Below are 57671 nucleotides of genomic sequence, written 5' to 3' on the forward strand. Positions count from 1 at the left end.
AGGCAATGACCCTGAAACTGTTACTACCAGCTCTAACGTGCTGGCCTCGATGTTCGTGCAGTACAACTCTGGTCTGCTGATACTGGCGTCTTTATTCGTTTCGTATATCGCCATTGTCGGGGTCGCCAACACGGCTAATGAGGGCGAAGCGATGGGCAAGGCATGGAGTTCGCTTTGGACTCCGCTGCGCATCGTGTTCGGTGGTGGAGTCTTACTGCCCGCTTCAAGCGGTTATTCGATTATCCAGATCATCGTACTGACAATTGGACTTTGGGGGATTGGTTTTGCCAACGGCGTATTCAAAGCCGGTGTGGAGAACGGGATTGTTAACGGCTCGCTCAGCAGCGTGAGTAGCCAGCTTGGATTTGGTAGTGGCGCGAAGCCGAACCCCAACTATCCGTTGTACGACATTCGCCAGTTCGGCCAAGCCTATTTGGCGTCGAGCTGGTGCGCCCGATCCCTCAATGCAATTTATAGGTCGCTTGACCAGCCTACCGCTGTACAGGCGCTTTCCAAGCCTGACTCCAAGGTACAGGACGGCATAGGACGACAGGCTGCGATCTACCTCATCAAAGATAGAAATGCGGCCACCAACCTTGGCGGTGGCACCCCAATTTGTGGGTCGATTAAGGTCTATAGCTTTAGCGTCCCTGCGGAACTGGTGACGACCTCAACCTCTACGAGTTCAATTTTCGATCCTGCTACGATTACCAGCAACAAGGCCGCGATGCAGGCAGTACGCCATGCCACGCTTAACGCCAAGATCGCCGCCATGAACAACGTGATGGCCGATATTGATGCATGGGTTAACACCTGGCCCACGGATATAACCAAGACCGGATGGGATGCTGTTAAGAGTGACCGCTTTAACTCCATTATCAATCAAGCCCAAAATACGCTTACTCAAAATCTAACGTCGCAAATGACGAATGATAAGACGCTACAAAAAATAATGGCGAAGTACGTCGAGGATGTGACTAAAGACGGTTGGGCGATGGCTGGGGGTTTTTATCAGCGCCTCTCTGGAATTCGGCAAGAGATGGGAGCTATGTTTGCAGAGCCTGTTGCGGTTGCAACGCAGCCGAACCTGAACATGCTGCCTAGAGGCCCGGGGGGCCAGTTAGCGTTAAACAGCTATCAGACTGTATATCAGGCAATCATTAGCAAGTCGCTTGATGGCTCAAACTATAAGCAGCCCGTCACGCCCAATGCAGCAGACATTAAAGCGGCTTTAGCGCCGGCATCGCTGGATGATTTGAACATCGATACCTTGGGTAGTCGTGGCGACAGCATTATGAGCAACTTTATCGGCTGGGGTATGGAGCGAGTTACGGCCACGCTAATTGGTACAGACGGTGATGTTGATGCAATTGCGCGGATCAAGACGACTGGTGATGTTCTGGCACTTATGCAGGCATCCGCCATCACAACAAATCGCATCGTGCATACTGCGCTATCAGGCGCTAAAGCGGTAGCTGCTGGGGTTGGGTCAGTATCATTTTTCGGAACTAGTATTGATGCAACTCCGTTGGCTGACACATTGCTTGAATGGGTTGTCTATAATTTCCTAAAGCCACTTGTTGAAGTTGCTAGCTGGGTAGGAATACTAGCATTTTACTTTGGTGTTTTTCTGCCATCTCTGCCCTACACCATTTTCATTATTGCCGTGGTCGGGTGGGTTCTTGGTGTTCTGCAAGCAGTTGTGGCTGCGCCACTTTGGGCGCTGATGCACATGACGCCAGAGCGTTCTTTTGTCGGTTCGCAGATACAAGGTTATTTAATGCTGTTATCGCTGTTTGCTAGACCTGTACTGATCGTTTTCGGTTTGTTTGCAGCGATGGCAATAGCAAATCCAATCCTGCTGTATATCAGTAAAGCGTTTTGGGCAATGCACGCGGCCAATGTGACCAGTGCGGAATCTTTGGGCTGGTTTGTTGAGTTCTTCCAATGGCGCAACTGGTTAATCATGTATGGCCTGCTATTGCTGCCTGTTATCTACATGATCTTTGGGTTGTCGCAGACTTTGCCAGATGTGGTCTTGAAATGGATCGGCATCGGCATCGATTCTATGGGATCGACACAGGCCACTAGTGAGATGCGAAGCAACACAGAAAAATTTGGGCCAAGCAGCTTGGGCAATGGCTCTACCGGTGGCGGGAAAAAGCCAATTCCCGGTGGGGGGACGTCTGGCCTTCAACATAAAGTTGGTGATGGTGATGGTGGTGGCCGTAGTGGCCAGAGCGGTGCATCTAAGTTACTTAGTTCAGGCCCGCAGGGGGTCGCCCCGTCCGGGGCTGATGATGATGGGCCTATCGGATTTGGTGGCGGATCGTTTGCTTCTGAAACTTCACCAAAGACTAGTGGCCGAGATGGCAACGTTAACAATGACAAGCCGATTATTACTTAAAGGGGACTGTAACTATGTCTTATGACTTTAACGCAGAAACCACTGGGGTAATTATTGGCCGCAGGCAGGGTTATCAAAAGGGGCATAATGAAGGTTATGACGCAGGGTTTGAAGACGCAAATAGCCAATGGATTCAGGTAAACAATAAATGGAAGGCTGGCTATGCCGCATTGCAAAAAGAGAACGCTAATCTATTGGTGACAATACAAGAAGCAAACTATGCAATATCTAGCCTTTCGATTATTTCCATGAGCACAATGGAAGTATTAAAAAATGCTCCACAAGATACGATCACTAAGCTTGTTTTGCATTACTACGATCTGTCTAAAAATTGGTTAAGCGGTAAACATATCCGAGTGCTGCCGGCTGATGAGCCTGTGCTGCAAGAACTCACGCCCCACACGGTAGCGCTCATGAAAAAATGGTGGGATCAGACGGTAGAAGCCGCGAAACCAGCAACCCCAAATAATAAGGGTGACAGCGATCCGTCGCTGTAATTATCCGGCCCCTGCGGGCCGGTAATTTGTACCACTGACCCCGGAAGTCGGAACCATGAAACAAGGATGCAAGGTAGAAGAACTCCCCTCTCAGGACATCATGGCGGTGCTTATCGCTGTAGCTGAAAAAGTTCTGTCCAATATCTCTGTGAAACGTCGCCGTCGTGCGAGTAAGGTGCTTTGAAATGAAGATTGTGAAAACTGCAAAGAAGGCTGCAAAATTCATGTGCGTTTCCATGCCTCTTTCGATCTTTGGGTGGCGCAGTATTTCAACGAACCACCAACATTTAAAAGACTTGGTGAACACGATCAGGAACCCGCATTGTCCTGTGTGCGACAAGGGGGTGATGTTCGTTCACAAAGACGCAGAACCAGACGAAAATGCGATTTACCCATGGACTTGTTCGGGTGGCTGTGGCTTCGGCGTTTTTACCAAGCGCGATCAAAACTCAATCAATGAGGTGCTGATTCCCCTTATTAGTAAAAAGGGTCGTGCCCGCCTCAATGGCATGAGTGAAGAAGAGCAGATGGGCTTGATTAAATCACACACACGACAATCTCGGATGTTTTGGGTATTAGCTGCGCTTTGTCCTTTGATCGCCTTGTACAGCCTCGCAACAGGCAGCATGGCGATGACCTGCATCAGCATCTTGTCGATGGCAGTGCCTTTCTCGATCCTTGCTATCAAGTGGAGCTATCGAGCTTGGCAGGTACTCACCGGAACGTTGTACGTCGAAGGCGCATTCAAGCAGTTTGTGAAGCGTGGGCTTTGGCTTCCAGGGGTGGAGGCATGATTGCGCATAAGTTTGTCCAAGGCGAACTGGTGATCTTAGATTCAGCCTATTGGGCGGCACTGGAATACGCTGCCGATCAGTTTTTGGCTCGTGAGGCCGCGTCTCGAAAATCCCGCCGAGACAATGCCATCCGCTCCGCTCGGGCCAAAGGGGCCTTGCCCCTCTGGACGCCCAAGTCTGCCTTGCGACGCGGCGGGAAGGTGATGGGAAGAGCGCCCATCACCTTCCTTGCATAGGCTTGGGTCGTTCCAACCGCATCAAGGGTGAAGGCTTCGCCCCGGCGCTCCGTTCGACGGGCAAGCCCGACGAGCCGGTGCGGCGGCCCTTGACCCGGCTTTCACTCAGAACAGATATGCTCAGTCCTTAAAGCTATTCGAAAACTGGATAACGCCGAAGTAGAATCATGAGTTTAATTTAGATGAGAAAGGGCTAAGCGACGCCTTACCGATAATCTTGCCACTAAAGTGGTCAGTCATCGTGCTCGAAAATAAATCGGCGACAACTTGAGGGTTGAATTCTAGTGAGTGCTCGAATAGGACAGCATCATGCATAGGAACTTTTAAGCCTGCCCCCGCCTCGTCCCGAAGTTTCATCAAGGATTTCTTGAAAATTAAAGACGCTGTACCTTGCACTAACTGGCTCACAGCAGATCGCTTTTCTTTGTCTGTTAGAGGATCCGTTCGATCTCGCTTGAGGTAATTACCTAGTACTGTGCCGATTCTCTGATCTGTACCAAATGAATCATGGACGGAAATTTTCCACTCTTCAAATTTGCAGAATTGCTTGAAAAAGGCTTTGGTTGCACGCCGATCAGCGCCATACCCGAAAGCTGCATCTATTAGATGTCTATTTTTCATACCATAGGCGTAAGAGAGGAAAAGCCGTTTGGCTTCTTTTCGCCGGCCCTCACCTTCAAATATATCCTTGGCCACCTGCTTATAAAGGTCGCCATCCGCATACAATTCTAACAACTTCTCGTCGCCGGATAAAGCAGCCATAATTCCCGCTTCATATTGCTCATAGTCCACATAAGAAAAAGCGCGGCCTTCATCGGGAACAAGTATATCTCTATGATGCTTTGCTAGATTTTGCAGAGACGGATCTTTAAAGTAAATTCTCGATGTAATGGAGCCGAAGCAATCAACTATGGGATAAATTCTTTTTTGGCTCAGCGGGATAGCGTTGAGAACACTTCGAGATTTTGCGATTTTTCTCAATTTTAGGAGATCGATCGCGAAGTTATCATTCATCGGAACAAAGTTGAGTACATACTCAACATCTACGCCCAAAAAATCGTAACCCATAGGTTCAAGCCGGCGAATTATGTCGTCATTTGATGGCAGCTCAAGGGGTACGTCGTATTTTGCGGAGAACTGCTTCAGAGCCATATAATAATCGAACTCGATATTCTCTTTATGAATCCGAAGCCTTGTCGTGTCAATTGCAATTCCCGCCGCTGCGGAACTAATCAGGTAGTCAGCAACAGGGCGCTCCACTGTTGTATACCTTGCCCATTCATTATTATCTTTAGCAACTAATTCTGCCTTCACCGATAGATTGAATAGAGCTTCCCCAATCGTCTGCAATATAACCTCGTCAATTGGAGATTTTTTCTGAAATATATCAATGTATGATTTAATCACCTCGCTATCAGCGAAATCTTGAAGCGCACTCGAAATATCTATTTTTTCTCGTTTTTCACGATCACCCTTTACGCCTGAGGACATTATTCTAAGTTCCTCCAAATCGGTTACAGTTTTCGGCAATCTACGAGCAGACGCAAATATCCTTGGAGCTATCAGCCAATAATCATGGCAAACTATTTCAGCTTCTTCGAGCACCAATTGCTGAATAGTAACACTACTCAGCGTGCTATCTCCCCAAAAGAAAAACTTATCATTTCCTGAGTCAGTATAATCCCGGACAAACATAAGCACTTTCTTTGCTCTAATCATAGGGAGTTATTTCTTCATATAGGTCTAGTGGGCTTCGCGGCTCCCTATCAAGAAGAGGCAAGCCATTATTATAGTGTGATCGAGCTCGATCAACTGTCCCCTTGAGTTTAATGGATAACTCAGGGATCAGTGGCTTAAGGGTATCCCTATCTAGGTCACTAGTTGCCAGTAGAAAATTTCGCTGATGGTAATAGGGCCAGGCTGAGCTGAACCTTTCTATCAGCGGCACTAGCAACACACTCTTGCCTACGCAGCGAAGATATATAAATATTGCGGGAATTTCGGGCTGGAGTAGGTCAAGGCGAATCCGATCAAGTGCAAGTTCTATCAGGCTTTCAGACTTATACAATTTTTTTGAAAGCAGCAACCACAGATGGAAATTTTGCCAAGAGTGTATAGATTTTTCATAATCACTAAGGTGCTGGGAAATCTGATCTAGATCATTCTCATTGAGTGCTAACACTCCGAGTATTCTGCAATACTGATCTGTTGATGCAGCATGTTCTTCCAACGTTTCAATTAGCAATTTTTTGAGATCTGTAGCTACAGAGTTATGGACGTCAAACAGGTTTGATTCAGCTAATTGTATGAGTCTGTTCACAGCAAACCGAAACTGTCGGGACTGCGTCTGCCTATTATCTATACATTCCTTTAGAAGATCGTAAATATATTTTGCAGAGCGAGCGATGACTCTTCGACTCCTAGAGCGCCACATGGTATCAATCGTCATGGTGCGATCATCGGTTGTGGGAAAGTGCTCTGCTATTTCCGTGTCTGAATTATCCTTAGTAAGTATTATAGTCTTTCCGGAGTTGATATTCATACCGACCGTTCGGAGCTGACTAATGAGCTCCGTTAGAACTTTTTTCGCGGAGCGCGGTGATGTGCATATTATTCTAATATCATCCACATAGCGGTAATAGTCATGCCCCATTGTGACCATGGCCTGGTCAACAGAATTAAGCACAATGTTAGCGACGAAGGATGATGCATCTCTATTTTGGGGAAGCCCATGAAGGTCATCATAGCTCCATCTAGCTAAAAGCTCACACAGCGTATGTATAGCGTTTCGTATCAAAGATTTTTCTGGACCTGTCGCGTTAACTTTCGGCAATAGCTCTTCGAATGCGCTTTTTATCGAAGCAACAGTAATATTTTCATAATAATTCAACAGATCAGTGACCAGTAGGCTCTGATTGTTTTTTAGCGCCGTCTTTGTTACCCCCTCAAAGGTTTTCCAAAGCTCAATCCTGCTTTTAAATATGTATCGCTCGGATGTTCTGTGCTTATTATAGCGATGACTCAAAACCCGATGGGAGAGTAAGGGATCGAAAAAAGGCATCAAATAGGAGCAGATTGCTTGGTATATGAATCGATCATAAAAATCCGTCTCTAATGAGTATCGGATTCCGAGCCCTTTTTTGGGTATGTCATAAATCTTTCTATCGCCTCCCAAATATCTACCGTTATCAGCTGACAACAGCATTCTCAAAGTATCACTAAGCGATGATTTATTCTCAAATAAATCTCGATGCTGGATCGCATCTACGAACCAGTCACTTCTCATATCCTGGTTCAGATGCTGTAGCACGGCTTCTGTATTTATGGTAAATGCCAACAGTTCAAAGCTCTCAATTTTTGTCTTAGCTCTGAGGTGTCGAGCGTTACACTCATCAACTAGTTTTGAGAGCTTCGAGCGAACAGACTTTCCTCTGACAAGTGAGTCATTATTTGCAATTGAACTTATCAGGTCATCAATTTTTTTGATTAAAGAATTAGCATCTTCTGGAATAGAGGATTGGTCGACCATTTTAATCTCCTTGATTCCATCTCGTAGTCATGACCGTTCCGTGTCTCTGCCATGCCCGTATAGTGAAGCGAGACAGGAGAGCTTTTGACGATGAGTAGCATCGCGTTTAATCAGGCATCTAAAAATCTTCCATAAAGATGGCTATGATGGCCACGAACCTCTGAATTGCCTCCGGACACCCCTATACCAGGATGTCCCCCTGGACCGGCGAGGACCTGCTGGTGCGTTCTGAGCCTCCAGGACGAGGCGGTAAACGACGCATGGCCACAGTCCGATGCCTCAACAATTGATTTTGCCGGGAAACCCACATTTTCGCACCATAATGCATTCACATCTGCGTCCGTCATCTCAGTCACGTAGCTAACCTCTGCACTAGGCCGTAGTAACAACCGGGAGGGTCAACCGTGCTTTAGCGATACTTTGTCCTTCCACGCGTCGACCACCGAGTGACGTGCGGACGCCTAATGGTTCGTCTGACGCGAATCAGCGGTTATCGGTCGATACTACATGGGAATGATTCGGTGCTATCTGGTGGCCGAATGAAGCAGAGAAGTGGCAGATGAGTATAAAATCGAGTACAAAATTGTCTTTTTATCAATTAATCGTTAATAAACAAGCACATAGACAGATATAGACGGTTTAACGTCTGAGCCGCCCCGCCACACCGCTTCACGCACATCTCAAAAGCCCCGTCATCGCCCTGCGATACGGGGCTTTTGCGTTCAGGCATCAGTCGTTGCCCAGTCCTCGATCCGAAGCCCAGGCACGCGCATGAACTCTTTTGTGTTGTTGCTAACCAGGATCAGCCCTCTGGAGCGAGCGTGTCCTGCGATCATGTGGTCGTAGGAGCCGATTGGCGTACCCAATCGAGCCAGCTCGGCACGCAACTGCCCAGTGTGAGCAGCGGCGCCGTTGTCGTAATCGAGCACCTCCAACCGCGCGGCGAAACTCTCCACCACTTCTAGATTGCGCTGAACGTGCAAGGATTTCTCGGCACCGTAGATCAGTTCCATCAGGGTGACGCTACTGATGCACATCTGGCCGTGGCTGCGCTTGAAGGCAGCACGAACGTGTTCGGGACGGTTCTTGATGGTGAAGATGCAGATGTTGGTATCGAGCATGAATTTCAGCATCAGAATCCGTCGCGCTCCTGGATGGCTGGCTGCTCTCGATCGAGCATGAAGTCGCTGGTCACACCTTCACCCTCGAACCAGCTATCCCATGACTCGCCGGCAGGGGTAAGGATGCGTGTCCGGCCGATGGCGACCACGTCGACTCGCTTGACGCCTTCGGGCAGCGCCAGCGCTTTGGGCAAACGAACGGCCTGGCTTTTGTTGCTCAAGAAGACAGAACCTTGCTCCATGGGTGTACCTCGCTTCAAATCGTGAATCTGCAGTCAATCGCCAGACAATGTATATACCTAATGGATATACATTTCAAATCAATGCGCGACATGTGATCGTCTGACGTACAACCAGACCTGTTAAAGATAGCGCATGGCCAGCCGACAACCTGTGGACCAGACACCTGCACGGCTTACCGCGCCCTGGTGACCACCCGCTGCCTTCAACCGCGCCGTAGTTCCCCCCAGCAGACGCCACCCCATGAACGAAAATTCCGATGTGATGTACAGGCTGCTCGTACAGGGCGTGGTGGACTATGCGATCTACATGCTCTCGCCGCAGGGCATCGTTTCGAATTGGAACGCCGGGGCGCAGCGCGCCAAGGGGTATCGTACGGAGGAGATCGTCGGGCAGCATTTTTCGTGCTTCTACACTTCCGAGGACCGTGCTCGGGGCTTGCCGGCGCAGAGCCTGGCGACGGCGCTGGAGGCGGGGCGCTTCGAATGCGAAGGCCAACGGGTGCGCAAGGACGGCACGCTGTTCTGGACCCATGTAGTGATCGAGCCCATCCATGACGACCGGGGCCAGTTGCTCGGCTTCGCCAAGGTCACGCGCGACATCAGCGAGAAGCGTGCGCGGGATTTGAGCCTGCTGGAAGCCAAGCGCCTGGCGGAAAGTCACAGCGCCGAGATGGCCTCGTTATCGATGTTTCTCGATTCGGTCATCGCCAATATTCCGTCCAGCGTGATCGTGCAGGACGCCGTCTCACGGCAGATCCTGTTGGTGAATCTGCAGGCTGAGCGGCTGTTCGGCAATGCCCGTGAGCAGATGATCGGTCGGCAATTGGAAGAGTGCCTGGCGCCGGCGTTGAGCGGTTATCTGCGCAGGTTGACCGACCAGTGCGTGCGTACCGAGGGGTTGCACCATGCCCAGAGCCAGCAGCACACCCTGCTAGGCCTGCGGACCTTGCGCAGCAAGACGGTGACCATACGCGGCAAGGAACTGGGCAGCAGTTACGTGTTGCTGATCGTGGAAGACATCACCGACGAAAACGCTGCCCAGGCGCGCATTCGCCACATGGCTCACCACGACAGCCTGACCGGGCTGCCCAATCGGGCGCTGTTCCGCCAACGTCTCGACGAGGCCTTGCGTGAAGACGCCAGCCGCGACCGCGTGACGGCGACCCTGTGCCTGGACCTGGACAACTTCAAGAACGTCAACGATGCCCTCGGCCATGAGTTCGGCGACCGTCTGCTGCGCGCCATCGCCACGCGCCTGCGCGACGTGCTGCGGGTCAAGGACACGTTGGCGCGCCTGGGCGGCGATGAGTTCGCGGTGATTCTGCCCGAACTCAAGAACGGTGAAGACGCTCAGCTCAGCGCGCAACGCCTGATCGACACGATCGAGCCGGCTTTCTTGATCGAGGGCCACAGCCTCTGCGTGGGCCTGAGCGTGGGCATTGCGCTGGCGTCTAGGGATCAGAACACGCCGGAGGAATTGCTGCGCTGCGCCGACATGGCCTTGTATGAGGCCAAGCGCAATGGCCGCCATCGCTACGAATACTTTCATCCACGCATGGATGCCTTGGCGCAGAAGCGCCGCACGGTGGAAAGCGATCTCCGTCAGGCCATCGTCGACAAACAGCTGCATCTGTATTACCAACCCATCATCGACAAGCGCGACACACGGATCATCGGCTATGAGGCGCTGATGCGTTGGCAGCATCCGCAACACGGCATGATCATGCCGCTGGACTTCATCGCCATCGCCGAAGAAACCGGGCTGATCCACGAGCTGGGTGCGCTGGCATTGCGCGAAGCCTGCCACGAAGCGCAACGCTGGCCGGGCGAGCTGACCGTGGCGGTCAACCTGTCGCCGGTGCAGTTTCGCAACAATGGCCTGGTGGAACTGGTACAGGCAGCGTTGAGCGAGTCGGGCCTGGACGCCGCACGGCTGGAACTGGAGATCACCGAATCGGTGCTGCTGGACAACAACCAGGCCAACATCAGTATCCTGCAGCGCTTGAAAGCCCTGGGTGTGCGCATCGCCCTGGACGATTTCGGCACCGGTTATTCGTCCCTCAGCTACTTGCGCGCATTTGCCTTCGACAAGATCAAGATCGACAAGTCATTCGTGCACGACATGGGTGACAGCAACGAGGCCATCGCCATCATCCGCGCAATCACCGGCATGGGCCGCAGCCTGCAGATGCAGGTCACGGCCGAGGGCGTGGAAAGCGACGAACAGTTCATGCGACTCAAGGCCGAAGGCTGCTCGCATTTCCAGGGCTACCTGTTCGGCCGTCCACAGCCGGCCGAGCATCGCGCCCGCTAGCGCTATCCTATACCGCCTTCTTGGTGCTCGGCAGCAGGATCGTCAGGATGCCGAACAAGGGCAGGAACGAGCACAGCCAGTACACGTACTCGATGCCGTGAATGTCCGCCAGATGGCCGAGCAGCGCCGCGCCGATGCCGCCGAAACCGAACATCAGGCCGAAAAATACCCCGGCGATCATGCCTACGTTGCCTGGCACCAATTCCTGCGCATACACCACGATGGCGGAAAATGCCGACGCCAGGATGAAGCCGATGACCACGCTCAGCACGCTGGTCCAGAACAGGTCGACATAGGGCAGCATCAGGGTGAACGGCGCCGACCCCAGGATGGAAAACCAGATCACCGCCTTGCGGCCGATCTTGTCGCCGATGGGCCCGCCGAAAAAGGTCCCGGCCGCCACTGCGCCGAGAAACAGGAACAGGTGCAACTGCGAACTGGCCACCGACAGGTCGAACTTCTCGATCAGGTAGAAGGTGAAGTAGCTGGTGAAGCTGGCCATGTAGAAATACTTGGAGAACACCAGCAGTGCCAGCACCACCAGCGCGGCCTTGACTCGCCCCTTGGACAGGCCGTGGCTGGCGCTCTGGCCGGCGCGCGCCTTGAACTGGTTGAGATGGCCACGGTACCAGCGGCTGATGGCATACAGCAGCGCCACGGCGAACACCGCGATCAGGCCGAACCAGGCCACATGCCCCTGCCCGAACGGAATGACGATGGCCGCCGCCAGCAGTGGACCGAACGCCGACCCGGTATTGCCGCCCACTTGGAAGGTGGATTGCGCCAGGCCGAAGCGACCACCGGAGGCCAGCCGCGCCACCCGTGAGGTTTCCGGGTGAAAGGTCGAGGAGCCAATGCCGATCAGCGCCGACGCCAGCAGAATCATCGGGAAGCTGCCGACCATGGACAGCAGCATGATGCCAATCAATGTGCAGACCATGCCGGCAGGCAACAGCAGTGGTTTGGGATGGCGATCGGTATAGAAGCCGATCCAGGGCTGCAGCAATGACGCGGTGACCTGGAAGGTCAGGGTGATCAGGCCCACCTGGGTGAAGGTCAGCCCGTAGCTGGCCTTGAGCATGGGATAGATCGACGGCAGCACCGCCTGGATCAGGTCGTTGACCAGGTGCGCGAGGGCGCAGGCACCCAGGATGCGCATCACCAGCGGACTGGTCTGTGCAGCGCCTGGCGCGGGGTTGGCGATTGTTGTGGGAGTGGCCATGGGGATTCCGTTGGCAGGCAGGCATGGCCGGACACTCTGCCATTTTGCGTGCGCCGTCGCCAGTTGCCGACGCAGGCGAATCAGGCACGGCGCAATGGCGCCAACGAATACAACTTCACCCGTGCGGTGATAAACTGGCGCCAGTCACTAAAAACCCATGAAGAATCGATAAAGTTCCAGAAACCCTCCGCATGAGGCATTGGGGTTTCGCCAGAATCAGGAGCGATCATGCCCAAAGTTTCCCACACGGCCCTGCGTCGCCAGTTCCGTGAGCTGCTTGCTTCAAAACAGTGTTATCACACCGCTTCGGTGTTCGATCCGATGTCTGCCCGCATTGCCGCCGACCTGGGCTTCGAGGTCGGTATTCTCGGCGGTTCGGTGGCGTCGCTGCAGGTGCTGGCGGCCCCCGACTTCGCCCTGATCACCCTGTCCGAGTTCGCCGAGCAGGCCACGCGCATCGGTCGTGTGGCGCAGTTGCCGGTGATTGCCGACGCCGACCACGGCTATGGCAACGCGCTGAACGTGATGCGTACCGTGGTCGAACTGGAACGCGCCGGCATCGGTGCCCTGACCATCGAGGATACCCTGCTGCCGGCGCAGTTCGGTCGCCGCTCCACCGACCTCATCTCGGTGGCCGAAGGGGTCGGCAAGATCCGCGCGGCGCTGGAAGCGCGGGTCGATCCCGAGTTGACCATCGTCGCCCGGACCCACGCCGGGGTGCTCTCGACCCAGGAAGTGATCAGCCGCACCCAGGCTTACCAGGCCGTTGGCGCCGATGGCATCTGCATGGTCGGCGTGAAGGACTTCGAGCATCTGGAACAGATTGCCGAAAACCTCAGTGTGCCGCTGATGCTGGTGACCTACGGCAACCCTGCGCTGCACGACGACGCACGCCTGGCGGCGTTGGGTGTGCGCGTGGTGGTGGACGGTCACGGCGCCTATTTTGCAGCGATCAAGGCGACCTACGACTCGCTGCGCGAACAGCGCCAGCAGTTCAGCAAGAGCACCGATCTGAGCGCCACCGAACTGACCCACACCTACACCCATCCGGAGAGCTACGTGAGCTGGGCCAAGGAATTCATGAACGTGAAGGAGTGACCGACGGGCCAGCCCCTCGGGAACATCATGCGGTCATGTGGGTCGGTTAAAAGGGAACCGCTGCAAGAGTGTGCAGCGGTTGCAGTGCCAGCAATCGAGCAACGTACGAAAACGCGACATTTTTAGTTGCTCTAAAGCCTTCCACGCCCTAAAGTTCGCGCCGACCGTCCATGCTGGAAACGATCCATCCGGCTCAAGTACTGACGACGAGACAACAGGCCATCGGAAAGCAGCTTTCCGTGGCCTTTTTGCTTTCGCCCGACATGCCTTGGGAAGTAGGCGAACCAAAGTGGGGATACGGAGGATGGTCATTTGAGCCCATTTATATTCACGACGTTTGCCACCAGGAGTCCCTAGCATGTCGATCAACGTCGAAGACTACTTCGCACCCGATACCTTCAACAAAATGAAGGCGTTCGCCGACAAGCAAGAAACCCCATTCGTAGTTATCGATACCGCCATGATCAGCAAGGCCTACGATGACCTGCGCGCCGGTTTCGAATTTGCCAAGGTGTATTACGCGGTCAAGGCCAACCCGGCCGTGGAAATCATCGACCTGCTGCGCGACAAAGGCTCGAGCTTCGACATTGCCTCGATCTACGAGCTGGACAAGGTCATGAACCAGGGCGTGGGGCCGGAGCGCATCAGCTACGGCAACACCATCAAGAAGTCCAAGGACATCCGCTACTTCTACGACAAGGGCGTGCGCCTGTACGCCACCGACTCCGAAGCCGACCTGCGCAACATCGCCAAGGCCGCGCCGGGCTCGAAGGTCTACGTACGGATCCTTACCGAAGGCTCGACCACGGCCGACTGGCCGCTGTCGCGCAAGTTCGGCTGCCAGACCGACATGGCCATGGACCTGTTGATCCTGGCGCGCGACCTGGGTCTGGTGCCGTACGGCATCTCCTTCCACGTGGGCTCGCAGCAGCGTGACATCAGCGTCTGGGACGCGGCGATCGCCAAGGTCAAGGTGATCTTCGAACGCCTCAAGGAAGAAGACGGCATCGTTCTCAAGCTGATCAACATGGGCGGTGGCTTCCCGGCCAACTACATCACCCGCACCAACAGCCTGGAAACCTATGCCGAGGAAATCATCCGTTTCCTCAAGGAAGACTTCGGTGACGAACTGCCGGAAATCATCCTCGAACCGGGCCGTTCGCTGATCGCCAACGCTGGCATTCTGGTCAGTGAAGTGGTGCTGGTGGCGCGCAAGTCGCGTACCGCGGTAGAGCGCTGGGTGTACACCGACGTGGGCAAGTTCAGCGGGCTGATCGAAACCATGGACGAATCCATCAAGTTCCCGATCTGGACCGAGAAGAAAGGCGAGATGGAAGAGGTGGTGATCGCTGGGCCAACCTGCGACAGCGCCGACATCATGTACGAGCACTACAAGTACGGCCTGCCGTTGAACCTGGCCATCGGCGACCGCCTGTACTGGCTGTCCACCGGTGCCTACACCACCAGCTACAGCGCGGTGGAATTCAACGGCTTCCCGCCTTTGAAATCGTTCTACGTCTGAATGCACCTGAGGCTTGCGGGCAGCCTTGGGGCTGCCCGTGACTCTACTGCTCCAGCGCTTGCAAGCGCTGTGCGTAGAGGCTGGCCATCGCCCTGATGGCCGGCTGTCTGGCCTGCTCCAGCACCTTCATGCTGCTGCGCAGGAAATTTGCATTCCCTCCGTCAAGCGCCCGCTGCAGCCAGATCAGTGCGGTATCGACGTCGCCCTCCTCTGCCAGCATCGCGGCATGGCTGAACTGCCCGCGGAAGTCTCCTGCCTGCGCTGAACGCATGTACCAGACCTGCGGCCTGGGCAGATCGGCGCCCGCCACCAGCCCCTGTTCCAGGTAACGGCCTACCAGATTCATGGATTTGGCGTGGCCCATGGTGGCCGCCTGCAGATAGCAGGCGAACGCTCGTGGGTGGTCGAGTGCCACGCCGCGTCCAGTACCCAGCAGATTGGCCAAGTTGTACAGGCCCCAATCGAGCCCGGCCCGTGCAGCGTGCAGGTAATGGCCGACAGCACGTTCGGCACTGGCCTCGCAGCCCCAACCGTGTTCGTGGCAGCGGCCGAGCATGTTGTGCGCCATGGCATGGCCCCGGCGGGCCGCGATGGCAAACCATTTCAGTGCAAGCACCGCATCGCGTTCGATACCGCGGCCGTCGAGCAGAATCTGCCCAAGCAGCGCCTGGGCATCGACCACGCCCTGCCCTGCGGCGATCACCAGCGCCTGGGCAGCCTTGCGCGGTTCGGCAGCGAGCATCGCCTGCAGTTGTTCGTTGTCCAGCACCTCAAGGCGGCGCAGGCTGAAGTCGGCATTCATACATCCACCCAGCGCCGCAGCAGGTTGTGGTAGGTGCCGGTGAGTTGAATCAGCGAGGGGTGCTCGGGGACGTCGCGGCTCAACTGCTGGATTGCCCCGTCCATCTCGAACAGTAGCGCCCGCTGGCTGTCTTCGCGCACCAGGCTTTGCGTCCAGAAGAACGACGCGAAGCGCGCGCCGCGGCTGACCGCACGCACCTTGTGCAGGCTGGTGGCCGGGTACAGCAGCAGGTCTCCGGCCGGCAGCTTGACTTCACGGGTGCCGAAGGTGTCCTGGATCACCAGTTCGCCGCCGTCGTAGTCCTGCGGGTCGCTGAAGAACAGGGTCGAGGACAGGTCAGTGCGTACGCGCTCGATACTGCCCTTGGCCTGGCGTACCGCATTGTCGATGTGAAAATCGAAACTTCCGCCTGCGGTGTAGCAGTTGATCAGCGGTGGAAACACCTTGTTCGGCAATGCCGCCGACATGAACAACGGGTTGGCCCAAAGTCGTTCGAGCAGCGCTGCGCCGATCTCCATCGCCAGCGGATGGCCTTCGGGCAGTTGCAGGTTGTGCTTGGCCTTGGCCGACTGATGGCCTGCCGTCATCCGCCCATCCGCCCAATCGGCCTGTTCCAGGGCCTGACGAATGCGCAGCACTTCGTCACGCGCGAACAATCCGGGAATGTGTAGGAGCATGGAAAGTCACCGCAAGCCGAGGGGCAGCAATGGTATTGATTCCCATTGCCGGAACACAAGCGCGTATGTCCAGGAACGCAGACAAACAGCCGACGAAATTGTAAAGAATGTAAACGGCTCTCGAATAGCAATATTTCGCAATTGCTACAAATATGCAGTTACATTATGCTCCGCCGCCTCATAACCTTGGGGAAGGTTTCTACCATGACGCGCCAACACCACTTCATTCCTGTCTCATCGCCACGGCTGCTGGCCTCTGCCATCGGCATGGCCCTGGGCGCTACCTGCGCCGCGCCAACGGCACAGGCCGCGCCGGCCAACGAGGCCAAGGGCGCTTCGGTATCGCTCGGCGCCACCAGCATCACCGGCGACGCTCAGGAGCCGACGTCCTATCAGGTCGAGCGCGCCTCGTCCGCCAAGTACACCGCGCCGCTGGTCGATACGCCGCGCTCGGTGACCGTGGTGCCGCAACAGGTGATCAAGGACACCGGCGCGCTCAATCTGCAGGACGCCTTGCGTACGGTACCGGGCATCACCTTCGGCGCCGGCGAAGGCGGTAACCCGCAGGGCGACCGACCCTTCATTCGCGGTTTCGATGCACAGGGTGACACTTACCTGGACGGCGTACGCGATGCCGGCGCGCAAAGCCGGGAAATCTTTGCCGTGGAATCCATCGAGGTCAGCAAAGGCCCCAACTCGGCCATCGGCGGCCGTGGCGCTGCGGGCGGCACCATCAACCTGGTGAGCAAGAAAGCGCATCTGGGCGACTCACTGGATGGCGGTTTCACCTGGGGCTCGGACCAGACCCAGCGTTATACCCTGGATGGCAACTACCAATTCAGCGACAGCGCCGCCGGGCGACTCAACCTGATGAGCCACCAGAGCAACGTGGCCGGCCGCGACCAGGTCGACTACGACCGCTGGGGCATTGCCCCGTCGCTGGCCTTCGGCCTGGGCACCGAGACGCGGATCTTCCTCGACTATTACCACCTGGAGAGCGACGACCTGCCCGACTCGGGCATTCCCTACAGCATTCCGGCGGCGGGCAACGCCGGCCGCACCTCGGCCAATCCGGACAAGCCTGAGGACGGCGGCAGGAGCAACAACTTCTATGGCCTGAGCGACCGTGACTTCCGCAAGACGCGCAGCGACATCGCCACCTTCGCCATCGAGCACGACCTCACCGACGCGTTGACCGTGAAGAACACCCTGCGCCATGGCAACACCATGCAGGACTACATCCTCACCCAGCCAGACGACAGCCAGCGCAACGTCAACAACGGCAGTGTCTGGCGCCGCGCCAACAGCCGCGTCGGCAACACCGCGACCACCACCAACCAGACCGATCTGTTCGGTGATTTCTACCTCGGCGGGTTGAAGAACAGCTTCTCCACCGGCATCGAATTCAGCCGCGAAGACAGTGACCGCAGTTCCTACACCGTCAACACCGACACCACGCCGCGCACCGCCGGCGCAAGCACCAACTGCACACCTGGCAGCATCGTTTCCAGCGGCTACAACTGCACGTCGCTGGCCAACCCCAATCCGGACGACCCGTGGAGCGGCGCCATTGCCCGCAACTACGCCGGTACCGACACCTCGAGCAAAACGCGGGCGATCTACGTGTTCGACACGCTGGAGTTGAGTCCGCAATGGCAGGTGAACGCCGGCCTGCGCTACGACCACTTCGAAACCGACTACCGCACCTTCACCGCCGCCGGTGCCACCACGGCCAAGAGCAAGGACACCAGCGAATTCGTCACTGGCCAACTGGGGCTGGTGTGGAAACCCGCCGAGAACGGCAGCGTGTACGTGTCCTACGCCACCTCCGCCACCCCACCCGGTTCGCTGGTGGGCGAAGGCATGGAAGGCAACCCGCTGGGCGGCGCACCGGATCGCGCAGGCAACCTGCTGAGCAGTGATCTTGAGCCCGAAGAAACCACCAACTACGAAGTCGGCACCAAATGGGACCTGCTCGATCAGCGCCTGTCGCTGACCGCCGCACTGTTTCGCACCGAGAAAGAAAACACCCGCGTGCAGACCAGCACCTTTGCCTACGAGAACGCCGGCAAGACCCGCGTCGATGGCCTGGAGTTGTCGGCGTCCGGCAAGCTTACCGAGCAATGGCAGGTGTTCGCCGGCTACAGCTACCTGCAGGCGCGCGTGGTCGACAACGGCCCGCTGGGCGCGGCCAACGACGGCAATCAGATGCCCAACACGCCGAACAACAGCGCCAGCCTGTGGACCACCTATAACCTGACGCCCAAGCTGACCATCGGCGGCGGCGCATTCTATGTCGACGACGTGTTCGGCAATGTCGCCAACACCACCATGGTCGACAGCTACGTGCGCCTGGATGCCATGGCCAGCTACAAGATCAACAAGCATTTCGACGTGCAGTTGAACGTGCAGAACCTGGCCGACAAGACCTACTACGACAAGGCGTTCAGCACCCATTTCGCCAATCAGGCGGCGGGACGGACGGCGCTGCTGAGCACCAACTTCCACTTCTAGCCACTGCGCGTCGGTTGCTGCGCCCCGCTCGTTTCGACGACGCGGGGCGTTTCACGTCGCAACGGCAATGATCAGAATCGGTGCGCCTGAGACTGATTCTCAGCCAGTGCTGCATAATGCCGTCTGCCCTCCTTTCGATCGGCCCGCTCAAGGTGATTCGTGTTCAAGAACGTCCTCTTCCAGTTGCACTGGTTTTTCGGCATCACCGGCGGCCTGGTGCTGGCCCTGATGGGTATCACCGGAGCCAGCTATTCGTTCGAGGATGAAATCCTGCGCGCGCTCAATCCGCAGACCCTGAACGTGCAGATTCGCGATAGCGGCATCCTCCCTGCCGCGCAGCTGGTGGACATCCTCGAGCAGCGGCAAGGCAGCAAGGTTGCCGCATTGCGCGTGGATCTGGTCGACGGCAGCGCCGCACGGGTGTCGTTCACCCCGCCGCCAGGGCAACGTCGAGGGCCTTCGGCCTATTTCGATCCGTACACCGGGGAGTTGCAGGGCGAAGTGGTCGGCGAAGGCTTCTTCGACTTGATGCTGGATCTGCATCGCTTCCTGGCCATGGGCGCGACGGGCCGGCAGATCACCGCCGCCTGTACCTTGATGCTGGTGTTCTTCTGTCTTTCCGGCCTGTATCTGCGCTGGCCGCGCAAGGCGCTGCAATGGCGCACCTGGCTGACCCTGGACTGGGCCAAGAAGGGTCGCGCCTTCAATTGGGACCTGCATGCGGTGTTCGGCACCTGGTGCCTGCTGTTCTACCTGCTGGCGGCCCTGACCGGCCTGACCTGGTCTTACCAGTGGTTCGGCAACGCAGTGAACAGAATGCTCTCCGACAACCCCGCCGCCCAGCGCATGGAGCGGCGTACCGCGTCTTCTGCCGATGTGGCGCCCAAAGTCGATTACGACGCGCTGTGGGCCAGCATCCAGGGCGCGGTCGGCCCCCGGTTGAGCGTGGTCAACATGCGTATTCCGGGCAATGTCGGGCTGCCGGCGACGGTGTTCTACCTGCGCACGGATTCGCCCCATGATCGTGCCTTCGGCCTGCTCAGCCTCGACCCCGCTACCGGTCAGGTCAAGGACATCCAGCGCTATGAGGACAAGTCGCTGAAGGCGCAACTGCTGACCAGCATCTACGCCCTGCATGTGGGCAGTTATTTTGGCCTGGGCGGTCGTATCCTGATGATGCTGGCGAGCCTGACGATGCCGTTGTTCCTCATTACAGGCTGGCTGCTGTACCTGGATCGACGTCGCAAGAAGCGCCAGGTGCGGCTGGCTCGCGGCGCATTGCATGAGCAGGACGAGGCGTCGGCCGGCTGGTTGATCGGGTTCGCCAGCCAGAGCGGTTTCGCCGAGCAACTGGCGTGGCAAACCGCCGGGCAACTGCAGTCGGCTGGGCAAAACGTGCGTGTCCGCGCCTTGGGCGAGGTGGATGAATCGCAGCTGCAGCAGGCCGACAAGGCGTTGTTCGTGGTCAGCACGTTCGGCGACGGCGAGGCACCCGACACCGCGCGCGGGTTCGAGCGCAAGGTGCTCGGCAGTGCCTGTGCCCTGCCCGGCTTGCGCTACGCGGTGCTGGCACTGGGCGACCGGCAATACCAGCAGTTCTGTGGCTTTGCTCATCGTCTGGACCAATGGCTCGATGCCCGTGGCGCCCAGCCGCTGTTTGCCTCGATCGAGGTCGACAACGCCGACCCGGCAGCCTTGCAGCACTGGCAGCAGCAATTGAGCGGGCTGACCGGGGGCGTCGCCCAGGCCGTGTGGCAGGCACCGGTGTTCAGCCCGTGGACCTTGATCGAACGCCAACTGCTGAATCCGGGGAGTGAAGGCGCGGCGGTCTATCGCATTGCCTTGCACAATGATGGCGACGCCCAATGGCAGGCTGGCGATCTGGTCGACGTGCTGCCGCGCAACAGCTGCGCGGCCATCGACCAGTGTTTGTCGGGGCTGGGGCTGCAAGCGTCAGCCATGGTTGCGGTCGATGGTCTGCAAGAGCCGCTTGGCCAGGCGTTGGCCAGTCGTCAGCTGCCGGCCAGTCGCGGGCACCTGGTCGGTCTGCATGCACAGGCGCTGGTGGATGCGCTGATACCCATCGCTGCACGTGAGTATTCCATTGCTTCGCTGCCCAGCGACGGCCGGCTGGAATTGATCGTGCGCCAGGAGCGCCACGTCGACGGCAGCCTCGGGCTGGGCTCGGGATGGCTGACCGAACACGCCCAGCTGCACGGCGCGGTCAGCCTGCGCTTGCGGCGCAACGCCGGCTTTCATCTACCGCAGGAACCGGTACCGGTGATTCTACTGGGCAACGGCACGGGGCTGGCCGGGTTGCGCAGCTTGCTCAAGGGCCGCATTGAACAAGGTCAGCGGCGCAATTGGTTACTGTTCGGCGAACGTAACCGGAACCATGATTTCCTGTGCGCGGATGAGTTGCTGGGGTGGCTGGCAAGCGGTGACCTGGCGCGGCTGGATCTGGCGTTTTCGCGCGATCAGGCGCACAAGGTGTACGTGCAGGATCGGTTGCGCGAGGCGGGAGAGGTGTTGCTGCAGTGGGTGGAGGATGGCGCAGTGATCTATGTGTGCGGCAGCCTGCAGGGGATGGCCAGCGGCGTGGATGAAGTGCTGACGCAGATACTGGGCCGCGAACGCCTGGACGACCTGATCGAAACCGGCCGCTACCGCCGCGACGTCTACTGAACCATCGCGTATACCGCCGACGCGGCTCGCGCCGCTGCTACAGGGGGTTACGGTGTGTCAACCTCACCGCGATGAAACCGCACACCGCGTGCGGTGTGCCCGCCCCATCCAGGCTGATCGCGCCCCCTGTAGCAGCGGCGCAAGCCGCGTCGGCGGTACATGCGGTGTATCAGCCTCACCGCGATGAAACCGCACACCGCGTGCGGCGTGCCCGCCCCATCCAGGCTGATCGCGCCCCCTGTAGCAGCGGCGCAAGCCGCGTCGGCGGTACATGCGGTGTATCTTGTTCACCCCGATGAAACCGCACACCGCATGCGGCGTGCCCGCCCCATCCAGGCCGATCGCGCCCCCTGTAGCAGCGGCGCGAGCCGCGTCGGCGGTGCATGCGGTGTATCTGGTTCACCACAGTGAGGCCGGACGCGGCTTGCGCCGCTGCTACGGGATCAGGCCTTGACCGGTTCTACGGCAATTTCCTGGACCTCAGGTTTCTTGATCACTGCATACACCACCGCAGTCAGCAAGGCCCCGGCAACGATGGCCAGCAGATACAGCAAGGCATGGTTGATCGCGTTGGGAATCAGCAACACGAACAGCCCACCGTGGGGCGCCATCAGCTTGCAGCCGAAGTACATCGACAATGCGCCGGTCAACGCGCCACCGACCAGGCTCGCCGGGATCACTCGCAGCGGATCCTTGGCAGCGAACGGTATGGCGCCTTCGGAAATGAAGCACAGCCCCAGCACCAATGCCGCTTTGCCGGCCTCACGCTCGGTCTGGGCAAACTTGCGCCGGGCCAGGAACGTGGCCAGGCCCAAGCCAATCGGCGGCACCATGCCGGCGGCCATGGTCGCGGCCATCGGCGCGTAGCTCTGCGAGGCCAGCAGCCCTACCGAAAACGCGTACGCCGCCTTGTTGATCGGTCCGCCCAGGTCGACGCACATCATCGCCCCCAGCAGCACACCCAGCAGCAAGGCATTGGTAGTACCCATGCTGTCGAGGAAGGTGGTCAGGCCAGCAAGCATGCCGGCCACCGGCTTGCCCACCACGTAGATCATCACCAAACCGGTGAACAGACTGGCCAGCAGCGGAATGATCAGAATCGGCTTCAGCGCTTCCAGGCTCGCCGGCAGGCGCGCATAGCGGTTGATCGCCTTGGCCGCGTAACCGGCGATGAAACCGGCCGCGATACCGCCGATGAAGCCCGCACCCAGGGTGCTCGCCAGTAAACCACCAATCATGCCCGGGGCAAGTCCCGGACGGTCAGCGATGGAATAAGCGATGTAGCCCGCCAGCAGTGGCACCATCAGCTTGAATGCCGCCTCGCCACCGATCTGCATCAACGCCGCTGGCAAGGTGCCCGGCTCCTTGAACGCCTCGATACCGAACACGAACGACAGCGCAATCAGCAAACCGCCCGCCACCACCATCGGCAGCATGAACGACACACCGGTCAACAGGTGCTTGTACACGCCGGTCTTTTCCTGCTTCTTGGGCGCACCGGCAGCGTTGCCGGTGGACTCCACTTCACCTTCGGCCAAGGCCTTGTTCAGCGTGGCCTGGGCCTGCTTCAAAGCGATACCGGTGCCGCAGCGATAGATCTTCTTGCCGGCAAAGCGCTCGGTGGCCACTTCGATGTCGGCGGCCAGCAGCACCACGTCGGCTTCGTCGATGGCCTGCACGCTCAACGGATTGCGCGCACCCACCGAACCTTGGGTTTCCACCTGCAGTTCATAACCCAACTGCTTGGCGCCTTGCTGCAATGCCTCGGCCGCCATGAACGTGTGCGCCACCCCGGTCGGGCAGGCGGTGACCGCTACCAGCCGTGGCGCGCGCGACGCGGCCGCGGCGGCTGCCGGTGCCGCGGCATAGGGCTTGGCCTGATCGGCGGCCTGGCGCAGGAAGCCGTCGACGTCCTGCAGGGCGTGGGCCGGGCTGCTCTGGAACAGACGCTTGCCGACGAAGCGGCTCAGGTCCATGGCGCCGGTGTTGACCACCAGCACCCAATCCGCGTTCTCGATATCGGCTGCGCTCAGGCGCAGTTCCGGGTGTTGCGGGTCGAACACTTCAACGAAGGTGGTCCAGCCCTGGCGACGGGCCGCAGCGTCGAGCAGACGTGCGCTCAAGACGCTGGACACCCGCCCGCTGGGGCACGCGGTGACAATAGCTAGTTTCATCTTCAACCCTCTTATTGTTCTGTCAGCGGACGTACGCTGACGCCGCTTTCAAGCCGCGCCAGGTGCGCGGCATCACTGATTCCGAAGCCGATCTGCGTCACCGCCATGGCGGCGATCGCCGTGGCCGTGCGCAGGCTGTGTTCCGGCGCCTGCTCGCTGAGCAGACCGTGCACCAACCCGGCCAGCAGCGAGTCTCCGGCACCGACGGTGCTGGCGACTTCGACGGTAGGCGGCAAGGCCTGCAATGCCAGGCCGGCGGCGAACCAATTGACGCCGCGTTCGCCCTGCGAGATCACCACATTGGCGACACCGTCAGCCAACAGGCGCTGCGCCGCAGCCGCTTGCTCGGCCGGCGTTTCCACGGAACTGCCGAGCACCTCGGTAAGCTCGTGGGTATTGGGCTTGATCAGCCATGGACGCGTCTTCAAGCCCGCGCGCAAGGCAGCCCCGCTGGTATCGAGTGCTACCTTCAAGCCCATGTGCGCAAGCTGTTCTAGCAGTGCCTGAAACCATTCAGGGCTCACCCCACGCGGCAGGCTGCCGGCCACCACGACAGCATCATGGCCCGCTGCGATGTCGTGCAGGCGTGCCAGCAGAGCGGCCTGGGCCTGGTCGTCGACCACCGGCCCGGGACCATTGAGGTCGGTGACCCGGCCACTTCTTTCGGCCAGCTTGATGTTGCTGCGCGTCTCACCCGGTACGCGAATGAACGCATCGGTGAAACCGCGTTGAGCGAACAAGGCCTCGAACGGTTGCGGGTTGGCCTCGCCCAGAAAGCCGCTCACGGTCACCTGATGGCCGAGGTCGGCCAACACCTGGGCAACGTTGAGGCCCTTGCCGGCGGCGTGCCGGTGCAAGGCATTGCTGCGATTGACTTCGCCCAGTTCCAGTCCGTCGATTTCCACGGTCAGGTCCAACGCCGGATTGAGCGTCAGGGTCAGGATGCGTGCCATCAAGATTTCTCCACCAGGGCACGTACCTGCGCAGCGGTGCCCAGCCCGAGCGCATGCCGGGCCAATTGTTGCGCGTGGCTGAGCGTCAGCTCGCGCACCCCCGCCTTGACCTCGGCGATGCTGCGCGCCGAGACACTCAATTCATCCACACCCAGGCCAACCAGCAACGGCACCGCCAGCGGATCGGCCGCCAGTTCGCCGCACACGCCGACCCACTTGCCGTAGTCGTGCGCCGCACGCACGGTGATGTCGATCAGTTGCAGCACCGCGGGGTGCAGGCCATCGGCCTGGGCCGAGAGGGTCGGGTGACCACGGTCGATGGCCAGCGTGTACTGGGTCAGGTCGTTGGTGCCGATGCTGAAGAAGTCGACCTCGCGGGCCAGCACGGGTGCCAGCAATGCCGCCGACGGCACCTCGATCATGATGCCCAGCTGCAGGTCCTTGACCGGGATCTCGCGGCGCACGCGCTCGGTCATGTCCTTGGCCTGGCGCCACTCTTCGAGGCTGCCGACCATGGGGAACATGATCCGCAACGGACGGTTGTCGGCGGCGCGCAGCAGTGCGCGCAGCTGGCCTTCCATCACGTCGGGGCGCTGCAGGGTCAGGCGAATGCCGCGCACGCCCAGGAACGGATTTTCTTCCTTGTCGATCGGCCAGTACGGCAAGGGCTTGTCGCCGCCCACATCGAGCGTGCGCACCACCAACGGCCGACCTTGCAGGCCATCGAGCACGCGGCGGTACTCGGCTTCCTGCACCGCTTCGTCCGGGGCTTGCGAATGGGCCATGAAAATCAGCTCGGTGCGCAGCAGGCCAACGCCTTCGGCGCCCTGCTCCACGGCCTTGGCGACACCGGCGCTTTCGCCGATGTTGGCGAACACTTCCACCGCGTGCCCGTCGAGGGTGACGGCGCTTTCCATGCGTCGCTCGGCAGCCGCCTGCAGGCGCTGCTCGCGACGGTCACGGTCGGCCAGCGCCCGTTCCAGCACCTCGGGCGCCGGGGCCACGGTCAGCAGGCCGCGCTGGCCGTCGATCAACAGCGCAGTGCCAGCGGCAATCTGCAACACCGCCTCGCCTGCACCGACCACGGCAGGAATGCCGAGGGCACGCGCCACGATGGCGCTGTGCGCAGTGGCACCGCCACGGGCGGTGAGAATCCCGGCCACGCGTGTCGGGTCCAGCCGGGCAACGTCGGATGGGCCGACCTCGTCCATCACCAGAATATAGGCCTGCTTGGGTTCTTCCAGCGTGGGCACGCCGCACAGCTGCGCCAGCACGCGGCGGCCGATGTCGCGCAGATCGGCTGCGCGCTCCGCCAGCAGGGCATCCTGCAACGATTCCTGCTGCACCGCAGCCGCTTCGATCACCGTGTTCCAGGCCGCGGCAGCGCTTTCGCCCTGCTGCAGGCGGGCAGCGACTTCATCGGTCAGGGCCGGGTCGTCGAGCATTTCCTGGTGAGTGACGAAAATTTCGCGGATGGCTGGCGCCTGGGCGCGCTGGATCAACCCATCGATGTCCTGACGGACCTGGCCGAGGGCGGCTTGCAAGCGCTCACGCTCAAGCGCCACGGACTCGCCGCGCTGGGGAAATTCGAAATCGTGCAGCACCTGGATGTGCGCCGGGCCCATGGCGATCCCGGGGGCAGCGGCAACACCCTGCACCTGCGCGCCCGTGCGTGGCGCCTGTGGCTTGACCTTGGCCGCCTTGGTCACAGTGGGCTGCACAGGAGCAGCCTCGGTCACGCTTGGCAGTGGTTCCACTTCCTCGCCCAGGCCCTCCTCGATAGCCGCCAGCAACGCCGGCAAGGCATCGCCGGCAATGCTCGGCTCGGCGACCAGTTCCAGGGTCTGACCGCGCTGCGCACCCAGGCTGAGCAGCTTGCTCAGGCTCTTGGCAGACACCGCGAGGCCGCCGGACTCGACCACCCGCAAGCGGATCTCGCCTTCGAAGCTCTTGGCCAACTGCGCCAGGATCTTTGCCGGGCGTGCGTGCAGGCCATGTGCGTTGGCCAGCACGATGCGTGCGCTGGGCCAATCGGCAGGCAGCTCGCCGCCCAATGCTTCGAGCACGGCGCGGGTGCTGGTGGCAGCGCCCAATTCGTTGCCGCGGCCTTCGATGAGCAACGCGCACAGGCGTTCGAGCAAGGCCTGGTGAGCTTCGCCCAGGCTGGCCAGGCAGAACAGCCCGGTCAGCGGCTGGCCCAGGTAGCGCAGGGGTTTGTCGGGAGTGACGAAGGCCAGGCCCGGACGCTTCACGGTCTGTTCGCTGTGCAACCACCACAAGCCATCGCCCAGCGGCAAGGCTTCGACCTGCTGAAGCAGCGCGGCAAAACCATTGCTCACGCAGTCGGCCTGGCGCAGCAAACGCGCACCACGCCAGACCAGTTCCTCGAAATCTTCGGCCATCACGCTCAGGCCGATCATCTGCGCATCCAGCGCCAATTCCTGCGGCGCTCCTTGCAGTAGCTTCAGCAGCGCGGGTGCATCGGTGGCCTGGCGCAGCGCTTCACCCAGGTCGGTTTCACCCAGCGCGCGGGTCAGCAGTTGCAGCAGGCGCAGGTGTTCGTCGGACTTGGCGGCAATGCCGATGGCCAGGTAGACCTTCTGGCCGTCACCCCAATCCACGCCTTCGGGAAATTGCAGCAGGCGCACGCCGGTAGTGAACACCAGGTCACGGGTATCGGGCGTACCGTGGGGAATGGCGATGCCTTGGCCCAGAAAGGTCGAGCCTTGAGCTTCACGCGCTTGCAGGCCGGCCAGGTAACCTTCGGCCACCAAACCATCGGCAACCAGTTTGTCGGCGAGCAATTGCAGGGCGGCGGGTTTATCCACGGCGCTCTGGCCCATGGATATCTGCTCTATAGTGAGCTCCAGCATTGCCTCTCTCCTTTACAGCGGCGGCAGCGCGCTGAGGTATTGTTGTGAAGTGTGAGCATAGAGCATCGAGGTGCGCGCTCTGTACTCTTGATGGGTCCGGCCTGCGTTGCCGAGGGTAAGGATGAGACCTCGACAAGAGATGTTTTACGGCAGGAAACACGCAGGCTGAAACGTTTAATCTAGAATGCAGCGCACGTTACTCGATAATCTTCGATGATTGAAGTCCAACCTGTCGGTTACGTTGCCTGAACTTAGCCTGGCGCCACCCGACAAACGATGAATGAGCGCGCTCCAATGCCTCGGCACCGGCGCGACGACACTAAGGAATCAACGGTTGAAACTCAGCGATATTGCTCGCCTGGCTGGCGTCTCGGTCACCACTGCCAGTTACGTCATCAATGGCAAGGCCGCTCAACAGCGCATCAGCAAGGCGACGGTGGCGCGCGTCGAAGCCATCGTCCAGGAACAGGGCTTCACCCCCAACCCCCAGGCAGCCGGGCTGCGCAGTCGGCATACGCGTACCTTGGGCTTCATCCTGCCGGACCTGGAAAACCCCAGCTACGCGCGCATCGCCAAGCTACTCGAACAAGGTGCCCGCGCCCATGGTTACCAGCTGCTGATCGCCAGCTCCGACGACGATGCCGCCAGCGAGCTGCAGCTGCTGCAACTGTTTCGCGCCCGACGTTGCGACGCGCTGTTCGTTGCCAGTTGCCTGCCGGCCAGCGACGACAGTTACCGTGAATTGCAGGCCAAGGGCACGCCGGTGATCGCCATCGACCGGATGATGGACCCGGCGCAGTTCTGCTCGGTGATCAGCGATGACCGCAACGCCAGCCTGCAATTGACGCAAAGCCTGCTGTTGCCCAAGCCTCGCCACATCGCCTTGATCGGCGCACGGCCGGAACTGAGCATCAGCCAGGCGCGAACCGAAGGCTTCAATACTGCGCTGGCCGATTTCGATGGCACGGTGCTGGTCGAGCACAGCGAATACTTCAGTCGCGAAGGGGGCCAGCAGTCCATGCAGGCCTTGCTCGACAAGCTCGGCCACCTTCCCGATGCGCTGGTGACCACCTCCTACGTGCTGCTGCAGGGCGTGTTCGATGTGCTGCAGGAGCGGCCGCTGGATTCCCAGGCAGTGCACCTGGGCACGTTCGGCGACACCCAACTGCTGGACTTCCTGCCGCTGCCGGTCAACGCCATGGCCCAGCAGCACAACATGATCGCCAGCAAGGCATTGGAACTGGCACTCGCCGCTGTGGAACAAAAGCAGTACGAGCCCGGCGTGAATGCCTTGGCCCGGACCTTCAAACAGAGGATTCACGAGGCCTGATGGCGCGCTTGATCGACACCCATACCCACCTGGACTTTCCCGACTTCGATGCCGATCGCGCCCGCGTGCTGGACAACGCGGCAAGAGACGGCGTGGAACGGGTGGTGGTGCTGGGTGTGCATCAAGCCAACTGGCAGCGGGTGTGGGACCTGGCGCTGGCGGATGAGCGGGTGTATGCGGCTTTGGGCCTGCACCCGGTGTTTCTCGAAGAGCACCGGCCCGAGCATGTGACTGCCTTGCGCGAGTGGCTTGAGCGTTTGCACGGACACTCGAAGCTGTGTGCAATCGGCGAGTTCGGCCTGGATTACTACCTCAAGGACCTGGATCGCGATCGGCAGCAGGCGTTGTTCGAAGCGCAGCTGCAACTGGCCGTGGATGTGCAACTGCCAGTGTTACTGCATGTGCGCCACAGTCATGCTGCCGTGATCGCGACCTTGAAGCGCTTCAAGCTGCCACGCGCAGGGGTCATTCATGCATTCGCCGGCAGTTGGGAGGAAGCACGCGAGTATTTGAAGCTGGGTTTCAAGCTGGGCCTGGGTGGCGCGCCGACCTGGCCGCAGGCGCTGCGCATGCACAAGGTACTGCCGCGTTTACCGCTGGAGGCCATCGTTCTGGAAACCGACTCGCCGGACATGGCGCCTGCCATGCATCCGGGTGTGCGCAACAGCCCGGAGCATCTGCCGGACATTGCCGAAGCGTTGGCGCGCATCATGGGCACCGACGCCGCAACCCTGGCAGCGGCCAGCACCCGGAACGCCAATGCGGTGTTTGGTTGGCCGGATACGCAGTGACCCCCGCAAACCCTGTAGCAGCGGCGCAAGCCGCGTCGGCGGTCAACACCATCAACCCTGCAGAATCACGCCAACACCGAACACACCGCCAAAACCGCGTACCACAACACCCCTGCGCGCACGACCATCTGCCACAGGCTGTCCAGCGTCTCCACTCCCACCTGCCCTACCACCGGCGCCGGAACGTCACCGGCCACCCGCCCGACGCGATCGATCAGGGCCGCGGCGGTGATTTCCCAGCTGAGCACTTCGTGCAGCATCACCCGGCTGACTGCCACGAAGTTGCCGACCAGGGCAAAACTGGCCGCCAGCAGGCGCACCGGCAGCCAGTCCAGTGCGTGACGCAGCCGCTGCGCCCGCAGGGCTACCGCAGGATGCCGAGACTGCTCGGCCACCAGGGCCACCAGCCGATAGACCAGCGCTGCAACCGGACCCAAGGCGGCGTACCAGAAAATCACTGCGAAAAAGCTTTGATAGGCCTCCCACAACAGATGCCCCTGCACCCTTTGCAGCAGGCTGGCGCCGGTGTCGGCAGTGACTCCCATGTCGCGTTCGGCCACATGCACCGCCGCCTGGGTGTCTTCACGGCGCCAGGCATCGCGGAACGGCCCCAGGCCAACAGTGATGTCTCCCCGGCCCAGGCTGTAGATCAGCACCAGCAGATGCACCGGCAGCGCGAGCAAGCCATACGCTACCGGCTGCAGCGCATACAGCACGAACGCCAGCAGCAGCGCAGGCAGCGCCACGCCGATCCCCAGCACCAGCCACGGCTCGCGCGCCAGCCCTGGCCGCGCTTCGAGCCGATGCAGTTCACCCAGGAAAAAACCGTCACGTTGCACGCGCTGGCGCAGCCCGGAAAACTTCTCGGCCAGCAGGACCAGCAGCAGCACCAGAAAAATCATCGTGCATCCTCTTCATTCAGCAATGCGGCACGGTAGCGTACCCAGTCGAAACAGGGGCCGGGGTCGGTCTTTCGGCCCGGGGCAATGTCGCTGTGGCCGCAGATGCGCTCCACGCTCAATGCCGCAAAGCGCTCGAGCAACAGCCGAGTCAAGGTGACAAGCGCTGCATACTGGGCATCGGCGAAGGGTTGATCATCAGTGCCTTCCAGTTCGATGCCTACAGAAAAATCATTACAGTTTTCGCGGCCATCGAACAACGACACGCCAGCGTGCCATGCGCGATCCAGACAGGAGACGAATTGCGTCACCGTACCGTCACGCTCGATCAGAAAGTGTGCGGACACGCGCAGATGGGAGATCCCTTCGAAATAGGGATGTTCGGTGTGATCCAGGCAGTTCTGGAAAAACTCATGCACCTTGCCCGTGGCAAACTGCGCGGGAGGCAAGCTGATGTTATGGATGACCAACAGCGAGACCTCGCCGTCGGGACGCTCATTGAAATTGGGCGAGGGGCAATGGCGAACGCCGTCGGACCATCCTGTGAGGCCATTCAAGCGCATGAGATCAACCGCATCTGGAGTCCTGCCTGAAATCAAGGCGCTCCAGTATGAACCCTCACGCGCAGGAAGACAGCCTGCGCGTCGCCGGTCAGTGTGCCTTGAGCTTGCGCAGGTTGGTGACCACCGAATCCAGTGCACGATCGAACAGCAGAGTGTCATCGAGCACCCGCACGGTGCCGCGGCGGAACTCGATCGCCAGGCCCATGCGGGTCTTCTCCAGCACCTTCATGCCGGTGCGGTTGACGAACACGTACTTGCCCGAAGTTTCGATGATCGCGGTCAGCTTGCAGCGCAACTTGAACTCGTCGTTCTCCTGCAATTCCACCCAGCTGCCAACGCGCAGCTTGTCGACCTGCAGCAAGCCTGGATCATCATCGGGCAAGCGCACCTGGGCCTCGCTGTCGGCAGCTTCGCCCGGAGACGCAAGCACGATTTCTTCGACCACCTGCACCAGCGATTCCTCACCGGCCGTGACGCCTTCGACATTCGCCAGATCACGCTGGAACGCCTGCACATGTAGCACCTCCAGCTGGCTGAAGAATTCACTGGTGGCGAACGGATCGAACGCGGTGCTGGTAAGACCGTCGCGAAGGGACTTCAACAGCCCCGGTACCAGTTCCAGCAGACGCATGCGCATGTCCGGGTCGTCGTGGGGTTCGACGCTCCAGATCAAATCGTCGACCGTGGACAGGGCTGCCTGCCACTCGGACGAATTGGCCCCGTGTTTCAGGCACACCAACAGCAACACGCGGCTCCAGGCGTCCTGCAGCACGTTGATCACCACCTGCGGCAGCGTGCGCCCCAGCAGACGGCTGTTGAGTTCCTTCTCGACCAGATGCCGCGCCAGATCCGCACGAGCACGGCCCTCCTCGGCATCACGGGTACGCTGTTCGAGCAACTCGCTGCGGCGACGCTCGTCGTTGCTGAAGGCCAGGAAATCGACCAACAGCTCGGAAAACAGCGACGTGTCGTCGACAAAATCGTTGAGCAGGCGCTGGACGATCTGATCGATGCGCAGGTACAGCGCGTCGCGCTGGTAATCGTCGCGGCTGCCCCAGCCCATCGCCGCCGAGGCGATTTCGTTGAGCAGCCGCCGGGCCGGGTGCGCACCCCGGCTGAAAAAGCTCTTGTCCAGTACTGCGACCTTGAGCATGGGAATCTGCAGACGTGCGATCAAAGCCTTGAGCGAGTCGGGCAGATTGCGATCGTCGAGGATGAATTCGAACAGCATGGCAATCAGGTTGATGACGTCTTCGTCCATCACCCCCACGACGCGAAACTTGCCGCTCTTGACGCTGACGCGGGTCAGCAGCTGTTCAAGCTGCTGACGCAAATCGTAGTCGTTCTGTGGCGGCTGCTGGGGCACGTATTGCTGCAAGTGGGACAGCAGGCGCAGCAGATCGCTGGTCGAGATCGGCATGGCCTCGCTCGGCGGCTCCATCTTCGGCGCCATGCTGCCACGCAGGTCGTGCAGCAAGTCCTGCAGGGCGCCGAACGCTTCCTGCACATTCTCATCGCGCTGAGCGGACTTGCTCGGCGCCTCGGCGCGCGTTTCCGGCTCGGCAACAGCGGGACGCGGGCGGTCGCTGGAGCGATCGGCGGCGCGACGCGCAGGCGCAGCCTTGAGCTCGGGCAGGATTCCGGCTGCGATAAGCAGTTGATTGGCCTCGGCGTACAGCTGATCGGTATCGGTAAGGACGTATTTCTCGAACAGCTTGAGGATGATCAGCTTGACCTTGATCTCCACACCCAGGCTGCGCCCGGCCTGGAGAAAATAGTCGCACAACATGACCGGCCCTAGCGGGTTGGTGGAATCGTCCAGGCGGCGGGTCAGCAGTACATTCAGGCGGGTGGTCAGTTGGCCCAGGGCAAAACTGTCACGGCTGAGGACCTTGGCCACCATGGCATCCAGTGCCACCGTGCGTTCCAACTCATCGTTGGGCACCAGCGCCAGTTTGTCGTAGCTCAGCGGCGGCGGCGCGCTGGCCTCGACCGTGTCGTACTGACCCACGCGCACGAAGCTTTCGTAGAATTTCTCGAGGAAGCCGCGCTCGATGCTCTTGCGCTTGAGGCGCAGGTCGCGCATGGCTTCGAAGAAGGTATTCTGATCGACGTTGTTCAACGCCCGGTCTGCCATCTCGAACAGCGTATCGTCGGCGTTATCGAACAACACCTGCAGGGCCTGCTTGAGTTGCAGCGCGGCTTTGTCGCGCACCTGCAACAGGACGACAGGCAGGCGCACACTGGCAGGCTGACTCGCGTGATCGGCGGCAGCCTTGTTCAGTGAAATCACTTTCCCATCGTTCGCCATCAAGACCCCCACCAAGAGAAATAGAGCGTCGACATCCCTGTCAACCACGTGACGTCATTTACCTGACCTCACCGACAGTGATCTCTGACTACCAAGGTGGCAAGCAGTTCAGCGAACACGGGGCTAAGTAAGAGATTGACCCTAAATATGTACGAAAGCTCACAGCAGCCGACCAAATGCACAGCTTTTTACACCGCGTGAAGGCGCGGACTACAGGGCTTCGCTCCAAGCGGTGCAGTATCCTATAATCCGGCCACTTTGCCGATGGAGCGCGTCATGTCCAACCTTCGTCTTGCCGATCTGACCGCTGAAATCGAAGCCAACGTGCGCCGTGCGTTGTCCGAAGACGTGGGCAGCGGTGATATCACTGCACAATTGATCCCGGCCGAACGCCTGGCCAAGGCCAGCATCATCACCCGTGATGCCTGCACCGTTGCCGGCAGCGCCTGGGTCGATGCCGTGTTTCGCCAGCTCGACCCGCGCGTGGCGGTGCATTGGCAGGTGGTGGATGGGCAGCAGGCCCAGCCCAACCAACCCCTGTTTCACCTCGAAGGCCCGGCGCGGTCGCTGCTGACCGGCGAGCGCAGCGCGCTGAATTTTCTACAACTGCTGTCGGCCGTGGCCACTCGCGCACGGTATTTCGCCGAGCGTGTCGCCCATACCCAAGTCAAGCTGCTGGATACGCGCAAGACCGTGCCTGGCTTGCGCCTGGCGCAAAAGTACGCGGTGACCTGTGGTGGCTGCCACAACCACCGCATCGGCCTGTACGATGCCTTCCTGATCAAGGAAAACCACATCGCCGCCTGCGGTGGCGTGGCTCAGGCAGTAGCGGCGGCGCAGCGCATCGCGCCGGGCAAGCCGGTGGAAATCGAAGTCGAAAGCCTGGACGAGTTGCGCGAAGCCCTGGCAGCGGGCGCCGACATTGTCATGCTCGACGAGCTCAGCCTCGCCGACATGCGTGAAGCAGTGAGCATCAATGCTGGCCAGGCCAAACTCGAAGCCAGTGGCGGCATCAATGATTCGACCCTGGTCAGCATTGCCGAAACGGGGGTGGACTACATTTCGATCGGCAGCCTGACCAAGGATGTAAAAGCGGTAGACCTGTCCATGCGCCTGAGCCTGTGACAGCCCACATAGATATCGACCAGCAAAGGTATGGAGTTTTCGCAGTGACCAGCACATCCACCCAAGGCGCTTACCAGGTCTACATCATTCGCATCGACGGCACTCGCTTCGGCCCCTTCGACTCGTCCCTGGAGCCCAACAAGGCGTTGATCTACGAGGTGACGCTCAATGCCGGCGCAGGCGACCGCATCGAATTGCATGACGCCGCCGGCGAGGTACAGACCCACGTGATTTCCAACACCCACTTCCAGCCACAGATGAGCGACGTGCCTGCGCACTATACCGTTCGCTGGCGCTGACACCCCGCAGGCCTCTGTGAGAGCGGAGCTCTGTGGGAGCGAGCTCTGCCCGCGAAGAGGCCATTGGCCTTCTACCCTCTTCCAAGCCCCCCACATCTCCCCCGAACAGTAAATTCCCTTGACTCCCCCCTACAAATCGCCCAATGGTGCTCAAACAAAACCCGTGTAAGGAAGCAGCCTTGAGCATCGTCGAACAGTTCCACTCAGGCCTCAAAGCCGCCCTGCCCGCCGCCAGCCTTGACGAACTCGCGTTCGCCACCGGCGCCTCGCCCACCCAACTGGACGCCCTCAAAGAGGTCTACCCTGACTGCCCGGACAGCCTGCTGCAACTGCTTGCCAAGGTGAACGGCACGCACTGGCAGAAGTACGAAAAAGGTGAAGTCTCGGTGCTCATCCTGGGCTCGGACATCGCTGAATACCCGTACTACCTGCGCTCGGTCGAGCAGATCCTCGAAGACCGCGCCGCCAACGACAAAAGCATCGCCGACATCTACGACGACTTCTTCCTGGAAAACCCGGAAATGGTCGATCGACGCATCGACGCCGACGTCAGCCTGGGCGAGCGCCTGTGCTTCTCGCACTGCATGAACAACGGTGGCACGTCCACGCTGTTCATCGACTTCAACCCCACCGGCAAAGGCACCAAAGGCCAGGTCATCCGCTTCGTCCACGACCCGGACGAATACGTGGTCATCGCCGACAGCTTCGACGACTACCTGAAGATGCTGATCGACGACAAGTTCGCGTTCATTCTCGAAGATTGATGCACTCCTGACCGCGCTCACTCTCCAAGTGAGCTCGGTCACCGATAGTTACGATTCGCGCTCACCTTCGGTCTCTGCGCCTCCCCGCACTTGGGCACACCCTTCGTATCACTTCCATTTGTCCGAAAACCCGGCCCTGCGCTACACATAGCTGGGCAGCACACATTGACTTGAAAATGGATAGCAACTAAATTCAGTTGCAGGAAAGGAGTGGTAATGTCCAGGCATGGAAAGCTGGTCGCCAAACTGATTTCGCAGGAAAGTGAGTTCACATGGCCTGAACTGGTGAGCCTGCTGCAGGGATTCGGCTTTCAGCCAGTCCAGGGAAGCGGCAGCCGCGTGAAGTTTCACAATGGTAATCCCGCAGCGTTGATCAGCCTTCATCGCCCTCATCCGGGTAGTGAAATCAAGCCCTATATCCGCCGCCAGATCATCGCGCAATTGAAAAATGGAGGCTTGCTGCCATGAACCAACTGCTTCAACACCGCGGCTACTTCGGATCGATCGAAGCAAGCCCGGAAGACGACTGCCTGTATGGCAAAGCACAGTTCATTCGGGCGCTGATCAGCTATGAAGGGCAAACCGTTGCGCAATTGATTGCCGCTTTTCAGGCCGCAGTGGATGACTATCTGGAGACCTGCGCGGATTTGAAGGTCACGCCGGAGATTTCCTGCAAGGGCTCCTTCAATGTGCGCATTGGCCACGAACTGCATCTGGCGGCCAGCATCGCGGCAAATCGGCAAAGCATTACGCTCAATGACCTGACCAAACAGGCACTCGCCAGTTATCTGCATTACGAGTCGACAAACCGTGCCGACTGATCAGCCTGCCAGACACTTCAAGGCTTGAGCGTCAACGCTTGAGCGGCAACTCGCCGATGGCGGGACGGGCGAACAGGTAGCCTTGCTGCAAGTCGATACCCAATGCCTGCAAGGCCGCGCTTTCACCAACGGTTTCGACGCCCTCGGCCACCACCGTGATGTTCAGCTTGCCGGCCACCAGCACGATCCCCGCCACGATGGCTTGCCGTACAGCGTCCTGATCCAGCGCGCGAGTCAACGCCATGTCGATTTTCAACACATTGGGCTGGAACGTCGCCAGCATGTTCAAGCCTGAATACCCCGAGCCGAAATCGTCGATTGCCGTGGTGAAGCCCTGCTTCTCGTACTCGGCGAAAATCGATTGAAGATGTGCCGGATCATCCACACGCTCACCTTCGGTGACTTCGAACATCAGCCGATTCAGAGGGAAACCGAATTCCCGGGCAGCCTCTAGCGTTGCGCGAATGCACGTCTCGGCGCGGTAGACAGCCTTGGGTAGGAAATTGATGCTCAGCAGGCAGTCGGGCAAGTCGAGCAAACCCCAGCGGGTGGCCAGTTCGATGGCCTTGACCCGGCAGGCCTGGTCGAAGCGGTAGCGATTGCCGTCGTTCACCATACTCAGAATGCTGAACGCGGACTCGCCGTTGATGCCGCGCACCAGCGCCTCATACGCCCAGGGCTTGCCACTGCGCACGTCGAGAATCGGCTGGAACGCCATGGTGAAGTCGAAACCCAGTGCATCCAGGTTTCGACAATCGGAACAACCCACCGCCTTGAATGGCTGAGGAAAAATGATCGAGCTCATACGAGGCTCCGTGGGCAAAGAACGAATGATAGCGCATTGCCACTTCGACAGCTCATAGCCTCGCTAGATCCGTCTGATTGGCCGAACGGTCAGCCCAGTACGACCAACCGATCCGGTAACTCGTTACGAGGATGGGTGACCGGCACGTGCTCTCGCAACACCTCACCACACGCCTGGATACAGCCGACGAAACCTTCCATCGTTTCACCGCGCTTGACCCGCGCAGTGAACGCTTCGACGATCGCGTTCCAGGTGTCATCCCCGACACGACTGGAAATCCCCTCGTCCACCAGAATTTCCACGTACCGTTCTGCCTCCGAAACGAAGATCAACATCCCCGTTGCGCCCTGGGTGTGATGCAATTTTCGCTCCAGAAATTGCCGACGCGCCATGTTCGCCGCCCGCCAATGCCGCACCCGGCGCGGTACCAACGCCGTAGTCAGGGCCGGAATGCGAAACAGCAGCCCCAGCACGATGAAGGTTGCCCATTGCACCAGCAGTAACTGATGAGCGTTCAGCCACCCGGGGTAATAGTTGATCAGACCCGGCACCAGCAATGCGATCAACCCCGCCCATAGCAACGGGATGTAGGTGTAGTCGTCGGATTGCGGTGCAAGCACCGTGACCAGCTCGGCGTCGGTGTGCAGTTCTGCCTCGGCAATCGCCGTGGCCACGCGCTTCTGCGCGCTTTCGTCCAGTAATGTCATGCTGCGTACCTGCTCGATTTACCAGCCACCCGATGCACCCCCGCCGCCGAAGCCGCCGCCACCGCCACCAAAACCGCCACCGCCGCCGCCGAAACCACCGCCGCCACGACCGCCGCCCAGCAGGCCGCCGAGCACCGCACCCGTGAGTACCGAGCGACCACCGCCGCCTCGGCCACCGCGCCCCCCTCCGCCACCGCCGCGAATCATTACGATCACGATGATGATCAGTATCAAGAAGGCCGGCCACGGCAGACGCTGTTGGTCGTGGCCCTGATCCTGCGCATTGCTGCGCTGCGGCTCGGCCAGGGGATCGCCCCCCAGCACCTGCAACATGGCCGCTGCGCCCGCACGAATGCCGCCAGCGAAATCGCCTTGGCGGAACGACGGCACGATCACGTTATTGATGATGATGGAGGACTGCGCGTCGGTCAGTTGCCCTCCCAGGCCATAACCGACCTCGATGCGCACCTTGCGCTCGGCCTTGGCGACGATCAGCAAGGCGCCATTGTCCTTGCCTTTCTGGCCGATGCCCCAGGCGCGCCCGAGTTGATAGCCGTAATCGGCAATGTCCGTGCCTTGCAGGTCCGGCACGGTGACTACCACGACCTGCTCGGAAGTGGCCTGCTCGTGTGCCTCGAGCATCTGGCTGAGCTGGCTGCGGGTCTGCCCGTCGAGCAGGCCCGCCTGGTCCACCACCCGACCGCTGAGCGCTGGAAACTCCAGCGCTGCGGCCGTGGCGGCCCACAGCAGCATCAACAGCGGCAGGCACCGCCATGGCTTCATTGGAACTTCACGCTCGGCGCTTGCTCGGCATTGGGTGCCGTGGCCTTGAAGTTCTCGCGAACCTTCTGATCACGGTACATGGTCATCTGCCACAGCTTGCCGGGGAAGGTACGGATCTCGGTGTTGTACTTCTCAACCGAGGCAATGAAGTCGCGACGTGCTACCGCAATACGGTTTTCAGTGCCTTCGAGCTGCGACTGCAGCGCCAGGAAGTTCTGGTTCGACTTCAGGTCAGGATAACGCTCGACCGTCACCATCAAACGGCTCAAGGCACCGCTGAGTTGCTGCTGGGCCTGATCGAACTGCTGCAGCTTGGCCGGATCGTCCAGCGTGTTGGCATCGACCTGGATCGACGTGGCCTTGGCGCGCGCCTCGATCACTCGAGTCAGGGTGTCCTGCTCCTGCTTGGCGTAGCCCTTCACCGTTTCCACCAGATTGGGGATCAGGTCGGCACGGCGCTGGTACTGGTTCTCCACCTGAGCCAAGGCCGATTTTACCTGTTCGTCATATTGCGGAATGTTATTGACGCCGCAGCCACTGAGCAGCGTGGCGAACATCAGCACGGTCAACAACCGTGTGCGCAGGGAAATGGTCATGGTGGGGTCAAGCTCCTTGGAAGGCAGTGGTCATGGCCACTGCAACGCGCCAACGCCTGGTTCGGGTCGACGCTTGAATAGGTGAGGTTAGCAGGCCTGGCTGGGCGAAACGCCAAATCGCAGACAAAGAAAAGCCCGCCGACGGGGAGGAAAGCGGGCTTGAAGAAGGAGCAAGGTCAACATTACGCCCGAGAATGTAAATGCCGCGTGAAACGGATGTGAACGGACGGTTAGCTGCACTTTTCTCCTTTTTCACGACATCAACGACCGTCGGCGATCTTGCGTTCGATCTCGGCGGTCTTGCGCTGCAAGGTCTCGGCATCCTGCTCTTTCTCCTTGATGGAGGTGGGCGTGATGACCTTGTCGACGCCTTCGGTGGCCGGCGTTTCATTTTCGATATCGCGCTCAACCACGTTCACCGGCTTGCCGCTCTCATCGAGGGTCGGGGCTTTTGGCTGGATTTCATCGCGTGTAGTCATGGTAGGAAGCCTCTGATGATAGGTAGAGATTCGAGGCACTGCAGGCAAGGTAAGTTCCTGTGCAACGCTTCGGACTGCACCTTGGCCGAGGGCGCCGGTCACAGCTTCTTTGGGAGGAAAAACCATGGCCATCTCAGTCAAGAAACTCGAAGGCAATGACATCCCTGAGCCATACCGTGCGCAAGGCGTGGACCCGGTGTTTCAGGTTCAGGACAGCGAAGGACAACTGCACATACGCACCAGCGATGTCGAAGCTGCAGCACTGGCGGTGGAGTTCAGCGAACAGGACAAACAGTCCGAGTGACCGAGCCAAGCGTGCGGGACGTTGCCGACCTGCGCGCCTCGTTCAACGATCCCGCCTAATCGCCCAGCAGCCACACACCGGCGCTGACCAATGCCGCAATCAGCGTGCCGCCGAACAGGGCATACTCGAGTTTGCTGCGATTCAGCGCCTGGATCACGTGTTCGATGTAGGCCTCGATGTCCGCCGCCCGGCGGCGCATCTCCAGGCCTTCGATGACGTCCTGCACGCGCGCATCGAGCAACGGTGATACACACAGATAGACCGAGGTGTAGCTGGCCAGAATGATGAAGAAGTATTTCACGGTTGGCATCCTTGCCCAGAGTCAGGGGCGAGCTAATAGGCTGTCGGCATACAGGGCGAAAACGATACAGGTCGAGGCAAACAATCGCCATTCCCGGTGCCGATTGAATAAAAGCCCAACGTCGAATCATGTACAACGTATGGACTAAAAACAAAGACGCACGTACATGACTGTTTTCTACCTCAAGTTACTCATCACGCCGCTGCTCATGTTGTTCATCTCCATCGCTGCCAAACGCTGGGGCACACACGTTGGCGGGCTGCTGTCAGGGCTTCCGGTGACCTCCGCCGTGGTGATGCTGTTTCTCAGCCTCGAACAAGGCCCAGGGTTCGTGGCGATGGCAGTGCCCGGTGCATTGGCGGGCGTGGCGGCGATTCAGGCGACCTACCTGTTCTATCTTGCGGTGACTCGCCGCATTTCAGTGGTGCTCGGATGCCTGGCCGCCGTGGTGTTCTACGTTGCCACAGCGCTACTGATGAACCGGCTGGAATCACCCCTTGCGGCCATCGCCATTACCCTGTGCCTGGTGGTCGTGCTGATTCGGGTGACGTCGAACAATGGCAAACCCCTGGCGCGCCCGGTCGCGCTACCCAGCTGGATCATCCCCATGCGGATGTTGACCGCTACCCTGCTGCTGCTACTGATCACCGCGGGGGCGCAGTGGTTGGGCCCCGTGGTCAGCGGCTACCTGGCGCCCATTCCGATCATCGCCTGGCCGCTGGCGGTTTTTGCGCATGTGCAAGGCGGACGCCAGGAACTCGCGGCGATTGTCAGAGGCAACGCGATTGGCGCCGTCGGCGTGATCGGCTTCTACCTCAGCTTGCAGGAGATGGTAGTGCAACTGGGCATACTGCCCGCCGTGGCGACAGGCGTGGTGCTGGCGGTACTGCTGACGGCTGGGGTCGCGCGCCTGGCCAACTCGCGTCGGACTTAAGCTGAACTGGCCATATCCGATGCGTGAACGAAACATAACTTGTTGCCTTCCGGGTCCCGGCAATAGGCGCCGTAGTAGTCTTCTGAATACTGCGGCCGCAAACCCGGCGCCCCCTCGTCCATACCGCCGTTATCCAAAGCTGCCTGCCATACGTCCCGCACCTGCTGCTGCGACTGCGCCGCAAAGCTGACCTGCATGCCGTTGCCCCAAGTGGCCGGGAGGCCGTTGAACGGGAGTTGGACGAACAACTGCGGCTATCAGTGGCCAGGGTGCTGACAGCCAGTGCCAGCCGGGTCACCGTCGTTTTCGTTGGGCATACGAATGAGGCTAAGAATGGTCAGGACGGGGTCGTAGAGGGCCATCATCAGTGCTAGGTCGTGGGTGTCGATTTGGATGTGGCTACACTCGGGCCTGTCGTATTTTATGATAAGACCAAGGCTAGGGCTAGGGCTAGGGTGGGACTGGGGCCTTACTTTTATCAGCTTCACTAGACATTAGAGAAAGCTGCTAAAGAGTACGGACCATACTGACAATAGGAAATAAGGCATTCGGTCCGACTTGACCGCCAGCCAAAGCAAACGTTTCAATGCATCTATAGTCAGTACATTCCGACACAAAGCCCAGACGAACAACAACCGTATGATTTACAAGACAAACAACTAGACCAATGACTACTTTGCCATAGATGTGGATATACGCCACAACGAGGAAGCTCTTTTTCAAGACGATTAACAAGGTTAAAAAAAGGATATGGAAAAGCAAGAGTCAATTAAAATAAAAAGGTACAAGCAGCACTTCTACTTGTACCTCCAGAGCAAAACACGCCTCCTATATAACTCGAATCAAGTTACGCTTGTGGACATGATTTTGGTGCGAGATCCTTAGAAGCTGCGCCCGTAGTAACGCAGGCCCAAGTACCGGCAGCGACACGAGTCCAAGTGATAACGGCAGCATTAACTTGGGTCGGTGCATTTTTGATGGTGCAAGCAATAGTACCTGTGCCATCTGTTGCAAGCTTCGCGCTAAAACCACAGTTTGTAGAATCCGTGAGGTTTAACGCTGCAGCGTCAGCTACTGCGCCGCCTTGGTTCAGAATAACTTCTGCCTGAGTTTTTGCGGAGCTGACTTCAGACAAACCCGCAGCAAGCTTAGCGCGAGCTTGATAATTGCTATAGGCCGGCAAAGCGATCGCGGCCAAAATACCAATGATTGCCACAACAATCATCAGTTCGATCAAGGTGAAGCCTTTTTGGACAGATTTCATGATTTAATTCCTATAGCAATGGCGAGATCCACAGGGTAGCTTCTGCAACGGCCATGCCAACCTTCGAGACCGCTAAATCTTGGATCAGGACAGTGCGGATGAAGATGTGTCAGATATAATTCCGTCAAAAAATGACGTTTTTTGTCACCTTCGTTAGCGCAATGCCTATGCGCTATGCCGACTGAGCGGCATAAGGCACCTTGAGACACATGTGCGAATCACCGGACTGAATGACAAACGTCTAAATCCATCGCTAGATTTGTTTAGCGGAAGCCCTAGAATTAGGCATGGGAGGCAAGATGGTAATTTTTTTGGTTGAAAAATGGTGCCGGAAATAGGAGTCGAACCTACGACCTTCGCATTACGAATGCGCTGCTCTACCAACTGAGCTATACCGGCATACTAGACGCAACTTCTCTTCAATACCACCTGCAGTTTGAGCCGAAGCTTCCGTAAAAAGCTCCAACTGGCCCGACTCAATAAACGCAATGCGGCAAATTGTAATGGCGGACCAGCCATTCATATTTTGGCACACGTGGCCGGGAGGTATTTGGCATTAACATCGCTAGCACAAGTCCATTTGCCTTCATTTCCTCTCGAGAAAATTATTTTATAACCTGCCACCCCATCGTTACCAGCCATGGTGCAAGCGATCGAAGCAACTCCATTCAATCCAACGTCCACCGCTAGGGAAGGGCAACGAATTGACTCCCGTAGGCCTATATCACCCGCACTGGTCAATGTCTTGGTCAGACCATCGCTAATTTGAGTTTCCGCCTGAATCCTTCCTTCGCTTATCTCGCCAAGTGCTGCTGCTACTTGAGCTCTACAAACATGAGACTGATAGATGGGAAGTGCAATTGACGCCAAAACCCCAATGATCGCCACAGCAATCATCAATTCTATCAATGTGAAGCCAGACTGTCGGTACATTTTTTGATCCCCGTAAGGCGTGCACAACTGACCAAAAATTCTCGGCAGTCTTTATGCCAAGCCGCGCCAAAGCCGTCCTAAAAGCCGCCAGACATTTCGTCGGCGCCAAGAAAACCAAATCCCAGCCCTTACCATCTGCGTCCGAAACTGACGTTATTTGTCACATGTGCATACAGGGTTTGGCATCAAGCCCGCACTGAGTTATAAAACACCCATTATAGCAAACCGGGGCCTACCATGAACGATCTTGTCCTTACAGGACTGGCCAAACAGTTAGTCGTGAGCGCTCTGCTTACTGAGCAAGGTGCGCAGCAGGCTTATAAGCAAGCGCATCGGAACAAGACATCGCTGGTTCATTACCTCGTACAGCATAAACTGGCCAAAAGCCGCGAAATTGCCGAAGTCGCTTCAGAGCAATTCGGTCTGTCTCTATTAGACATGGGGTTAATTGACTTTGACTCCCTGCCAAAAGGACTCGTTAGCGAGAAACTATTAAGACAGCACCACGCGATTCCATTATGGCGACGCGGGAACAAGCTTTTTGTGGGGATATCTGACCCTACGAACCAGCAAGCCATAACCGATATTCAGTTTAGTACTGGTCTAACAGCCGAAGCAATTCTTGTCGAAGATGACAAGCTCACAAATGCCATCGAGAAGTTTTTCGAATCCGGGACAACTGGACTTGAAGAAATGGCTGACGTAGATCTCGATGGTGTCGACGTGGACACTACACCTGACGGTCGGGATGATAACATTGTCGGCCAAGGTCAAGACGCTGACGATGCGCCAGTCGTTCGGTTCGTGAACAAGATGCTTTTAGATGCCATTCGCGGTGGTTCATCTGATCTGCACTTCGAACCATATGAGAAAATCTACCGGGTTAGGCTTCGTACGGATGGAATGTTGAAAGAGGTCGCCCGCCCGCCTATAAACCTAGCAGGACGCATAGCCGCACGTTTAAAGGTTATGGCAAGTTTGGACATATCCGAAAGGCGTAAGCCCCAGGATGGCCGTATTAAGATGCGCATATCTAAAACTAAAGCTATTGATTTTCGCGTTAACACTCTTCCCACCCTTTGGGGTGAGAAAATCGTAATGCGCATTTTAGATCCATCAAGCGCTCAAATGGGCATTGATGCATTAGGCTATGAACCGGACCAGAAAGAATTATATCTTGAGGCGCTACGCCAACCGCAAGGACTAATCCTGGTCACCGGACCAACAGGGTCAGGTAAAACGGTTTCGCTTTACACAGGATTGAATATTCTCAATACAGTTGATATTAATATCTCCACCGCCGAGGACCCAGTGGAAATAAATATGGAAGGAATAAACCAAGTAAATGTTAATCCAAGGCAAGGCCTGGACTTTGCGCAGGCCCTTCGCTCCTTCCTACGGCAAGATCCAGATGTAATTATGGTAGGTGAAATACGAGACTTAGAGACGGCTGAAATTGCTATCAAGGCCGCTCAGACTGGACACTTGGTACTGTCCACGTTGCACACCAATAGCGCTGCCGAAACGTTAACACGCCTACAAAATATGGGTGTTGCTGGCTTTAACATTGCAACATCGGTGAATTTAATCATTGCTCAGCGCCTCGCGAGAAAGCTTTGCAATGTTTGCAAAACAGAGGCCCAGATCCCAAGCGAAACTTTAGCTGAAGAGGGTTTCGACCTAGCTAGAATAGGCAGTTTTAAAATCTATGAGCCTAAGGGATGCGATCAGTGCAACGGCGGTTACAAAGGTCGCTTGGGTGTATACGAGGTTGTGAAAAATACAAAAGAGCTGCAGCGCCTAATAATGCAATCTGGTAACGCTATTGAAATCGCCGATCAAATGCGGCTTGAAGGATTTAGTGACTTGCGCACGTCAGGACTTGCGAAAGTCATGCAGGGCATCACCAGTCTGGCAGAAATCAACAGGATCACCAAGGACTAGCCATGACTAAAAAAACCTTAAAAACCAATACATACCTATGGGAAGGCGTTGACCGGAAGGGTAATGTATTGAAGGGAGAAACCACTGGCAATAATCTTGCCTTGATAAAAGCGCAGCTCCGCAAGCAAGGTATAACGCCTAGTAAGATCCGCAAGAAAAACTCCTCGCTATTTAGCAACGGTCGCAAAATCAAACCACAAGCTATTGCTTTATTTACAAGGCAGATGGCAACGATGATGAGAGCTGGAGTTCCTTTATTGCAATCCTTCGACATCATCGCTGAGGGCCTAGAGAATCCGAAGTTACGTAAGCTTGTTGAAGACATAAAACAGAACGTTGCAGCGGGTAATAGCCTAGCATCTTCCCTCAAAAAGCACCCAGACTATTTCGACGATTTGTACTGCAATCTTGTGAATGCTGGCGAGCAAGCTGGTGCACTGGAAACGCTGCTCGACCGCGTAGCAACCTATAAAGAAAAAACGGAGGCACTCAAAGCGAAGATAAAAAAAGCAATGACCTATCCGATAGCGGTAGTCGTTGTGGCCATCATCGTATCGGGAATACTGCTGATAAAGGTTGTCCCGCAATTCCAATCTATCTTCGCAGGATTTGGTGCAGAGCTTCCAGCGTTCACTCAAATGGTAATAAACTTTTCCGAAATAGTGCAAAAATGGTGGTTCATCCTGATCGTAGCATTAGCAGCTTCTTTTTTTGCTTTTAAAGCCCTTTACAAAAAAAGCGAGAAAATGCGAAATGGTATAGACCGAGCACTTCTTAAACTACCTATTATCGGCCCCCTTCTTTATAAATCTTCGGTGGCGCGATATGCGCGAACTCTATCCACGACTTTTGCTGCTGGTGTACCCCTGGTTGAAGCGTTGGAGTCAGTTGCTGGAGCGACCGGCAACATTGTGTTCAAGAATGCTGTAAATCAAATACGCGCTGATGTCTCTACAGGCACTCAGCTTAATGTCTCAATGCGGTCAACCGCAGCATTCCCAACCCTCGCCATCCAAATGACCGCCATCGGCGAAGAATCCGGCGCCCTAGACGACATGCTCGACCGCGTAGCAACCATCTACGAAGCCGAGGTCGACAACATGGTCGATAGCCTCACCAGCCTCATGGAGCCGATGATCATGGCGGTACTGGGCGTGGTGGTCGGTGGCCTGGTTATTGCGATGTACCTCCCTATCTTCCAACTCGGCTCCGTCGTCTAACATGCTCCTACTCGAATTCCTGGTCAGCCCGCTGGCCCTGATGTTCTGCGCCCTCCTCCTGGGCCTCATCATCGGCAGTTTCCTCAACGTCCTCATTCACCGCCTGCCCATCATGCTCGACCGAGACTGGACCACGCAGTCCCGGGAAATGCTTGGCCTGCCGCCAGAACCAAAAGGCGCGGCGTACAACCTGCTCCTGCCCCACTCCGAATGCCCGCACTGTGCCCACAAGATCCGCGCCTGGGAGAACATCCCGGTGGTGAGCTATCTGATGCTGCGGGGCAAGTGTGCCAGTTGTCGGGCGAAGATCAGCCTGCGTTATCCGCTGGTGGAAGTGGCCACGGGCATCTTGAGTGCCTTTGTGGTGTATCACTTCGGGTTGAGCTGGCAGGCCGGTGCATTCTTGCTGCTGACCTGGGGCTTGCTGGCGATGAGTCTGATCGATGCCGATCACCAGTTGCTGCCGGATGTGCTGGTGCTGCCGTTGCTTTGGCTGGGGCTGATCGTCAATGGCCAGGGGTTGTTTACCAATCTCTACGATGCGCTGTGGGGCGCGGTGGCGGGTTATCTGAGCCTGTGGCTGGTGTATTGGGTGTTCAAGCTGATCACCGGCAAGGAAGGCATGGGCTACGGCGATTTCAAGTTGCTGGCCATGCTCGGGGCCTGGGGTGGCTGGCAGATATTGCCGCTGACCATTCTGTTGTCGTCGCTGGTGGGGGCGGTGCTGGGGGTGTTGATGCTGCGGATGCGCAACGCGCAAACCAGTACGCCGATCCCGTTCGGGCCTTATCTGGCCATCGCGGGGTGGATTGCATTGCTGTGGGGTGATCAAATAACCACTTCATACATGCAGTTTGCCGGGTTCCGATGACAACAGCTGTGGATAAACCTTGGGTGCTGGGCCTCACCGGTGGCATTGCCAGCGGCAAGAGCGCTGCGGCGCAACGCTTTGCCGAGTTGGGCGTGCACGTGGTGGATGCCGACCAGGCCTCGCGCTGGGTGGTGGAGCCGGGGCGGCCAGCGCTGGCGGCGCTGGTGCAGCGCTATGGTGCGGCGCTGTTGCAGGCCGATGGCAGCCTCGACCGTGGAGCGTTGCGCAAGGTGATCTTCGAGGATGCGCAGGAGCGGCGCTGGGTCGAGGCTTTGTTGCATCCGTTGATCGCCGAGGAAATCGCTCGGTCGCTGGCTTCGGCGACGTCGCCCTATGCGGTGTTCGTGTCGCCGCTGATGGTCGAGTCGGGGCAGTATCGGACCACCCAGCGCTTGCTGGTGGTGGATGCGCCGGAGGCGGTGCGGGTTGCGCGGACCTTGCTGCGCGATCACACCACGCCCGAGCAGGTCCAGGCGATTCTAAAAGCCCAGGCGAGCCGCGAGCAGCGGCTGGCGCTGGCGGACGATGTGCTGGTCAACGACCGCGATCTGGCCTGGCTGCATTCGGAAGTCGAGCGGCTGCATGCTTTTTATCTGACTTTGCGTGGAGGCCGAGAATGAGCCAACCCTTGACCGTTGATTGCCCAACTTGCGGGGCGCCGGTGGAATGGACGGCAGCGAATGCGAACAGGCCGTTCTGTTCCGATCGCTGCAAATTGATTGACCTGGGCGCCTGGGCGTCCGAGGAGCACAAGATTCCGGTGAGCCCGGATGCCGAGGACGACCTGTTCAGCGAGGACCTGCCACCGCGCGGGCATTGAGGCAATCGGGCACCAGGCAATAGTGCTTGCACCTGTGCCTGGTTCGCGGCCGCGGACCGCTCCCACAGTGGATATTGGGTACCCGTGGGAGCGGTCATCGGCCGCGAAGAGGGCTCTGCGGATTGTCTGGTACACCGCAGTGCCTGGTTCGCGGCCGCGGACCGCTCCTACAGTGGATATCGGGTACCTGTGGCAGCGGTCATCGGCCGCGAAGGGGGCTCTGCGGATTGTCTGGCACAACGCGGTGTCTGGTTCGCGGCCGCGGACCGCTCCTACAGTGGATATTGGGTACCCGTGGGAGCGGTCATCGGCCGCGAAGAGGGCTCTGCGGATTGTCTGGTACACCGCAGTGCCTGGTTCGCGGCCGCGGACCGCTCCTACAGTGGATATCGGGTACCTGTGGCAGCGGTCATCGGCCGCGAAGGGGGCTCTGCGGATTGTCTGGCACAACGCGGTGTCTGGTTCGCGGCCACGGACCGCCCCCGCAGGGTATCTACAGGGCGATCATGCCAATTCGAACACCACCTCTTGCGCACCTTCCCACAAGGTCTTCACGCCCAGGGCGCGGAGGTTTTCCTTGCCCTGCACCACGGTAAGAAAGTGATTGCCGGCCAACTGGCCCATCTTGCTGGCGAAGCAGCAGGACCCGTAGGCCAGCAGGATCTCCGTCTCGCTGTACGGCCCGGGATAAAACAACACGTCCCCCACCGACGGGTGGCTGGTGTGGTTCTCGAACCCGACCGGCTCGTCACCGCGAAGCAACTGGAATTCACCCAGCGGCACCCAGCACGCCTCGCCACTCCAGCGCACATGGATGATCTTCTGCCGATACGGCAGCAGCTTGAGAAACGCATCCACCGTCTGTGGTGCATCCGGATGGGTTTCGGCCAAGAATTCGTAGCCGCCGGAGGTGATCTTGATGCTGGGCATGGTGCAGCTCCTGGGAAAATCCCATCCTTACCCATCGCCGAGCGATTTTGAAGCGTCGGCCGTTATTCTTTTCGTCGCACAGGCGGGCTAAGCTAGGGCCATGGATGACTCCGACTACCTGCGTTTGCTCACCAGCCAGGCCGAACAGGCCAATGCCTTCCTCTCCAATGCGCGCAAGTGGGAGCGCGAGCGTTGGGTGTGCGAGCGCCTGTTGCAGGGCCTGAACATCGCCTACCGTGACGATGAGTTCACCCCCGCCGGCCAGGAGCCGCCGGACGTGCTGTTCCGTGAAGCCAGTTTCGAAGTGTTCTTCGTGCTCGACGAGGGGCGCCGGCTCAATGATGAATGGCGCGAGGAGTTGCAGCGCCGCCGCAGCGCTTTCTCCCTCAGCCAACTGGTCCGTCGCGAGGCACGCCCCAAACGCATCCGCGCTCCCGAGCTGCTGCAGCGGCTGGCGCCGACCCTGCGCAAGAAAGCCCACAACTACCGCGAACGCGGGCTGGACCTTGGTGAGTTAGACATCATTGCCTTCGCCAGCCTGAAGCGCGAAGCCCTGGACCTGAACAGCCATTTTCCACCGCCTACCGAGTTCCTTCGCCAAGGCTGGCGCTCGCTGTCGCTGGTCGGCCCCACCTTTGCCCGAGTCTTGTTCGCGCATCCGGATGCGCCGGACTTCCTGCGCAACAACCTGGGACGCAGCATCGTTTTCGATGTGGGCATCAGTTTGTGAATCCACCCCTTTACCAGTCATGGCGCAGGGGGCGTGCGGATGATACAAAGCGCTCTCGCCCGCACCGCCTGTCAGGAACCCTGTAGCCTTGCCAGCGTCTGAAACGTCTACCTGTTCAGGGTCGCCTGCCCTGCCACGTGACTCTCGCCATTGATCGGCGGTCACCCGTGCGCGCCTCGGTTGCAAGTCGAGCAGCTGCTCCTTGCCCTGGGGACAGCCGTAGCAGGGCTTGTCGATCCATCTGTTCGAAGGTGTGGAGCTATGAGCTGCCTTGCGCTCGCCCCCCTCGCAGACACCCGAATTCGTTAACCTTATGAGAGCTTTCCATGACACATCGCATCGTTATTGTCGGCGGCGGCGCCGGCGGCCTGGAACTGGCCACCAGCCTGGGCAAAACCCTGGGCAAGCGCGGTACGGCCAGCGTCACGCTGGTGGACGCCAACCTGACCCATATCTGGAAGCCACTGCTGCATGAAGTGGCCGCCGGCTCCCTGAATTCGTCTGAAGACGAGCTCAACTATGTGGCCCAGGCCAAGTGGAATCATTTCGAGTTTCAGCTTGGCCGCATGAGCGGTCTGGATCGCGCGGCCAAGCAGATCCAATTGAGCGCCACCCTCGATCCGGAAACCGGCCTTGAGCTGGTCCCGGCGCGCAGCATCGGCTATGACACGCTGGTCATCGCGGTGGGCAGCACCACCAACGATTTCGGCACGCAAGGCGCGGCGGAGCATTGCCTGTTCCTCGATACCCGCAAGCAGGCCGAGCGCTTCCACCAGCAACTGCTCAATCACTACCTGCGCGCCCACGCCGGGCACGACGAGAGCCGTGCGCAGATCAGCGTCGCCATCGTCGGCGCCGGTGCTACCGGTGTCGAGCTGGCAGCCGAGTTGCACAACGCGGCCAAGGAACTGGCGGCTTACGGCTTGGGCCGCATCGCGCCGGAGAACATGCGCATCACCTTGATCGAAGCCGGCCCGCGGGTGCTGCCGGCGTTGCCGGAGCGCATCGGTCAGCCGGTGCACCAGACCTTGGAGAAGCTCGGTGTGACGGTCTTGACCAATGCCGCGGTGAGCGAGGTGACTGCCGACAGCCTGCTGACCAGCAGCGGGCAGGTGATCCCCGCCAGCTTGAAGGTGTGGGCAGTCGGTATTCGTGCGCCTGGCTTCCTCAAGGAGATCGATGGCCTGGAAACCAACCGCATCAATCAGTTGGTGGTACGCCCGACCCTGCAGTCCACCCGCGACGACGACATCTTTGCCTTCGGCGACTGTGCGGCGTGCCCGCAGCCGGGCACCGACCGCAACGTGCCACCGCGCGCGCAGGCAGCCCACCAGCAGGCCTCGTTGCTGGCCAAGTCGCTGAAGCTGCGCATCGAAGGCAAGGCGCTGCCGGAGTACACCTACAAGGATTACGGCTCGCTGATTTCCCTCTCGCACTTTTCGGCGGTGGGCAACCTGATGGGCAACCTGACCGGCAGCGTCATGCTGGAAGGTTGGCTGGCGCGCATGTTCTACGTGTCGCTGTACCGGATGCACCAGGCGGCGCTGTATGGCCTGTTCCGCACCGGCATGCTGATGCTGGGCAGCCGCATTGGCCGCGGCACCGAGCCGCGATTGAAGCTGCATTGATCCATCGTTGCCTGCAATCCCCGTAGCAGCGGCGCGAGCCGCGTCACCGGCGATGCGGTGTGTCTGGCACACCGCGGTGCGGCCGGACGCGGCTTGCGCCGCTGCTACAGGTGGCTTCGTAGGAGCGGTCCGTGGCCGCGAAACAGATACCTCGGTGCAGCAGACAACACGCAGAGCTGCTTTCGCGGCCAATGACCGCTCCCACGGGGTACCCGTAGAGACTGGGGTGGAATGGCATGAAATCGAGAGCAAAAAAAAGGCGCCCATGACAGGCGCCTTTTTTCATGAATATGGTCGGGGTAAGGGGATTCGAACTCCTGACATCCTGCTCCCAAAGCAGGCGCGCTACCGGACTGCGCTATACCCCGGTACAAAAAAGGCACCCGGAAGGCGCCTTTTCTGCTGCCCACCGGTGTTAATCGGTGGGGCTTTTTAAGATTCGATCCAGCGAACCGGAATCAAAAATGGTGGGTCGTGTGGGATTCGAACCTACGACCAATTGGTTAAAAGCCAACTGCTCTACCAACTGAGCTAACGACCCAAATATGGTCGGGGTAAGGGGATTCGAACTCCTGACATCCTGCTCCCAAAGCAGGCGCGCTACCGGACTGCGCTATACCCCGATATGAAATTTGGCTCCGTGACCAGGACTCGAACCTGGGACCCAATGATTAACAGTCATTTGCTCTACCGACTGAGCTATCACGGAACTATCAATTTCAGTACATCTACAACTGCTGCAGCTTCAAGCCTGTATCACTACCGCCTTGAACTCTTCGACCCGTTCGCATCGCTGCGTTCATGTCTCTGAGGCGCGCTATTCTACAATCTTAAAAACCTCTGTCAACCCTTTAAATCGCTTTCAAGACACTGATTTGCAACTTTTTTTCAGAACCGGGTGAAGCCAGTGGTCCTGCGGGATGACGTACAGCGGGGCGCACTTTACAAGCCTTGAAACGAAAATGCAACGGTAAATCAATGGGGTGGGTTAGTGAGGGCCTCTTCGCGGGCAGAGCCCGCTCCCACAATGACTTGAGCGCCCGCGGGAGCGGGCTCTGCCCGCGAAGAGGCCCTCACTGCCACTCATCACTCAAGCAAACACAATCTCGTCATCGACCACCGACGCCTGCACCGGAGTCCCTGGCAGGAATTTGCCCGAGAGAATCAGCTGCGCCAATGGGTTCTCGATCCAGCGCTGGATCGCACGCTTCAACGGACGCGCGCCATACACCGGGTCGTAGCCCACCGCGATCAGCTTATCCAGCGCCTCATCGCTCAGCTCCAGGCTCAAATCGCGCTCGGCCAGACGGCTGCGCAGCCGTGCCAGCTGGATCTGCGTGATCCCGGCGATCTGGTCGCGCGCCAGTGGCTCGAAAATCACCACCTCGTCGATCCGATTGACGAACTCGGGACGGAAATGGCTGGTGACCGCATCCATGACCGCCGCGCGCTGCGCCTCGCGGTCGCCGACCAGCTCCTGGATACGCGCCGACCCCAGGTTCGAGGTCATCACAATCACGGTGTTGCGGAAGTCCACGGTACGTCCGTGGCTGTCGGTCAGACGGCCATCTTCCAACACTTGCAACAGCACGTTAAACACGTCCGGGTGAGCCTTTTCGACTTCATCGAGCAGCAACACCGAGTACGGCTTGCGACGCACCGCTTCGGTCAGGTAGCCGCCTTCTTCATAGCCTACGTACCCGGGTGGTGCACCGATTAGGCGAGCGACAGAATGCTTCTCCATGAACTCGGACATGTCGATGCGCACCATTGCCTCTTCGGTATCGAAGAGAAACTCGGCCAGCGCCTTGCACAGCTCTGTCTTGCCCACACCGGTCGGGCCGAGGAACATGAACGAGCCGCTGGGTCGGTTGGGATCGGACAATCCGGCACGCGAGCGCCGCACTGCGTTAGACACCGCAACCACGGCCTCTTCCTGGCCAATCACGCGCTGGTGCAGCAGGCTTTCCATCTTCAGCAGCTTGTCGCGCTCGCCTTCGAGCATCTTCGACACGGGAATCCCCGTCCACTTGGAAACCACCTCGGCGATTTCTTCCTCGGTCACCTTGCTGCGCAGCAACTGGTTCTCGCTCTTGCCGTGCTGGTCAACCATCTGCAGGCTGCGTTCCAGATCGGGGATCACCCCGTACTGCAACTCGGCCATACGGCTCAAGTCGCCGCGCCGACGTGCTGCTTCCAGTTCTTGACGCGATTGCTCGATCTTCTGCTGAATCTGCGCCGAACCCTGTACTTCGGCTTTTTCCGAGGTCCAGATCTCTTCCAGGTCGGCGTATTCGCGTTCCAGTCGGTTGATTTCCTCGGTCAGTTTTTCCAGACGCTTGATCGCGGCCTCGTCATCCTCTTTCTTCAAGGCCTGGGACTCGACCTTGAGCTGGATCAGACGGCGCTCCAGGCGGTCGAGCACTTCGGGCTTGGAGTCGATCTCCATGCGGATGCGGCTGGCCGCCTCGTCGATCAGGTCGATGGCCTTGTCGGGCAACTGGCGGTCAGTGATATAGCGATGGCTGAGTTTGGCTGCCGCGATGATCGCGCCGTCAGTGATCGCCACCTTGTGGTGAACCTCGTAACGCTCTTTGAGGCCACGCAGGATGGCGATGGTGTCTTCCTCGCTCGGCTCCTCGACCAGCACCTTCTGGAAGCGTCGCTCCAGGGCGGCGTCCTTCTCGATGTACTGGCGGTATTCGTTGAGCGTGGTGGCACCTACACAGTGCAGCTCGCCACGGGCCAGTGCCGGCTTGAGCATGTTGCCCGCATCCATCGAGCCCTCGCCTTTGCCAGCGCCGACCATGGTATGCAGTTCGTCGATGAACAGAATGATCTGCCCTTCCTGCTTGGACAGCTCATTGAGCAGCGACTTCAGGCGTTCCTCGAACTCGCCGCGAAACTTGGCGCCGGCGATCAGCGCGCCCATGTCCAGGCTGAGCAGGCGCTTGCCGCGCAAGCCATCGGGCACTTCGCCATTGATGATGCGCTGGGCCAGGCCTTCGGCAATGGCAGTCTTGCCCACGCCAGGTTCGCCGATCAGTACCGGGTTGTTCTTGGTACGGCGCTGCAGCACCTGGATGGTCCGACGGATCTCGTCGTCACGACCGATCACCGGGTCGAGCTTGCCTTCCTCGGCGCGCTTGGTCAGGTCGACGGTGTATTTTTCCAGGGCCTTGCGCGACTCCTCGGCGTTGGGGTCGTTGACCGCCTCGCCACCGCGCAGGTTGCTGATGGCATTTTCCAGCGCTTTCTTGCTGACGCCCTGCCCCAACAGCAGCTTGCCCAGCTTGCTGTTGTCGTCCATGGCGGCCAACAGTACGAGCTCGCTGGAGATGAACTGATCGCCCTTCTGCTGCGCCAGCCGGTCAGCCTGGTTGAGCAGGCGCGCCAGGTCCTGGGACATGTTGACGTCGCCGGTCGGGTTCTGGATTTTCGGCAACTGGTCGAGCTCTTTGCTCAGCGCCTTGCGCAGGCTGTTGACGTCGAAGCCCACCTGCATGAGCAAAGGACGGATCGAACCGCCCTGCTGGTCGAGCTGCGCCTGCATCAGATGCGCCGGTTCGATGGCCGGATGGTCCATGCCAACGGCCAGGGATTGTGCGTCGGATAACGCGAGTTGAAGCTTGCTGGTCAAACGGTCTATACGCATGAGTCACCTTCCTGAAAAAGGGCAGGCCGGAGCGATGGATACACCTGATAAAGAAAACCTGCCGGGGATGACAGTTAGATGGGGGGTGTTGGTGAAGATTCAAGGTTGGGGGTTGCAGATCGAGGGAGGTTGTGTCAGTCAGGGGCCCTTTGTGGGAGCGGGGCTCTGCCCGCGAAGAGGCCCTCCGCTGCGAAGCTACAAAACTACGATTCCAGCCAAACCAGTGAAGCAAACCGCCCCGTGACCGACGCGCGGCGGTAGGAAAAGAACCGCTCATCTTCCACGGTACACATTCCCCCGCCATATACCGCTGTCACCCCTGCTGCCGCCAGGCGAATGCGCGCCAAGGCGTAGATATCAGCCAGGAACTTGCCAGGCGCAGCACCCGGCACGAACGCCTCATTTGCTTGCGGATGAGTCGCGATGAATGTCTCACGCACCTCGGCGCCGACCTCGAACCGACGCGGACCGATCGCCGGCCCCAGCCAGGCCATCAGCTGTTCGGGCGGTTCCTGGAAACCATCGACGGTGGCTTCCAACACCCCGGCCGCCAACCCGCGCCACCCGGCATGGGCCGCCGCCACACGGGTACCTGCCTGGTTGCAGAACAACGCAGGCAGGCAATCGGCAGTCATGGCGGTGCAGGCAATGCCGGGGGTGGTGGTCCAGCTCGCATCCGCCTCGAGCACGCGGCTCGGGTCGGCCTCGACCACACGAATACCATGCACCTGGTTCAGCCAGGCCGGCAGGATGCCGAAGTGGGCAGTCAGACGCAGGCGGTTCTGGACCACGCACTGTGGATCGTCGCCCACATGCGCGCCCAGGTTCAAACTGGCATACGGCGCCGGGCTGACGCCGCCGGCACGGGTGGTCACGCAGGCCCTCACCGACGCCGGAGCCGGCCAGTCGGGAAACAGCAGGCCCTGCGCGAAGGTGGTCACCCGATGAAGGCCTCGCGATCCTGTTTGAGCAGTGACAGCAGCCAGACGAAGTCGTCGGGCAGAGGTGATTCCCACCCCATACGCTCACCGGTCGTCGGATGATCCAGCTCGAGGAAGCGCGCATGCAAGGCCTGGCGCGGAAAGGTTTTCAGCGCATCGACCATGGTGGCGCTGGCCGCAGGTGGAATGCGGAAGCGGCCGCCGTAGGCCGGATCGCCCACCAACGGGAAGTTGATGTGCGACATGTGCACGCGGATCTGGTGGGTCCGACCGGTTTCCAGCTTGACCCGCACATGAGTGTGGGAGCGGAAACGCTCGAGCACGCGATAGTGGCTGACGGCTTGCTTGCCGCCTTCCATCACCGCCATGCGCTGGCGCTGCTGGCCGTGCCGACCGATCGGCGCGTTGATCTTGCCGCCTGCGGTAACCACGCCGATCACGATGCATTCATAGATGCGGCTGACCGAGCGACTCTGCAACTGTGTCACCAGCTGCGTCTGCGCCTGAATGGTCTTGGCCACTACCATCAGGCCGGTGGTGTCCTTGTCCAGGCGGTGGACGATGCCGGCACGCGGCACGTTGATGATGTCCGGCACATGGTGCAGCAATGCATTGAGCAGCGTGCCGTCGGCGTGGCCGGCGGCCGGATGGACCACCAGGCCGGCCGGTTTGTTGATGACAAGGATCTGGTCGTCTTCGTAGACGATGTCCAGGTCGATGTCCTGGGCCACCCACTCACCTTGGGCTTCCTGTTCGGCATTGAGCTCGAGCAGGGCACCGCCATGCACGGTATCGCGCGGGCGCAGAACGCCCCCGTCCACGGTCAGGCGGCCCTCTTTTATCCAGGCGGAAAGGCGCGAGCGCGAGTGCTCAGCGAATAATTGGGCGGCGACTTGGTCGAGGCGTTGTCCGCCCAAATCGGACGGTACCTCTGCGCGAAGTTGTATGATCTCGGACATGCTCGGACTAGGCGGCGGCACAGCCTTTGGTTTCGGCTGCACGCTTGTGGTTAAATACGGCGTCTTTTGCCCCGGTGGTTCCACGGGGTGCTCATCATAACAGGACGGCCACGCCCGAGACAGCGGCCGTTTATAGGGACGCTAGCCGCCATGCAAGTGAAACACCTGCTGCTGATCGCCATCCTCGGATTCACCGCGGCCTGTTCTTCGACCAAGGAAGTGGTCGATGAAAACCTCAGCGAAGTCGAGCTGTACCAGCAGGCGCAGGCCGACCTGGACAACAATAGCTACACCAGTGCCACGG

At 59.0% G+C, this 57671-nt stretch carries 51 protein-coding genes and 5 tRNA genes (2 of these 56 cut by a window edge); 25 read left to right on the plus strand and 31 right to left on the minus strand.

Going from position 1 to position 57671, the window contains the following annotated elements; all coding sequences use genetic code 11:
• The 3 genes from IFT57_RS16675 to IFT57_RS16685 form a co-directional block, all read left to right on the plus strand.
• On the plus strand, nt 1-2407 hold the 3' portion of the coding sequence (locus tag IFT57_RS16675) for a DotA/TraY family protein (protein WP_342030365.1). 44 nt of this gene lie to the left of the window's left edge; only the last 2407 of its 2451 coding nucleotides appear in the window; its start codon lies off the left edge, out of view; it ends in the stop codon at nt 2405-2407.
• 14 nt (nt 2408-2421) lie between these two features.
• Nucleotides 2422-2904: a hypothetical protein gene (locus tag IFT57_RS16680; RefSeq protein WP_192152098.1), complete on the plus strand. Its 483-nt coding sequence runs from the start codon at nt 2422-2424 to the stop codon at nt 2902-2904.
• 185 nt (nt 2905-3089) lie between these two features.
• Nucleotides 3090-3698, plus strand: a complete 609-nt coding sequence (locus IFT57_RS16685) for a hypothetical protein (protein ID WP_192152099.1) — start codon at nt 3090-3092, stop codon at nt 3696-3698.
• A 401-nt stretch (nt 3699-4099) separates the two neighbouring features.
• Here IFT57_RS16685 and IFT57_RS16690 read toward each other — a convergent pair whose 3' ends face one another.
• The 4 genes from IFT57_RS16690 to vapB all read right to left on the minus strand — a co-directional run bounded on the left by IFT57_RS16690 (nt 4100) and on the right by vapB (nt 8826).
• Nucleotides 4100-5629: a DNA polymerase gene (locus IFT57_RS16690; protein WP_244657360.1), complete on the minus strand. Its 1530-nt coding sequence runs from the start codon at nt 5627-5629 to the stop codon at nt 4100-4102.
• 16 nt (nt 5630-5645) lie between these two features.
• Nucleotides 5646-7463: an RNA-directed DNA polymerase gene (locus IFT57_RS16695; RefSeq protein WP_192152101.1), complete on the minus strand. Its 1818-nt coding sequence runs from the start codon at nt 7461-7463 to the stop codon at nt 5646-5648.
• Between the two features lie 722 nt (nt 7464-8185).
• Nucleotides 8186-8596: a type II toxin-antitoxin system tRNA(fMet)-specific endonuclease VapC gene (gene vapC, locus IFT57_RS16700; RefSeq protein ID WP_192152102.1), complete on the minus strand. Its 411-nt coding sequence runs from the start codon at nt 8594-8596 to the stop codon at nt 8186-8188.
• The gene (gene vapB, locus IFT57_RS16705; RefSeq protein ID WP_192048549.1) at nt 8596-8826 is read right to left on the minus strand and encodes a type II toxin-antitoxin system VapB family antitoxin; all 231 of its coding nucleotides are present in this window, start codon (nt 8824-8826) and stop codon (nt 8596-8598) included. The genes vapC and vapB overlap by 1 nt, the downstream gene beginning before the upstream one ends.
• A gap of 241 nt (nt 8827-9067) precedes the next feature.
• Here vapB and IFT57_RS16710 point away from each other — a divergent pair, with 241 nt between their 5' ends.
• A complete protein-coding gene (locus IFT57_RS16710) occupies nt 9068-11140 on the plus strand; it encodes a putative bifunctional diguanylate cyclase/phosphodiesterase (RefSeq protein WP_192152103.1) in 2073 nt (690 codons plus the stop codon).
• A gap of 7 nt (nt 11141-11147) precedes the next feature.
• Here the strand turns inward: IFT57_RS16710 and IFT57_RS16715 are convergent, their stop codons facing one another.
• Entirely contained in the window at nt 11148-12362 is a 1215-nt protein-coding gene (locus IFT57_RS16715) for an MFS transporter (RefSeq protein WP_192152104.1), read from the minus strand.
• 228 nt (nt 12363-12590) lie between these two features.
• On the opposite strand from IFT57_RS16715, the gene IFT57_RS16720 reads away from it, so the two are divergent.
• Both IFT57_RS16720 and IFT57_RS16725 read left to right on the plus strand, forming a co-directional pair.
• Nucleotides 12591-13460 (plus strand): isocitrate lyase/PEP mutase family protein, encoded by an 870-nt coding sequence (locus tag IFT57_RS16720; RefSeq protein WP_192152105.1) that lies wholly within the window; start codon nt 12591-12593, stop codon nt 13458-13460.
• Nucleotides 13461-13818: 358 nt separating this feature from the next.
• Entirely contained in the window at nt 13819-14982 is a 1164-nt protein-coding gene (locus tag IFT57_RS16725; RefSeq protein WP_122715155.1) for a type III PLP-dependent enzyme, read from the plus strand.
• Between the two features lie 43 nt (nt 14983-15025).
• Here IFT57_RS16725 and IFT57_RS16730 read toward each other — a convergent pair whose 3' ends face one another.
• Both IFT57_RS16730 and IFT57_RS16735 read right to left on the minus strand, forming a co-directional pair.
• Nucleotides 15026-15784: a tetratricopeptide repeat protein gene (locus IFT57_RS16730; RefSeq protein ID WP_192152106.1), complete on the minus strand. Its 759-nt coding sequence runs from the start codon at nt 15782-15784 to the stop codon at nt 15026-15028.
• Nucleotides 15781-16461 carry a Fe2+-dependent dioxygenase gene (locus IFT57_RS16735; protein ID WP_122475247.1) on the minus strand — a complete coding sequence of 227 codons (681 nt, stop codon included), beginning with the start codon at nt 16459-16461 and terminating at the stop codon, nt 15781-15783. The genes IFT57_RS16730 and IFT57_RS16735 overlap by 4 nt, the downstream gene beginning before the upstream one ends.
• Before the next feature lie 204 nt (nt 16462-16665).
• Here IFT57_RS16735 and IFT57_RS16740 point away from each other — a divergent pair, with 204 nt between their 5' ends.
• Together IFT57_RS16740 and IFT57_RS16745 are read left to right on the plus strand one after the other, a co-directional pair.
• The gene (locus IFT57_RS16740) at nt 16666-18975 is read left to right on the plus strand and encodes a TonB-dependent receptor (protein WP_192152107.1); all 2310 of its coding nucleotides are present in this window, start codon (nt 16666-16668) and stop codon (nt 18973-18975) included.
• Between the two features lie 159 nt (nt 18976-19134).
• The gene (locus tag IFT57_RS16745) at nt 19135-21660 is read left to right on the plus strand and encodes a PepSY domain-containing protein (protein WP_192152108.1); all 2526 of its coding nucleotides are present in this window, start codon (nt 19135-19137) and stop codon (nt 21658-21660) included.
• Between the two features lie 443 nt (nt 21661-22103).
• On the opposite strand, the gene IFT57_RS16750 is transcribed toward IFT57_RS16745, so the two are convergent.
• Genes IFT57_RS16750 through ptsP form a run of 3 tightly spaced genes read right to left on the minus strand, consistent with a single transcriptional unit; the run spans nt 22104 to nt 27660 of the window.
• Entirely contained in the window at nt 22104-23834 is a 1731-nt protein-coding gene (locus tag IFT57_RS16750; protein ID WP_192152109.1) for a PTS fructose-like transporter subunit IIB, read from the minus strand.
• Between the two features lie 11 nt (nt 23835-23845).
• Nucleotides 23846-24787: a 1-phosphofructokinase gene (gene pfkB, locus IFT57_RS16755; protein WP_192152110.1), complete on the minus strand. Its 942-nt coding sequence runs from the start codon at nt 24785-24787 to the stop codon at nt 23846-23848.
• Entirely contained in the window at nt 24787-27660 is a 2874-nt protein-coding gene (ptsP, locus tag IFT57_RS16760; RefSeq protein WP_192152111.1) for a phosphoenolpyruvate--protein phosphotransferase, read from the minus strand. The genes pfkB and ptsP overlap by 1 nt, the downstream gene beginning before the upstream one ends.
• 334 nt (nt 27661-27994) lie before the next feature.
• On the opposite strand from ptsP, the gene cra reads away from it, so the two are divergent.
• Nucleotides 27995-28990, plus strand: coding sequence for a catabolite repressor/activator (cra, locus tag IFT57_RS16765; protein WP_122795357.1), 996 nt, complete (start codon nt 27995-27997; stop codon nt 28988-28990).
• Entirely contained in the window at nt 28990-29781 is a 792-nt protein-coding gene (locus IFT57_RS16770) for a TatD family hydrolase (protein ID WP_192152112.1), read from the plus strand. Before cra ends, IFT57_RS16770 begins: the two co-directional genes overlap by 1 nt.
• A gap of 65 nt (nt 29782-29846) precedes the next feature.
• On the opposite strand, the gene ampE is transcribed toward IFT57_RS16770, so the two are convergent.
• The 3 genes from ampE to IFT57_RS16785 all read right to left on the minus strand — a co-directional run bounded on the left by ampE (nt 29847) and on the right by IFT57_RS16785 (nt 33554).
• Complete coding sequence (gene ampE / locus IFT57_RS16775; protein ID WP_192152113.1) at nt 29847-30683, minus strand: regulatory signaling modulator protein AmpE; 837 nt, start codon at nt 30681-30683, stop codon at nt 29847-29849.
• Entirely contained in the window at nt 30680-31243 is a 564-nt protein-coding gene (gene ampD, locus IFT57_RS16780; protein ID WP_192152114.1) for a 1,6-anhydro-N-acetylmuramyl-L-alanine amidase AmpD, read from the minus strand. The genes ampE and ampD overlap by 4 nt, the downstream gene beginning before the upstream one ends.
• 88 nt (nt 31244-31331) lie before the next feature.
• Entirely contained in the window at nt 31332-33554 is a 2223-nt protein-coding gene (locus tag IFT57_RS16785) for a DUF1631 domain-containing protein (protein WP_192152115.1), read from the minus strand.
• A gap of 276 nt (nt 33555-33830) precedes the next feature.
• On the opposite strand from IFT57_RS16785, the gene nadC reads away from it, so the two are divergent.
• The 5 genes from nadC to IFT57_RS16810 all read left to right on the plus strand — a co-directional run bounded on the left by nadC (nt 33831) and on the right by IFT57_RS16810 (nt 36563).
• Entirely contained in the window at nt 33831-34679 is an 849-nt protein-coding gene (gene nadC, locus IFT57_RS16790) for a carboxylating nicotinate-nucleotide diphosphorylase (RefSeq protein WP_192152116.1), read from the plus strand.
• Between the two features lie 44 nt (nt 34680-34723).
• A complete protein-coding gene (locus IFT57_RS16795) occupies nt 34724-34978 on the plus strand; it encodes a hypothetical protein (RefSeq protein ID WP_122475266.1) in 255 nt (84 codons plus the stop codon).
• Between the two features lie 179 nt (nt 34979-35157).
• Entirely contained in the window at nt 35158-35742 is a 585-nt protein-coding gene (locus IFT57_RS16800; RefSeq protein ID WP_122475267.1) for an SMI1/KNR4 family protein, read from the plus strand.
• 216 nt (nt 35743-35958) lie between these two features.
• The gene (locus tag IFT57_RS16805; protein ID WP_122795362.1) at nt 35959-36210 is read left to right on the plus strand and encodes a type II toxin-antitoxin system HicA family toxin; all 252 of its coding nucleotides are present in this window, start codon (nt 35959-35961) and stop codon (nt 36208-36210) included.
• Entirely contained in the window at nt 36207-36563 is a 357-nt protein-coding gene (locus IFT57_RS16810; RefSeq protein WP_192102633.1) for a type II toxin-antitoxin system HicB family antitoxin, read from the plus strand. Before IFT57_RS16805 ends, IFT57_RS16810 begins: the two co-directional genes overlap by 4 nt.
• 31 nt (nt 36564-36594) lie before the next feature.
• On the opposite strand, the gene IFT57_RS16815 is transcribed toward IFT57_RS16810, so the two are convergent.
• The 5 genes from IFT57_RS16815 to IFT57_RS16835 all read right to left on the minus strand — a co-directional run bounded on the left by IFT57_RS16815 (nt 36595) and on the right by IFT57_RS16835 (nt 39933).
• A complete protein-coding gene (locus IFT57_RS16815; RefSeq protein WP_192152117.1) occupies nt 36595-37368 on the minus strand; it encodes an EAL domain-containing protein in 774 nt (257 codons plus the stop codon).
• 89 nt (nt 37369-37457) lie between these two features.
• Nucleotides 37458-38075, minus strand: coding sequence for a TPM domain-containing protein (locus IFT57_RS16820; RefSeq protein ID WP_192152118.1), 618 nt, complete (start codon nt 38073-38075; stop codon nt 37458-37460).
• An 18-nt stretch (nt 38076-38093) separates the two neighbouring features.
• Nucleotides 38094-38858 (minus strand): TPM domain-containing protein, encoded by a 765-nt coding sequence (locus IFT57_RS16825; protein ID WP_192152119.1) that lies wholly within the window; start codon nt 38856-38858, stop codon nt 38094-38096.
• A complete protein-coding gene (locus IFT57_RS16830; protein ID WP_192152120.1) occupies nt 38855-39454 on the minus strand; it encodes a LemA family protein in 600 nt (199 codons plus the stop codon). The genes IFT57_RS16825 and IFT57_RS16830 overlap by 4 nt, the downstream gene beginning before the upstream one ends.
• Before the next feature lie 260 nt (nt 39455-39714).
• Nucleotides 39715-39933, minus strand: coding sequence for a hypothetical protein (locus tag IFT57_RS16835; protein ID WP_122795367.1), 219 nt, complete (start codon nt 39931-39933; stop codon nt 39715-39717).
• Nucleotides 39934-40057: 124 nt separating this feature from the next.
• On the opposite strand from IFT57_RS16835, the gene IFT57_RS16840 reads away from it, so the two are divergent.
• Nucleotides 40058-40237 (plus strand): hypothetical protein, encoded by a 180-nt coding sequence (locus IFT57_RS16840; RefSeq protein ID WP_192048589.1) that lies wholly within the window; start codon nt 40058-40060, stop codon nt 40235-40237.
• A 55-nt stretch (nt 40238-40292) separates the two neighbouring features.
• On the opposite strand, the gene IFT57_RS16845 is transcribed toward IFT57_RS16840, so the two are convergent.
• Nucleotides 40293-40538: a hypothetical protein gene (locus IFT57_RS16845; protein WP_192152121.1), complete on the minus strand. Its 246-nt coding sequence runs from the start codon at nt 40536-40538 to the stop codon at nt 40293-40295.
• A 166-nt stretch (nt 40539-40704) separates the two neighbouring features.
• On the opposite strand from IFT57_RS16845, the gene IFT57_RS16850 reads away from it, so the two are divergent.
• Nucleotides 40705-41472 (plus strand): hypothetical protein, encoded by a 768-nt coding sequence (locus IFT57_RS16850; RefSeq protein WP_192152122.1) that lies wholly within the window; start codon nt 40705-40707, stop codon nt 41470-41472.
• Here IFT57_RS16850 and IFT57_RS16855 read toward each other — a convergent pair.
• From IFT57_RS16855 to IFT57_RS27130, 4 genes are all read right to left on the minus strand, one after another.
• The gene (locus IFT57_RS16855; protein ID WP_446731208.1) at nt 41469-41720 is read right to left on the minus strand and encodes a VOC family protein; all 252 of its coding nucleotides are present in this window, start codon (nt 41718-41720) and stop codon (nt 41469-41471) included. The two genes, IFT57_RS16850 and IFT57_RS16855, sit on opposite strands and share 4 nt — an antisense overlap.
• 599 nt (nt 41721-42319) lie before the next feature.
• On the minus strand, nt 42320-42736 hold the full coding sequence (locus IFT57_RS16860) for a pilin (protein ID WP_122795371.1): 417 nt from the start codon (nt 42734-42736) through the stop codon (nt 42320-42322).
• A gap of 323 nt (nt 42737-43059) precedes the next feature.
• Nucleotides 43060-43135, minus strand: a tRNA-Thr gene (locus IFT57_RS16865).
• Between the two features lie 120 nt (nt 43136-43255).
• The gene (locus IFT57_RS27130) at nt 43256-43669 is read right to left on the minus strand and encodes a pilin (protein ID WP_122795512.1); all 414 of its coding nucleotides are present in this window, start codon (nt 43667-43669) and stop codon (nt 43256-43258) included.
• A 237-nt stretch (nt 43670-43906) separates the two neighbouring features.
• On the opposite strand from IFT57_RS27130, the gene pilB reads away from it, so the two are divergent.
• From pilB to yacG, 5 genes are read left to right on the plus strand one after another with little or no spacing between them, the layout of a single operon-like run.
• Nucleotides 43907-45613 carry a type IV-A pilus assembly ATPase PilB gene (pilB, locus tag IFT57_RS16875; protein ID WP_192152123.1) on the plus strand — a complete coding sequence of 569 codons (1707 nt, stop codon included), beginning with the start codon at nt 43907-43909 and terminating at the stop codon, nt 45611-45613.
• Between the two features lie 2 nt (nt 45614-45615).
• Complete coding sequence (locus IFT57_RS16880; protein WP_192152124.1) at nt 45616-46833, plus strand: type II secretion system F family protein; 1218 nt, start codon at nt 45616-45618, stop codon at nt 46831-46833.
• A gap of 1 nt (nt 46834) precedes the next feature.
• Nucleotides 46835-47704: a prepilin peptidase gene (locus IFT57_RS16885; RefSeq protein ID WP_192152125.1), complete on the plus strand. Its 870-nt coding sequence runs from the start codon at nt 46835-46837 to the stop codon at nt 47702-47704.
• A complete protein-coding gene (gene coaE, locus IFT57_RS16890) occupies nt 47701-48324 on the plus strand; it encodes a dephospho-CoA kinase (RefSeq protein WP_122475295.1) in 624 nt (207 codons plus the stop codon). Before IFT57_RS16885 ends, coaE begins: the two co-directional genes overlap by 4 nt.
• On the plus strand, nt 48321-48524 hold the full coding sequence (gene yacG / locus IFT57_RS16895) for a DNA gyrase inhibitor YacG (RefSeq protein WP_122715126.1): 204 nt from the start codon (nt 48321-48323) through the stop codon (nt 48522-48524). The genes coaE and yacG overlap by 4 nt, the downstream gene beginning before the upstream one ends.
• Nucleotides 48525-49028: 504 nt before the next feature.
• On the opposite strand, the gene IFT57_RS16900 is transcribed toward yacG, so the two are convergent.
• Nucleotides 49029-49454 carry a DUF3830 family protein gene (locus IFT57_RS16900; protein ID WP_122715125.1) on the minus strand — a complete coding sequence of 142 codons (426 nt, stop codon included), beginning with the start codon at nt 49452-49454 and terminating at the stop codon, nt 49029-49031.
• 100 nt (nt 49455-49554) lie between these two features.
• On the opposite strand from IFT57_RS16900, the gene IFT57_RS16905 reads away from it, so the two are divergent.
• Together IFT57_RS16905 and IFT57_RS16910 are read left to right on the plus strand one after the other, a co-directional pair.
• Entirely contained in the window at nt 49555-50184 is a 630-nt protein-coding gene (locus IFT57_RS16905) for a DUF1780 domain-containing protein (protein WP_192048607.1), read from the plus strand.
• Nucleotides 50185-50510: 326 nt separating this feature from the next.
• Entirely contained in the window at nt 50511-51812 is a 1302-nt protein-coding gene (locus IFT57_RS16910) for an NAD(P)/FAD-dependent oxidoreductase (protein WP_192152126.1), read from the plus strand.
• Between the two features lie 291 nt (nt 51813-52103).
• On the opposite strand, the gene IFT57_RS16915 is transcribed toward IFT57_RS16910, so the two are convergent.
• The 7 genes from IFT57_RS16915 to rluD all read right to left on the minus strand — a co-directional run bounded on the left by IFT57_RS16915 (nt 52104) and on the right by rluD (nt 57367).
• Nucleotides 52104-52180: transfer RNA gene (locus tag IFT57_RS16915), tRNA-Pro, on the minus strand.
• Between the two features lie 97 nt (nt 52181-52277).
• Nucleotides 52278-52353: transfer RNA gene (locus IFT57_RS16920), tRNA-Lys, on the minus strand.
• A gap of 5 nt (nt 52354-52358) precedes the next feature.
• A tRNA-Pro gene (locus tag IFT57_RS16925) sits at nt 52359-52435 on the minus strand.
• Nucleotides 52436-52445: 10 nt separating this feature from the next.
• Nucleotides 52446-52521 (minus strand) — tRNA-Asn (locus tag IFT57_RS16930).
• Nucleotides 52522-52902: 381 nt separating this feature from the next.
• Nucleotides 52903-55467, minus strand: a complete 2565-nt coding sequence (gene clpB, locus IFT57_RS16935) for an ATP-dependent chaperone ClpB (RefSeq protein WP_122475302.1) — start codon at nt 55465-55467, stop codon at nt 52903-52905.
• Nucleotides 55468-55670: 203 nt separating this feature from the next.
• Nucleotides 55671-56408: a peptidoglycan editing factor PgeF gene (gene pgeF, locus IFT57_RS16940; RefSeq protein WP_192152127.1), complete on the minus strand. Its 738-nt coding sequence runs from the start codon at nt 56406-56408 to the stop codon at nt 55671-55673.
• Nucleotides 56405-57367: a 23S rRNA pseudouridine(1911/1915/1917) synthase RluD gene (rluD, locus tag IFT57_RS16945; protein WP_122475306.1), complete on the minus strand. Its 963-nt coding sequence runs from the start codon at nt 57365-57367 to the stop codon at nt 56405-56407. The genes pgeF and rluD overlap by 4 nt, the downstream gene beginning before the upstream one ends.
• 150 nt (nt 57368-57517) lie before the next feature.
• Between rluD and IFT57_RS16950 the strand changes: the two genes are divergently transcribed.
• A protein-coding gene (locus IFT57_RS16950; protein WP_122475307.1) for an outer membrane protein assembly factor BamD crosses the window boundary here: on the plus strand, nt 57518-57671 show its 5' end (the start). It continues 869 nt past the right edge of the window; 154 of the gene's 1023 nt are visible here — the first part of the coding sequence; it begins with the start codon at nt 57518-57520; its stop codon lies off the right edge, out of view.

It is taken from the genome of Pseudomonas sp. CFBP 13719 (genome assembly GCF_014842095.1).
Classification (GTDB): domain Bacteria; phylum Pseudomonadota; class Gammaproteobacteria; order Pseudomonadales; family Pseudomonadaceae; genus Aquipseudomonas.

Bases quoted from the DNA above. Each gene is read 5' to 3' on its own strand.
- IFT57_RS16735 (WP_122475247.1), bottom strand. From the start codon at position 16,461: ATGCTCCTACACATTCCCGGATTGTTCGCGCGTGACGAAGTGCTGCGC.
- IFT57_RS16730 (WP_192152106.1), bottom strand. From the start codon at position 15,784: ATGAATGCCGACTTCAGCCTGCGCCGCCTTGAGGTGCTGGACAACGAA.
- IFT57_RS16740 (WP_192152107.1), top strand. From the start codon at position 16,666: ATGACGCGCCAACACCACTTCATTCCTGTCTCATCGCCACGGCTGCTG.
- IFT57_RS16715 (WP_192152104.1), bottom strand. From the start codon at position 12,362: ATGGCCACTCCCACAACAATCGCCAACCCCGCGCCAGGCGCTGCACAG.
- IFT57_RS16805 (WP_122795362.1), top strand. From the start codon at position 35,959: ATGTCCAGGCATGGAAAGCTGGTCGCCAAACTGATTTCGCAGGAAAGT.
- vapC (WP_192152102.1), bottom strand. From the start codon at position 8,596: ATGCTGAAATTCATGCTCGATACCAACATCTGCATCTTCACCATCAAG.
- yacG (WP_122715126.1), top strand. From the start codon at position 48,321: ATGAGCCAACCCTTGACCGTTGATTGCCCAACTTGCGGGGCGCCGGTG.
- ptsP (WP_192152111.1), bottom strand. From the start codon at position 27,660: ATGCTGGAGCTCACTATAGAGCAGATATCCATGGGCCAGAGCGCCGTG.
- IFT57_RS16900 (WP_122715125.1), bottom strand. From the start codon at position 49,454: ATGCCCAGCATCAAGATCACCTCCGGCGGCTACGAATTCTTGGCCGAA.
- IFT57_RS27130 (WP_122795512.1), bottom strand. From the start codon at position 43,669: ATGTACCGACAGTCTGGCTTCACATTGATAGAATTGATGATTGCTGTG.
- IFT57_RS16815 (WP_192152117.1), bottom strand. From the start codon at position 37,368: ATGAGCTCGATCATTTTTCCTCAGCCATTCAAGGCGGTGGGTTGTTCC.
- IFT57_RS16720 (WP_192152105.1), top strand. From the start codon at position 12,591: ATGCCCAAAGTTTCCCACACGGCCCTGCGTCGCCAGTTCCGTGAGCTG.
- IFT57_RS16880 (WP_192152124.1), top strand. From the start codon at position 45,616: ATGACTAAAAAAACCTTAAAAACCAATACATACCTATGGGAAGGCGTT.
- IFT57_RS16810 (WP_192102633.1), top strand. From the start codon at position 36,207: ATGAACCAACTGCTTCAACACCGCGGCTACTTCGGATCGATCGAAGCA.
- IFT57_RS16725 (WP_122715155.1), top strand. From the start codon at position 13,819: ATGTCGATCAACGTCGAAGACTACTTCGCACCCGATACCTTCAACAAA.
- IFT57_RS16680 (WP_192152098.1), top strand. From the start codon at position 2,422: ATGTCTTATGACTTTAACGCAGAAACCACTGGGGTAATTATTGGCCGC.
- IFT57_RS16860 (WP_122795371.1), bottom strand. From the start codon at position 42,736: ATGAAATCTGTCCAAAAAGGCTTCACCTTGATCGAACTGATGATTGTT.
- IFT57_RS16770 (WP_192152112.1), top strand. From the start codon at position 28,990: ATGGCGCGCTTGATCGACACCCATACCCACCTGGACTTTCCCGACTTC.
- IFT57_RS16835 (WP_122795367.1), bottom strand. From the start codon at position 39,933: ATGACTACACGCGATGAAATCCAGCCAAAAGCCCCGACCCTCGATGAG.
- clpB (WP_122475302.1), bottom strand. From the start codon at position 55,467: ATGCGTATAGACCGTTTGACCAGCAAGCTTCAACTCGCGTTATCCGAC.
- IFT57_RS16785 (WP_192152115.1), bottom strand. From the start codon at position 33,554: ATGGCGAACGATGGGAAAGTGATTTCACTGAACAAGGCTGCCGCCGAT.
- IFT57_RS16825 (WP_192152119.1), bottom strand. From the start codon at position 38,858: ATGAAGCCATGGCGGTGCCTGCCGCTGTTGATGCTGCTGTGGGCCGCC.
- IFT57_RS16910 (WP_192152126.1), top strand. From the start codon at position 50,511: ATGACACATCGCATCGTTATTGTCGGCGGCGGCGCCGGCGGCCTGGAA.
- pfkB (WP_192152110.1), bottom strand. From the start codon at position 24,787: ATGGCACGCATCCTGACCCTGACGCTCAATCCGGCGTTGGACCTGACC.
- IFT57_RS16885 (WP_192152125.1), top strand. From the start codon at position 46,835: ATGCTCCTACTCGAATTCCTGGTCAGCCCGCTGGCCCTGATGTTCTGC.
- IFT57_RS16840 (WP_192048589.1), top strand. From the start codon at position 40,058: ATGGCCATCTCAGTCAAGAAACTCGAAGGCAATGACATCCCTGAGCCA.
- vapB (WP_192048549.1), bottom strand. From the start codon at position 8,826: ATGGAGCAAGGTTCTGTCTTCTTGAGCAACAAAAGCCAGGCCGTTCGT.
- IFT57_RS16695 (WP_192152101.1), bottom strand. From the start codon at position 7,463: ATGGTCGACCAATCCTCTATTCCAGAAGATGCTAATTCTTTAATCAAA.
- ampE (WP_192152113.1), bottom strand. From the start codon at position 30,683: ATGATTTTTCTGGTGCTGCTGCTGGTCCTGCTGGCCGAGAAGTTTTCC.
- IFT57_RS16820 (WP_192152118.1), bottom strand. From the start codon at position 38,075: ATGACATTACTGGACGAAAGCGCGCAGAAGCGCGTGGCCACGGCGATT.
- pilB (WP_192152123.1), top strand. From the start codon at position 43,907: ATGAACGATCTTGTCCTTACAGGACTGGCCAAACAGTTAGTCGTGAGC.
- rluD (WP_122475306.1), bottom strand. From the start codon at position 57,367: ATGTCCGAGATCATACAACTTCGCGCAGAGGTACCGTCCGATTTGGGC.
- IFT57_RS16905 (WP_192048607.1), top strand. From the start codon at position 49,555: ATGGATGACTCCGACTACCTGCGTTTGCTCACCAGCCAGGCCGAACAG.
- IFT57_RS16830 (WP_192152120.1), bottom strand. From the start codon at position 39,454: ATGACCATTTCCCTGCGCACACGGTTGTTGACCGTGCTGATGTTCGCC.
- IFT57_RS16685 (WP_192152099.1), top strand. From the start codon at position 3,090: ATGAAGATTGTGAAAACTGCAAAGAAGGCTGCAAAATTCATGTGCGTT.
- ampD (WP_192152114.1), bottom strand. From the start codon at position 31,243: ATGCGCTTGAATGGCCTCACAGGATGGTCCGACGGCGTTCGCCATTGC.
- IFT57_RS16750 (WP_192152109.1), bottom strand. From the start codon at position 23,834: ATGAAACTAGCTATTGTCACCGCGTGCCCCAGCGGGCGGGTGTCCAGC.
- IFT57_RS16710 (WP_192152103.1), top strand. From the start codon at position 9,068: ATGAACGAAAATTCCGATGTGATGTACAGGCTGCTCGTACAGGGCGTG.
- coaE (WP_122475295.1), top strand. From the start codon at position 47,701: ATGACAACAGCTGTGGATAAACCTTGGGTGCTGGGCCTCACCGGTGGC.
- nadC (WP_192152116.1), top strand. From the start codon at position 33,831: ATGTCCAACCTTCGTCTTGCCGATCTGACCGCTGAAATCGAAGCCAAC.
- IFT57_RS16690 (WP_244657360.1), bottom strand. From the start codon at position 5,629: ATGTTTGTCCGGGATTATACTGACTCAGGAAATGATAAGTTTTTCTTT.
- IFT57_RS16850 (WP_192152122.1), top strand. From the start codon at position 40,705: ATGACTGTTTTCTACCTCAAGTTACTCATCACGCCGCTGCTCATGTTG.